Here is a 57671-nt window from a genome sequence, read left to right as displayed (position 1 = left end):
ATTTTTTGTGATGTGGACAAACATCACTCACATTTAAAAATATATAAAAATGAGTTACCAAAACATACTTTCGGAAACCGAAAACGGTATCACTACAATCACTATTAATCGCCCTTCAAAATTGAACGCATTGAATCGTGAAACAATTCAAGAATTGCACGATGCCTTCGAAGAAGCCGAAGATTCGTCAAAAACGAAAGTTGTAATTATCACCGGAAGTGGCGAAAAAGCATTTGTTGCTGGCGCAGATATTAGTGAATTCGCAGATTTTTCAGTTGAAGAAGGTGGAAAATTGGCAGCAAAGGGACAGGAACTATTGTTTGATTTTGTAGCGAATTTTTCAAAACCAGTAATTGCAGCGGTAAACGGTTTTGCCCTCGGCGGCGGATTGGAACTGGCAATGGCGGCACATTTCCGCATTGCTTCAGACAACGCAAAAATGGGGCTTCCCGAAGTTTCATTGGGCGTAATTCCAGGTTACGGTGGCACGCAACGTTTGCCGCAATTAGTTGGAAAAGGTCGCGCGATGGAAATGATAATGACCGCCGGAATGATTGATGCCAATCAAGCGCTTCAGTACGGTTTGGTAAACCATGTAACAACTCCCGAAGAATTGATTGAATTTACTGGAAAAATAGCTGGAAAAATAATGAGAAATTCTTCCGTTGCTATTGCATCTGCAATTAGAGCTATCAACGCAAATTTTGAAGATGGCGAAAACGGATTTGAAGTAGAGATTGAGCAGTTCGGAAACTGTTTCGGCACCGAGGATTTTAAAGAAGGTACACAGGCTTTTCTTGAAAAGAGAAAAGCGGATTTTCCGGGGAAATAATATTTAAAATAAAAGATGAAACATGTTTTAGTAGTATTAATGCTACTTCCGTTATTCTCATTTGCTCAAAAAATAGATCAAAATTATTTTATAGGGAAATGGGTAGCTGAGGCTAAAGGAGAGGGTAAAATTGAGGTTGGCTTTATAACATTCACTGAAGATGGTTTCGCTTTTATGGAATTGGATGGCCAGATTTTAGGTGGAAAAGAGTTCATTACTTTAAAGGAAGAAAAAGCATCCTTAACCTATGAAGTAAATACAGATGCAGAACCTATAAAAATTGATTTTATACTTACAGTATTATCAACCCAAGAACAACGCAGCTTATCCTGTATAGCAAAGCCTATAGATGATAACACTATGTGGTTTACAGTTAATTCTGAAGAGATAGAGATTACAGATTTTACTGATAAAAATTCCATAGTATTGATTAAGGTTTAATAACTCTTTTACTTTCTGAAAAAATAAATTCTTTAGTTATGAAAAAATATATTCTATTAAGCTTCATTTTCGCTTTTACGTTGCAGCTAATCGCCCAAGAAAAAGCAGAACCTTGGTTTAAAGATGGAGAAGCCCAAATTGTTCCCGCTTTTGAAAACCAAAAAGATTGGATTAGAACTGATCTGTGGGTTGAAACCACTTTTGACACAGACAGCGACGGCAAACCAGACCGCATGCACGTTGACGTTACAAGACCAAAACAAACCGAGGATGGATTGAAACTTCCCGTAGTTTATGAATCCAGTCCCTATTTTGCGGGCGTTGCTCCCGAAGTGGAAGGTGCCTTTCACGACGTGCACCACGAACTGGGAGCGGAAGAAAAAGAGATTGTGCATCCTTCAGTAAAAAGGCTTGGGGAACGCCCCATAATTTCAAATTCCCAAATTAAAACCTGGGTGCCGCGCGGTTATATTGTTGTGCATTCCTCCTCTCCCGGAACGGGGCTTTCACAAGGCTCCCCAACCGTAGGCGGCGATAATGAATCCCTCGCGCCAAAAGCGGTGATCGATTGGCTAAATGGCCGCGCAAAAGGCTACACAACTCCCGATGGAAACGAAGAAGTAAAAGCATATTGGACTACAGGAAAAGTTGGGATGACGGGAACTTCCTATAACGGAACCATTCCGCTGGCTGCTGCAACCACGGGCGTTGAAGGGCTTGAGGCAATTATTCCCATAGCACCAAATACTTCCTATTACCACTATTACCGTTCAAACGGATTGGTTCGCTCGCCCGGCGGATATTTGGGGGAAGATGTTGATGTACTTTATGATTTCATAAATAGTGGCGACGAATCAAAACGTGCACATAACAATGAAACCTATCGGGATGACGAAATAAAAAATGGAATAGATAGAAAAACCGGCGATTACAACGAGTTTTGGGCTGGGCGTGATTATTTAAATGATATGAAACCGATGAAAGCCGCCCTGTTTATGTCGCACGGTTTTAACGATTGGAACGTAATGCCCGAGCACAGTTACCGAATTTATAAAGCTGCTGAGGAAATGGGATTGCCCGTAAAAATTTATTACCATCAATACGGCCACGGTGGTCCGCCGCCGTTTACCATGATGAATAAATGGTTTACGAAATATCTCTTCGGAATTGATAACGGGATTGAAAAAGGTCCAAAAGCATGGATTGTCCGCGAAAATGATAAAAACGACAACCCTACACCCTACGCAGATTATCCAAATCCGGACGCTGAAAACGTTACGCTTCATTTAAATTCTACCTCACCAAATGAAGGGGTTTTGGCTATAAAAAAGAAGAGTACTGTTCAATTACAAGCTATGTTGAGAGATGATTATAATTTTTCTGGCGATTCACTTGCACAACTTTCAAGTTCCATTCATAGATTATTATTCACAACTCCTATTTTAAAGGAAGATTTACACCTTTCGGGTCTTTCTAAATTGAACATCAAATTAGCAAGCAGCAAACCCGCGGCAAACCTTTCCGTATATATGGTTTCCTTACCTTGGAATACAGATAAGAATGCAAAAATTACCGATAATATAATTACCCGAGGCTGGGCGGACCCTCAGAATTCCAAATCCATTTCTGAAAGTGAACCTTTAAAACCGGGTAAATTTTATGAACTATCGTTTGATCTTATTCCCGACGATCAAGTAATTCCCGCAGGACAGCAAATTGGGCTGATGATTTTTTCTAGTGATAGCCAATTCACGCTTTTGCCGGAACCGGGAACTATTTTAACCGTTGATTTGGACAAAACTACACTTGAAATTCCAGTTGTTGGCGGAAAGGAAAAATTTGAAAAAGCAATAAATAAATAGGATTATTTCCAATTATAAAAGGATTATTTCCAAATAATAATTAACTTTGAAGAAATCCAATCTTCAAAGTTTTTTTATGTCCGCTGATTTTCTAAAAGGCCGTGGCGCCCAGAAAAATGTACACAACCGTTTCTTCGAAAACAGTCACGAAGTGCTGGATGAATATTTAAATTTCTGTGAAGTGGAAGGCGAAGAAGCAGATAAAAACAAAACAAACTATATTGAAGTTTTTCCAAAAACATTTGTGAACAAAGTGGAAAGTCCAGACGTTGGGATGGGTTTTTCTGCAAATCCGTATCAAGGTTGCGAACACGGCTGCGTTTATTGCTACGCCCGAAATAGTCACGAATATTGGGGTTACGGCGCTGGTTTGGATTTTGAGAGAAATATTCTCTTTAAAAGAAATGCACCACAACTTTTGGAAGAAAAAATAACTTCGAAGAATTGGCAGGGAAATACCATCGTTTTTTCGGGAAATACGGATTGTTATCAACCACTGGAACGCAAGCTTGAAATCACCAGAAAATGCCTTGAAGTTATGCTGAAATGGAAACACCCAACTGGCATCATCACCAAAAATTCTTTAATACTTCGAGATCTCGATATTTTGAAGGAAATGGCAAAACTGAATATTATTTCCACGAATATTTCAATTACTTCCCTTTCTGAAGATACGCGCCGATTGCTGGAACCTCGAACTGCGAGTATCAAACAACGGCTAAAAACCGTGGAAACGCTTTCAGAAAACGGAATTCCTGTACGGATAATGATGGCTCCAATTATTCCGTCTTTGAATAGCCACGAAATTCTTCCTTTGGTAAAAAAAGTAGCAGAACTTGGCGCAAACGATGTTGGTTATACAATTGTGCGACTAAACGGTCAAATTGCTGAAATTTTCAAGGATTGGGCGCACAAAACCATTCCCGATAAAGCGGAACGAATTTTAAACCAAATTGCCGAATGCCACGGCGGAAATCTCAACGATAGCAATTGGGGACGACGAATGAAAGGCGAAGGGACAATAAGCGAGCAAGTTAAGAACACGATGACAATAGCCAAAAAAAGGTATTTAAAAGACAGGAAAATTGAGGCTTTGGATGCTTCGCATTTTCTGCAACTTAAAAATCCGCAGATGAAATTGTTTTAAAATTTCTCTGTAAATCTCTGTGTTTTCTCAGTGTATCTCTGTGGAATAGCTATTACACAGAGTGACGCAGAGAGACGCAGAGTTGCACGAAGGCTTATTTCTTTCCATTCCATTCCGCATAAAACTGTTTCAGAAAAGTTTCCATAAAAACGTGCCTTTCTTCAGCAATTTTTCTCCCAGTTTCGGTATTCATTCTATCTTTTAAAAGAAGTAATTTTTCGTAAAAATGATTGATTGTTGGTGCATCCGAAACTTTGTATTCTGAAGGCGTCATATTCAAATTCGGCTTAATTTCCGGATCGTAAAGTTTTCGGCTTTTAAAACCTCCGTAGTTGAAAGTGCGCGCAATTCCTATAGCTCCCAGCGCGTCCAGCCTATCTGCATCCTGCACTACTTCCAATTCTTTTGAATGAAATTCCTGGTTTTTATTTCCGCCTTTAAAGGAAACATTTTCAATAATTTTCACAACATGGTCGATTGTTTCTTCGGAAATATTTTGTGATTTTAGAAACTTTCGCGCTTTTTTTGGGCCAACGGTTTCATCGCCATTGTGAAATTTGGAATCGGCTATATCGTGAAGCAATGCGCCGAGTGAAATAATAGTTTTATCAACTTTTTCACTTTCTGAAATGAGCAATGCATTTTTATAGACCCGTTCAATATGAAACCAATCGTGGCCGCCTTCGGCATTTTGCAATTCCTCTTTTACAAAATTGATTGTGTTTTGAATAATTTCTTCCGAAGAAAATGAGTCCATCATTTATGGATTTTTGAAATGATGATTTCTTCCACTTTGTCGATCAGCATTTCAACTTCGTAATCAGCTATTTTTATTGCGGGATGCACGGTCATTTCCAAACGGACGCCCATTTGCATCGGGAACATTCCCCAACGTTGTAACTTCCAGGAATTATTAAAGGTAACGGGAATAACATAACCATCGGGTACTTTTTTGAAAAGCGTTTGCAATCCTGTTCTTCGGAAAGACTTGGGCACACCTGTTTTACTGCGCGTTCCCTCGGGGAAAATAACGCCGCTTCGCTTAAACTTCTGAAGGTATTTTGAAAACTTCACCATTTCTACAATGGCTTGCCGTGGATTTTTTCTGTCGATCAAAATAGAGCCGCCGTGCCTCAAATTATAGGAAACGGAAGGAATGCCCTTACCTAATTCCACTTTAGAAATAAACTTAGGATGATATTTCCGTAAATACCAAGTGATAGGCGAAATATCCCACATACTTTGGTGGTTTGAAACAATGATTATTGGGACATTATTCGGGACGCTGGTGTTAATGTCAATATGGAATGTGGTTCCCAAAACATTTAAACAGCGAAGCAATGTCAAGTTTAGATAATCAACACTTTTTTTATGTGCTGTGTACCCAAACCAGTTAAAACAAATCCATTGAATGGGATGAAATATGACAATTGTAATACCAAAAAACAGGTAAAACAATACCGTAAAGGGATAACTTATTATTTTAGAGAATGCCTTCATTTCCTTTCAAAAGTAAGAAAACCGCCCTTAAAAAGACGGTTTTTCCTGTTCGACAATTTTTGTTTTCAAAATTGAAAAATTAATTTTTCGATTTCAATTTAGATTTTGGTCTATTTTTCAGTGTATTTTGTTCTATGTAAATATAATTGTAAACACAAACACCAACGATCAATAACCAAAACGCTCTGTAAAGCCAATCATTTATTTCCTTTCCGAATAAATGTGAAACCTTCGGGTTCATATAAATGTTGACAATTAGTGCGCCAAGCGCCAAAATTCCAATAACGATAGTAAATGGCTTAGTCATTCTCATAACTACAGATCTCTAAAGTTTAGCAGTATTCGTTATAGGCGCCTTTTAAGTTTTCGGCAATCATTTGTGCTGGACGGCCCTCAATGTGGTGGCGTTCCAACATATGCACCAATTCGCCATTTTTGAATAAAGCCATTGATGGAGAACTTGGTGGAAACGGAACCATATTGGCTCTTGCTGCATCTACAGCTTCGCGGTCAACACCTGCAAAAACAGTAACCAAATGGTCTGGTTTTTTATCGTTTTGAATTGACATGGCCGCTCCTGGGCGAGCATTTGCAGCTGCACACCCACAAACAGAGTTTACAACAACTAAAGTTGTTCCTTCTTTTTTTAATGCTTCTTCAACATCATTGGCTGTATGTAATTCGGAAAAACCTACTCTTGTAAGGTCTTCGCGCATTGGTTTTACTAGTTCGGGTGGGTACATAAATATTTATTTTAATTATTATAAAATGTGGCTGTAAAGATACTAATTTTGAAGGGGAAAAATTCCAAATAACAAATTCCAAATAACAAATTCCAAATTCCAAAAAAAATCACAAATAACAAATCATAAAACTCAAATAACATCTTAAATTCAAAAAAGCTATTTACAGTCCCTTTTTGATTTTGGTAATTGAATTTTAGTTTTTATTTGGAATTTGGTGCTTGAAATTTGGTATTTTAAATACTTACCTTTGTCGGCTCTTAAAAGAAAAATTACAATTTTATGCTTCGTTGGTTATTGGCCGTTCTAGGTTATTTTATATATCGTTTTCCCGGTGCCATTGTTGGTTTTGTTTTAGGAAGCCTCCTCGATAACCTAAGTGTAAAAGGTAAAACATTTCAGACCTCTTTCGGCACATCACAGCAACAAGTTACTCCTGCAGATTTTGAGCTTAATTTACTTTCTTTGGCTTCTTTGGTTATAAAAGCCGATGGAAATGTAAGCCAAACAGAATTGGATTACGTGCGTCAATATTTTGTGCAAGCTTATGGGCGGGAACGTGCAAATGCCACTTTTAAGGTTTTTAATGAAGTAATAAAGAAGCGCGAAATTTCGGCTCAAAACATTTGTACTCTTTTGCAACAAAGAACACGTTATGAAAGTCGTTTGCAGATTCTTCATTTTCTGTTCAGTATTGCGAATGCAGACGGAAGTGTTTCAACTTCCGAAGTAAATGAAATTAACAAAATTTCAGGTTTTTTAGGGGTTTACGCTCGTGATTTTGAAAGCATAAAAGCAATGTTTTTCAAAAATCCGGACAGTGCATACAAAATTTTGGAAATTGAAAGAACTGCAACTATTCCAGAAATAAAAACAGCGTACCGAACCATGGTAAAAAAATACCATCCCGATAAACTGCAGCATATGGATGAAGCCCATCAAAAAGGAGGTGAGGAAAAATTCAAAAAAGTGCAGGAAGCTTATGAGCAACTTCAGAAAGAACGCGGGTTTTAAATAAAAATCAATATTTACTTTCCGAATTTCAATTATCATTTAATCAATGATTGATTCAATTTTTATATATTTTTAGTCAAGGCTAAAAATAAAAAATAGGTAAATAGAAAAATATTTTTACTTTTGTACCTATGTTTACATTAGCCGAAGAAAATTATTTAAAAGCCATTTTCCACCTTGAACATGACTTTCACGGAGAGGTAAGTACCAACGCCATTGCCGAAAGCATGGAAACAAAACCTTCTTCAGTAACTGACATGGTTCAAAAACTGGGCGAAAAAAAATTGCTTACCTACAAACGTTACAAAGGCGTTAAATTGACCGCGGAAGGCAAAAAGGTTGCTACAAATGTTATTAGAAAACACCGTTTGTGGGAAGTCTTTTTAGTTGAAAAGCTAAATTTTCATTGGGATGAAGTCCATGAAATAGCAGAGCAGTTGGAGCATATTCAATCTGAAGAGCTAATATTACGTCTCGACAAATTTTTAGGAAGCCCAGAATTTGATCCTCATGGCGACCCAATTCCAGACAAACACGGGGTTTTAAAACGCACAGAGAAAAAATTGCTTTCAGAAATTGACAAAAATCAAAAAGGCGTCTGCGTGGGCGTAAAAGAATCCAGCCCAGAATTTTTACAATATTTGGATAAAAAGAAAATCAGCATAGGCACCAAGATAACAGTTCTTGGGAAGGAATTCTTTGATGGCTCAATGATAATCCAAGTTGGAAGAGAACAGTTTTTCATTTCACATAAAATAGCCGAAAACCTTTACGTTCAAACGCAAGAATAACGATGGATAGAAGAAGCCACAAATCATTGGAAGAAGTCCACGGAACTATTGAAACCGCTGGTAAAAAATCACCGTGGAAACGGCTCCTCGCATTTTTGGGCCCGGCTTATTTGGTGAGTGTGGGCTATATGGATCCAGGAAACTGGGCTACGGATATTGCGGGCGGAAGCCAGTTTGGCTATAAACTGATTTGGGTATTGTTGATGAGTAATATTATGGCGCTACTGCTTCAAAGTTTATGTGCGCGTTTGGGCGTTGTCCGCGGACGGGATTTAGCACAAGCTTCCCGAGAAGCCTACAATCCATTTGTAAATTTTGTACTTTATATTTTAGCCGAAATTGCCATTGTAGCTTGCGATTTAGCCGAAGTTATTGGGATGGCAATCGGATTGAATCTTCTTTTTGGGTTGCCGATGGTTTGGGGAGTTACTATTACGGCATTGGATACTTTTTTACTTCTTTTCCTTTTGAACAAGGGAATGCGAAAAATGGAGGTTTTTATCATCGGTCTAATTTTTATTATTGGTGGTTCTTTTGTGGTTGAAATGTTTTTTGCAAAACCAGATATGGGCGAACTTATGGCTGGTTTTATTCCTTCGCTTCCAGATAGTACAGCGCTTTACATTGCTATCGGTATTATTGGGGCGACCGTTATGCCACATAACCTTTATCTGCATTCCTCTTTAGTACAATCCCGAAAAATAGAGCGAACTAAAAAAGGAATTAAACAAGCTCTGAAATTCAATTTTATAGATTCTGCAATCGCACTCAATCTTGCCTTTTTTGTAAATGCTGCAATTTTAATACTTGCCGCAGCAGTTTTCCATAAAAACGGAATGTTTGAAGTGGCTGAAATACAAGATGCACACGCATTATTGGAACCACTTTTAGGCTCAAGTTTGGCACCTACTTTTTTCGCAATAGCATTGATTGCAGCTGGACAAAGCAGTACGCTTACTGGAACACTTGCAGGGCAAATTGTGATGGAAGGGCATTTAAATTTGCGTATCCAGCCTTGGGTCCGAAGATTAATCACACGTATGCTCGCCATTGTTCCAGCCCTTTTTACAGTTATTTATTTCGGGGAAAGTGGCACCGGAAAATTGCTTGTTTTAAGTCAAGTAGTATTGAGTCTTCAACTTGGTTTTGCAATAATTCCCTTAATTCATTTTGTAAGCAGCAAAAAGCTTATGAACGGTTTTGAAATTAAATGGCCTTTAAGAATCGCATCTTGGTTTATCACAATTATAATTGTGGGACTGAATGGAAAATTGGTTTATGATGAAATAACTGGCTGGTTAACTACTGCTGAAAACCCAATCTACATTTGGACTTTGGTAATTCCAGCAGCAATAGGAGCGGCAGTTTTACTGATTTACATAACTTTCAAAACTACTGTAAAGGATATTAAATCAGAAAAACGAAAAATGGTTCCGCATATACTGGATGCCAAAGTAGATGAGCTTGCGCAACCGCTTTCCTATAAAAAAATTGCTATTCCTGTAGATTTTTCAACTTCGGATGAAAAGAGTATTTCAGCAGCATTGCAACTTGGTGGAAAAGATGCCGAATACACCTTAATTCATATTGTAGAAACACCCGGAGCAATGATTTATGGCGATGAAATTGATGATTACGAAACTGAGAGCGACGAGGCATTCCTGAATAAGTATAAAGAAAAATTAGATGCAAAAGGCTTTAAAGTTTCGGTTGAATTAGGATTTGGTTCTCCAAAGAAGATAATTCCAAAAATCGTGAATGCAGCTGATTTTGATTTGTTAGTTTTGGGCGGTCATGGACATTCAGGCTTAAAAGATTTATTGTTCGGAACTACTGTTGACAGCGTTCGGCACAGAGTAAATATTCCCGTTTTTATTGTTTAAAAGGAATTTTGCACGCTGTCTTTTGTGCTGTGTAATTTTCTGGCATTATTTTTTAATGTATCTTTAAAATTGAAAAACTTACTACAATGAAAAAATCACTTTTAGCCATTATAATTCTTTTTTCAACCTTTGCTTTTGGGCAGAATGATTCAGTTGAAACCCCAAAAATTGCCATAAAAGTTCCCAAAGGGGAAACTGTTGTTGTGAAGGGTGTTTCCATAAAATTTTTGGAAGTTTTGGAAGATTCCCGTTGCCCAACCGGCGTTACTTGTATTTGGGCCGGACGTGCAATTGTAAAAGTTGAAGTTACCAGTAATGGCAATAAACAGGAAAGAACTTTAACTTTTGGCGAAGTAAAACGCGGGGAAGAAAAAAATACAAATCTTTATAGCTCCGCTGAGTTTTCAATAAACGGATTAACACTCAATCCATATCCAACTTCAGAAAGCACCGGTAAAGATAAAGGTTATGTATTGCTGATTTGTGAAGAGAAGAACAACTAGTTTTAGTGACAACCACAATCTTTCTTGCCACATTTTGTTTTCCCTCCATCTAATGTACCGCCTGAATTTTGGCGCGATTCAAAAATGGGATTCCAAACAAACTTTTTAAGCAAAAAGCCTGCAGCAAGCGAAAATGTTATTAAAACCAATATTGTTTGCATACTGCAAAGATACCCTAAAGAAAATCAAGTTACAAATATTGCATTTCAGAAAAAAGTGTACCGTGACCCTGTTTCATTACATCAATGAAAACTACATTTGCTGCAGTCTGAATGATCTCCGGGTTTATTTCTTTTTTTCGCTGTTTGGAATGGATTCCAAACAAACCTCGTTATAAGAAAGTACACCGCAAGTAAAAATGTTATTATTACAAGTAAAGTTTGCATACCCAAATTATATCTATTCTACTTCAAAAATTGATAGGCAGCCAAAGCAACCACATAAGCAATGGCACTCATTACAAATAGTTGCCACATTGGCCATTTCCAACTGTTCGTTTCTTTTTTTACAATTGCCAGTGTACTCATGCACTGCATCGCAAAAGCATAAAACAGCAATAGTGAAACCCCACTCGCAAAATTGAAGAGTGGGCCGCCCAAAATAGGGTTTATCTCTGCCGCCATTCGGCTTTTTATGGTTTGTTCGTCTTCACTGCCAACGCTGTAAATTGTAGCGAGAGTTCCAACAAATACCTCACGCGCGGCAAAAGAGCTCACAATTGCAATCCCAATTTTCCAATCGTAGCCCAAGGGCCTAACTGCAGGTTCAATGGCGTGCCCAACATGCCCAATATAGGAATGTTCCAGTTTATAGGAATCCACATGCATCGCAATTTCCTCTTCGGAAAGATTTTGCGAAGCGTATTGGTTTTGAATAATTTCTTCGGCATTATTAAAATCGCCCGGGCCGTAGGATGCCAAAACCCAGAGAATAATTGAAATTGCAAGTATTATTTTTCCCGCACCAAAAACGAAAGCTTTTGTTTTTTCAACCACGGTAATCAATACATTTTTAGGAAGTGGAAGTTTGTAATTGGGCATTTCAACCACAAAGAAACTTTTGGAACGGATTTTTAAAATTTTGTCTAATATATAAGCCGAAAAAATAGCCGCACCAAAGCCCAATATATACATAAACATAAGCGTTAGCCCCTGCAAACTAAAAATACCGAGCACGCGCGTATCTGGAATTACCAGTGAAATAATTATCAAATAAACTGGCAAACGCGCCGAACAAGTTGTGAAGGGCGTAACCAAAATTGTAATTAAGCGCTCTTTCCAGTTTTCAATATTACGGGTTGCCATAATCGCGGGAATGGCACAAGCAGTTCCGGCAACCAATGGCACAACGCTTTTTCCGCTGAGCCCAAAACGACGCATAATACGGTCCATCAAAAACACTACCCGGCTCATATAGCCCGTTTCTTCCAAAATTGAAATAAAAAGAAAAAGAAAGGCGATCTGTGGAATGAAAATTACGATTCCGCCAAGTCCCGGAATAATTCCTTCGGCAATCAAATTCGTAAAATCTCCTACTGGAAGTGATGTTTTGGCCCATTCGCTGAGGGAAGCGAAAGTGCTGTCAATAAAATCCATTGGGTAACTGCTCCAATCAAAAATTGCCTGAAAAATTAAAAGTAGAATTGCGAAGAAAATCACATATCCCCATACTTTGTGCGTTAAGACCCTATCCAAACGGCTCCTTAAATCCTTTGCATTTGCAGTATCTATATGAAGTGTTTCTTTTAAGGTTTCGTTTATAAACTGATAGCGGGCCACGGTTTCCTTTTGTTGGAGCCTTTTCAGGTTGCTCACGGATTCCGTTTGAAAAGAGGCTACGCCTTTCAGCTCATTTCGGTCCAATTTCCCAAAATTTACATCTTGCGTTATTACCAACCAAAGTTTATAAAGTTCTTGGTTTGGAAAGGCTTTTCGCAAACGGTCAAAATATTCCGGGGAAATACTGGAAGCGTTCAAACTGGGCTTGGTGGAAAGTTGGTTGTAGTTTTCAATCAACTCCTTTAAATAATCAAAACCAAGATTTTTACGTGAGCTAATAAGCGCAATCTTGGTGTTTAATTTTTCCTCAAGTTTTGGAACATCCAGATAAATAGCCTTCCGTTTCATTCTATCGGCCATATTGATAGCAAGAATAACAGGAATGCCCAAATCTTTTATTTGTGTGAATAAAAGAAGGTTACGTTTAAGGTTTTCTATATCTGCAACAACCACGGCAACATCTGGAAAGTCTTTGTCGTTTTTGTTAAGAAGCAGTTCAATAACCACATTTTCATCAACCGAAGAAGCGTTTAAACTATACGTTCCGGGCAAATCGAGCACATGCACTTTACAGCCTCGACCAAATTTACAGGTTCCCTGTTTTTTTTCAACAGTGATTCCCGGATAGTTGCCCACTTTTTGGTTCAGCCCCGTTAAGCGGTTAAAAACAGAGGTTTTTCCGGTATTCGGGTTTCCAATTAGAGCAACATTTATGTGTTTTGCCATTGCTAAACTATATCAATTCAATTTCAATCTTACTGGCTGTTTCCCTGCGAATGGCGAGATGGCTTCCGTTGATGTTCAAATATAATGGATCGTTAAATGGAGCTGTTTGCACCAAACATACTTCATTTCCGGGAAGGCAGCCCATTTCCAAAAGTTTCAGCGGTACTACTTCCACCGAAAATTCCTTGATAATGCCCCGTTGCCCTTTTTTCAGTGAAGCGATAGTAACGACCATTTTTATTTAGATTGATTTTAAACAAGGCAAAAGTAACGGAAAAAAAGGACGTGGGAAAAGACCTGTGTTATTTTTTTACTTTTGAAAAAAGAGACCTATATTTCAATCTTCCTTTTCCAGAATTTTTATGTCTGTCAATAATTTTTCAATAGACTCTGGGTCTGTGCCATCATAAAAACCTCGAATACGTTTCTTTTTATCTACAAGCACAAAGTTTTCGGTATGGATAAGATCATAATCCTGAAAAGGAACATCCTTTGCGGCGAGGTAAGATTTTCTGGCGAGGTCATAAATCTCCTTTTTATCACCCGTTACCAAATTCCATTTTGCATCATTTACCCCTTTTTCCAAGGCGTATTTTTTAAGTTGGGCAACAGTGTCAATTTCAGGAGTTACGGTATGCGAAAGCAACAAAACCTCATCATCATTTTTAAGTTTTTCCTGAATTTCCGCCATATGGCCTGTCATTATTGGGCAAATGGTCTGGCAGGTAGTAAAGAAAAAATCAGCCACATATATTTTGTCTTTGTAATCGTCTTGGGTTATTGTTTGCCCATTCTGGTTGGTAAGGCTAAAATTTGCAATGGTGTGATATTTTTTTACATACTGAAGCGTGGTATCTACCAATTCCGTTGAAACATCTGCAGGCTGATAGATTTTCAGCATTACTTTAGGCTTCATAATTTGATAAATTACGGTAATAATTATTGCCGAAAGTACCACCAAAACAATAGCAAAGAATTTATATTTCTTGAAAAAAGTAAGCATTGCGTTAAATTTTAGACTGAAAGCACATATTTGGCGGCAAAAATAAGCCCTAATACTAACAAAATGAATACATTTAACATCCTAATTTCACGCTGAAATGTGTCTTCTTATTAATTACATCTTCTACTTAAAAAATTGGTCAGCAAATTTCAGCAAAACAATCATTCCATAAATATGAACCAATGAAAACATTAGTACTCCCCTTTTTATTTTTAACTTCATTATTCACTTTTTCACAAAATTTTCAGTCAGAAAACATCAGCGAAGCGGAAGCCAAAGCTGCAACAGGTTGGTTTGGACAAAGCGTAAACATGAATACCGGAAATTATGACCTAAAATACCAACGTTTGGAGTTAACCGTAGATCCGGCACAACCTTTTATTTCCGGGAAAATAACTTCCCATTTTATTGCAAAGGAGAATTTGAATACGGTAACTTTTGAATTGGTGGACAATATGACGGTTTCACAAGTTACACAACGCGGCACACCTTTGAGCTTTACACAAAATAGTAATGACGAAGTGGTAATTACGCTGCCGCAAATGCAAAATCAAAACGTTTTGGATTCGCTTTCCGTAAGTTATTCCGGTAACCCTATTAGCTCGGGGTTTGGCTCTTTTGAAGTGGATACCCATAATGGCGATCCCGTAATGTGGACGCTTTCGGAACCTTTTGGCGCCAAAGCTTGGTGGCCTTGCAAACAGGATTTGAATGATAAAATTGACATGATTGATGTTTACATTACCACGCCACGTTTCAATTCTTCAAGTGAAGAATATATAGCAGTTTCCAATGGTTTGGAATTAAGCCAAACCGTTAATGGCAGCAACAAAACCACCCATTACAGGCATCAATACCCCATTCCCGCATATTTAGTTGCCATTGCGGTAACCAATTACACTGTTTATTCGCATACGGTTGACAATAACGGCGATCCTTTTGAAATTATAAACTATATCTATCCCGAAGATCTTTCCTATGCACAATCCAGAACTCCGGTTACTGTGGATATCATGAATTTATATGCAGATCTTTTTGAGCCTTATCCTTTTGCAAATGAAAAATATGGCCATGCCGAATTTGGCTGGGGTGGTGGAATGGAGCATACAACCGTATCATTTATGGGCGGGCTTAGCCGTGGCTTGATTGCACATGAACTTGGCCATCAGTGGTTTGGTGATAAAGTTACTTGCGGCAGCTGGCAGGATATTTGGCTTAACGAAGGTTTTGCAACCTATCTCGCAGGAATTGTAATTGAAAATTTTGATGGAAATACCGATTTCAGAAGCTGGAAACAAGACCAAATTTCTTCCATAACACAAGAAAATGATGGTTCGGTATATATTCCTGCACAAGACACTACTTCGGTAAACAGAATTTTCAGCAGCAGACTTACTTACAATAAAGGTTCAATGGTGTTGCATATGCTTCGCAAAAAACTAGGCGATGCCGTTTTCTTCCAAGGATTAAAAGATTATCTGTCAGATCCTGCGCTTGCTTACGGGTATGCAAAAACAGGAGATTTAATTAGAAACATGGAAGACGCAAGTGGCGAAGACCTTAATGAGTTTTTTCAGGATTGGATATACGGCCAGGGCCATCCACGCTACACAATTCGTTGGAACCAAGTTGATGGTCCGGCTAACCTCAACATAAAAATTTCACAGACACAAAGCCATCCCTCGGTTTCCTTTTTTGAAGTTCCCGTGCCCTTAAGACTTATTGGCACACAAGGCGAAACATTGGACATAGTATTAGATAATACAACAAATGACCAAACGTTCCAGCCAGCAGTAGGCTTTACGGTTCAAAGTGTACAATTTGACCCAGAAAAAGATATTATTTCAAGGAGCAATAATGTTATTTTGAGCACTGAAGATTTTGCTTTGGATACCCAATTGGTTTTATATCCCAATCCAACATCCGGGGTTATTAATCTTCAAAAACCTGATGCTTTACAAGTAACCCAAGTGAGAATATACAACGCTTTGGGGCAATTGCTTTATGAAAAAAATTATTCAGAAACAGTAGATGTTTCAAAATTTTCCAAGGGCATTCTGTTTTTCCAAATTGAAACTGAAAAAGGTGTTATTAATAAATCAATAATTAAGGAATAATCTTTTTTAGCTATTCTTAAAAACAAAAATAAATCACAAATAAGCGGGAACAAACCCGCTTATTTTTTTTGCACGTTCTAAAAGATTACTTTTGTGCGATTTTTTTCTGAAACCGCCACATTGGCAAACCATTTCATTTTAGGCTCGATTTTGGTAACAAACAATTTTTAATTGAGACTAAAAAAATATAAAAGACACTATGAGTCCATTTTTTGTAAAAGCCATTCAACTTCTTTTAAGCTTATCCATATTGATCGTGCTCCATGAACTGGGGCATTTTATTCCTGCAAAACTTTTCAAAACCAGGGTTGAAAAATTCTACCTTTTCTTTGATGTGAAATTTTCCCTTTTCAAAAAGAAAATTGGCGAAACCGTTTATGGAATCGGCTGGCTTCCTTTGGGAGGTTACGTAAAAATTTCGGGAATGATTGACGAAAGCATGGATAAGGAACAAATGGCTGGTCCACCGCAACCGTGGGAATTCCGAAGCAAACCAGCTTGGCAACGACTTATTATTATGCTTGGTGGGGTTACGGTAAACATTATTGTTGGCTTTGTAATTTATATGGGAATTCTATATTTCTACGGAAGAAACGTTACAACCAATGCAGACATTCCACAAGGTTTTTCGGTTACGGAACAATTTAAGGAATACGGTTTCCGCGATGGTGACCATATTCTAAACGTTAACGGTGAGCCCTTGGACGATGTGATGGACATCAACAGATATATTTTTCTGCGCGATGTTTCAAAAGTTGAAGTAAAGCATAATGACGGCACCGTTGAAACCATCAACGTTCCAGAAGATGCTGGCACCCAAATGTTTAAGAATGATACACATTTTCCCTTCGTTCCAAGACAATCAGCCACTATCGATACCCTGCTTACAGATTATCCCGCAATTGCGGCCGGCTTTCAAAAAGGCGATAAAATTATTGCCGTTAATGGCCAAGCTGTACAGTATTACGATGAATTTCAAAATCTGGTAAAGAAAGAGGCAAATACTGAAAACACGATTGTTGTAGCGCGAGGAAACCAACAAGATACCTTAAAAGTTACTTCAAACAAAGAAGGAAAAATAGGGGTAAACACTTTTGGAAAAGACATAATTTCACAACTGGACAAAACAGAAATTAAATATTCTTTAGGCGAAAGCATCATCGGCGGGTTTAGCTTTGGTTACAATACGTTGAAAGATTACGTAAAACAATTCAAATATGTTTTCACCAAAAAAGGAGCAACACAAGTAGGTGGTTTTGGCGCCATTGGCAATCTGTTTCCAGATTCTTGGGATTGGCAGAGTTTCTGGGCAACAACGGCTTTAATTTCGATTATTCTTGCATTTATGAACATTCTGCCCATTCCAGCTTTGGACGGCGGGCACGTAATGTTTCTACTTTATGAGATTGTGACAGGCAGAAAACCGAATGACAAATTTATGGAATATGCCCAAATGGTCGGTTTCTTCATTTTAATAGCATTATTGCTTTTCGCCAACGGGAATGATATTTATCGTTGGTTATTTGAATAAAAGCAACATAGAATAGCTTTTTTAAAAATACTTCGGGCAAAATCCGAAGTATTTTTTTTTGAAATATTGTGATGACATTTCAATTACTTCCCCGATGTGTTTAAAATAGCAAAATGGAATATTTATATTTTGAAGTGAAATAGAACAATTGCTTCATTTCAACGAAAAAAAATATCCATACACCTTAAGTTGCGCAATTTTTTTTAAACGATTGCGTATATATTGTATCTTTCTGTATTGTTTCAACCATAATGCGGAAAATAAGCAACGAAAAAATCAAGGATTTGCCATTTAAGGAAACGGTAGCGCTCATCAAAAAAAATGATGCGGCTACCTTAAAACAGTTGTATAAAACAAATTTCGCAAAAGTGAAACGCTACGTCTATAAAAACAGTGGCGATGAGCAACAGGCAAAAGATGTTTATCAAGAAGCGTTTGTTGCAATGTGGCGAAATATAAAAGACGACAAATTTTCTGCTGAAAGTGAAACCGCCATCAATGGTTATCTTTTTCAGATTGCGAAATATAAATGGTTGGACCACGTGCGCTCGGCAAGATATAAAAATACCACGTTTATAAACCGTGAACTTGAATATGACGAGCCAGAAATAGAGGAAAATGAAATGCAAAATAGAAAAATTAAAATCATAATGAATTCCATAGACAATCTGGGCGAACGCTGCCAGTTGCTGATGAAACTTTTCTATTTTGAACAAAAATCTTTTAAAGAAATAGCCGAAATAATGGCCATGGACGAGGCCTCTGCCCGCAATGCAAAATACAGATGCCAAGAACAGTTAAAAAAAATGACCCAAATTATCCCCAATGGACCCAAATAAAGAAATAGAAAACAATCAAGAAACCCAAGAGTTGATAGATGCCTATCTATTAGGCAAACTTGATGCAACTGCCTTGACTGATTTTAATGAGCGCTTAAGCATATTTCCGAAATTTCGCGCGATGGTTGAGGAACAACGTCTTCTTTTTAAAAGTGTTGAAGAATACAATTTGAAAAGTTCTTTGGATGAATACCATTCAGAAATAAAGGATGAGCCAGAAAAAAAATGGCTAAGTCCAGGTTGGTTGGCCCTTGCTGCATCTTTTATAGTACTTATTGGAATTGCGTCATGGGCTATTTTCAACAATGGAAATTCTCCCCAAAAGGTTTTTGCGGCAAATTTTAAACCAGACCCAGGCCTACCAACCTCTATGGGAACTTCCTCAGAATATGAATTTTACTATGGAATGGTAAATTACAAACGAAAGGAATATGCGGAAGCCATATCCCGTTGGGAACCCATTTATGGCGCCAATCCTGAAAATGATACCTTGGTTTATTTTCTGGGAGTAGCAAATTTAGCAAATGGCAATGCCCGCCAAGCAGAAAAATATTTAAAAATGGCTAATGAAAAAACGGAAAGTGCATTTTATGAAGACGCAAAATATTATTTAGCCTTGTCACTTTTAAAAGAACACAAAATAGAAGAAGCCATAGAAACACTTTCAAACAGTAGCTCACCAGCAAATACTTCCCTTCTGAAGCAGCTTAAAGACTTATAATTATTTTAAAATTTTCAATGCTTTTTGAAATATTAAAAAACAGAAAATTCATAAAGTTTTATTTTGATGGAATTAAAAAATAGGTATATTTGCAACCGCTAATGCAAAATTCCTCCTTAGCTCAGTTGGTTAGAGCATCTGACTGTTAATCAGAGGGTCCTTGGTTCGAGCCCAAGAGGAGGAGCAAAAAGCCCAACTTTACAGTTGGGCTTTTTTGTTTTTACTGCCCACCAGATAAGGGATTTAGTCCGCTTCAACCTTTAGAATTCCCTTTATTAAATATCTTAAGAAGAATATAATTTTTACTTGAAAATACAATTTTGTTTTACATTTAAGATAAAAATGCTATGTATTACAGAAAACTACACGGAAAAGGGTTTACCTATAAAGATGAAAATGGAAAAACGATAAAAGAGAAAGAAACACGCGACTGGATTAAATCACTCGTAATTCCACCGGCTTGGACAAACGTTGAAATAAGTGAAAACCGAAAAGCAGATCTTTTGGTTACCGGTCGGGATGACAAGGATCGCAAACAATATCTTTATCACCCTAAATATACAGCCCGTCAAAATTCCAAAAAGTTTGACAGAATTATTGATTTTGCTGATCAATTGGAGCATATGCGCCGAGTGACTGGCCAACATATGCGCAAGCAGAAATTGAATCGTGAAAAAGTTATGGCCGTAATGCTGCGATTATTGGAATCTGCTTTCTTCAGGCCCGGAAGCGAAACATATTCCAAAGAAAATGCAACTTATGGCCTAACTACTTTAAGAAGCAAACACCTCACCATTGATGGGGACGAAATAATCTTTACATATAATGGAAAATCTGGGCAGGATCAGGAAAAACATATAGTCGATAAAAAATTAGCGAAAATTGTACAGGAAATTGACGATATGCCCGGCTATGAAATCTTTAAATATCTTGATGAAAACGATAAAATTGTTGATGTGAAAAGCGACGATTTAAACGCATATATCCACGAAATAATGGGCGAAGAGTTTTCTGCAAAAGATTTTAGAACTTGGGCGGGAACCATGATTGCCGCAATAGCTTTGGACGAACTGGGAGTGGTAGACAAAAAGGATCAAAAGCTTTTGGACCAAAACATAAAAGAAGCCGTAAACCGAGTTTCGGAAAGATTGGGCAACACCCCTTCGGTTGCGCGGAGCTCCTATATTGATCCAAGGGTTATAGAAGATTATACCCAAGGACGTACTTTAAAATATTTTGAAAAGGAAATTAACAAGCTGCTCAAAAAAGCAGAAAATCTTTCCAAAGAAGAAATTGGGGTTTTGTGCTTGCTTCGCAATCGTCTAAAAAAGAAATAAGAGAATTGTGGCACGTTTAACAATCGTTTAAAAATAGCTAAATTTGCCTTCCATAATAAAGGCCTCATAGTTCAATGGATAGAATAGAAGTTTCCTAAACTTTAGATCCAAGTTCGATTCTTGGTGAGGCTACCAAAAAGTTTTATATCCAAATTCCCCCGACGCCTCGGGGTTGGTGAGGCTACGAAGCAAGATGAGAAGTTTACCCTGAGCGAAGCCGAAGGGATTTTTGGTGAGGCTACGAAAAATGTGATTTTACTTATTTTATACTAATTTTAAGGAGAACAAATTATTTTTTCCATAAATTATCAGTTATTTAATTTCAGGAAGCTGAAAATAATTAAACCTTAATAGTATTGTCTTTTATGAACGAAAACAAAATAGCTTTTTGGATAATATTTAGTGTATTGGCCTTTGTGGGTATTTTGTGGTATGCTTTTGAAAATCCCGCGTTGAATCCACGTTTGGAAGAACAGACATACAAGATAATCCGCAAATGGGACATGCCTGTGGAGCTCAATGAAATTTCCGGCATAAGCTGGATTTCAGAAAACAAAATAGCCTGTGTGCAGGATGAAGATGGTATAATTTATATATACAACCTTTCCACCTCTCTGGTTGAACACCAAACAAATTTTTCGAAAGCTGGCGATTATGAAGGCCTTGTTGTTGTGGATAGTACTGCTTATGTATTGGAAAGCAATGGTGAAATATTTGAAGTCGAAAATTTTATGAGTTCCAATTTCACTGTTAAAAGTTTCAAGACTTTTTTTACAGGGAAAAATAATATGGAGTCTTTGGGCCTAGACCTTAAAAACAAAAGGCTTTTGTTGACTTCGAAGAATAAGGACCCACAAGGCAATGATTACAAAGGTATTTACGCCTTTGATCTTGTTACGAAAACAGTTTCAAAAAATCCTGTTTCAAAAATTTCACTTACTGACCCTATTTTTAAAGTTAGGGATGTTGATGACGATGCAGATAAAACTCCGTCTTTTTCACCATCAGACATAGATATAAACCCAGTCAATGGAGACATTTATGTTTTACAGAGCAATGTTCCCCAGGTTTTGATTATGGATTCCTTGAGCAAGCCGAAAATTATTCATAATTTCCACAGTGATGCTTTCCCCCAACCTGAAGGAATTACATTTTCTCCTGAAGGAACGCTTTATATTTCCAATGAAGGAAAAAATGGTACAGCGAATATCCTTGAGGTAGAGTTTGATGAATAATGATTATTTAGAAAACACTAAAAATAAATATGTACATTACTTGAAATTAACCTTTATGAAAAAAATAGTACTTCTCCTTTTATTTGTTTCTAGTTTTTCAAGTGCGCAAATAGTAAATATTCCAGACCCCATTTTTAAAGCCGAATTGATAGCGGATGGAGTTGATACAAATATAGATGGGGAAATACAGGTAAGTGAGGCATTGGCCACAACAAGTATTTCTTTATGGAGTTTTAATATTACAGATCTAACTGGAATTGAAGCTTTTATAAACCTAGAATCTTTTGAATGCCTAAGTATTATGATTACGACCTTGGATCTCACGAGCAATATAAACTTAATTCAAGTGGATGTCATAACTCCTATGCCCAGTCAAATGACATCCATTGATTTGTCTTCCTGTATTGCACTTGAAAGCCTTTCAATATCAGAATCCTCTATAACTACATTGGACTTAAGCTCAAATGTAAACTTAACAGCTTTATACATTAGTAGAAACCTATTGTTAGAAACAGTCTTTATCAAAAATGGCAGTGATGAAAGCTCAAATATGGATTCAGGAAGTTGGATGGAAAATTGGTTAACGAGCAATAACCCAAATTTACAGTATGTATGTGCAGATGAATTTCAAATTTCAGAAATACAGCAATTTGCAGGGACTGATTATCCTGTAAATTCTTTCTGCGCAATCGCCCCCGGAGGTGATGTAAATACAATTACTGGAGTAACGAAATTTGACAATGAAGGAGATGGATGCGATTCAGGAGATAGCCCTATTCCCTATACAAATTTTAATATAGAGTTTAATGGCACACCTACCAATGCAATAATCTACAGTAATGCCCAAGGAGTTTATGATTTATTTGTTGGGCAGGCAGGCACCTATACTTTATTGCCAACTATGGAGAATCCTGATTATTTTAATGTTGACCCGCCCGCCGCAGATATATTATTTCCAGTAATTGATAATAGTACTGTAACCCAAGACTTCTGTGCAGAAGCTAATGGAATACATCAAGACCTAGAAGTAATGATTGCTCCAATAATTCCAGCAAGACCTGGATTTGAAGCCACCTATTGGCTAGTATATAAAAATAAAGGAAACCAAATCCTTTCGGGTGATGTTCAATTTAACTATCCGGAAGATCGCATGGATTATGTGTCTTCAAGCACAACCCCAGATACCCAAGGATCCGGGACCCTGACTTTTAATTTTACAGATTTGCAACCATACCAAACAGTGACTGTTGAAATAGTTCTTGATGTAAATGGCCCAATGGATACACCTCCCGTGAACATAGACGATGTTTTGGTTCTTTTTACGGAAATTAACCCAGTTGTAGGAGATGAAATGCCAAATGATAACTTTTTTACCTTAGACCAAAAAGTTGTTGGTTCCTACGATCCAAATAATATTGTTTGTTTACAAGGAGAAGAAGTACCTACAACATTTATTGGAGATTACCTTAATTATATTATAAATTTTGAAAATACCGGAAATGCCCCAGCTGAGAATATTGTTGTAACGATGGAAATAAATCCAGCTGACTTTGAGCCCAGCAGTCTTCAAATTCTTAAGTTATCACACGATGCACAAATTGTGATAAATAACAATGTAGCCGAGTTTCATTTCCAAAACATAAATCTGGGGACGGGAGATCACGGAAATATTCTTCTTAAAATGAAAACCAATAGCAACTTAACATCCGCTGATGATGTGAGAGCCCAAGCCAATATCTATTTTGACTATAACTTCCCAGTAGAAACGAACGAGGCAATAACTTCATTTAGGGTTTTGGGAGTTGAAGAATTTGATGCCTCGCAAATTTCAATTTATCCAAATCCAGCAAACACTTTTGTAGAAATTCAGTCGATTTCAATTATTAAAAATATTACGGTCTATGATCTTCAAGGAAGAAAGATCCAAGTTTTTCAAACTGAAGCCCAACATGCAGAGGTGAATATTTCCGCATTAAAAACTGGGATTTATCTTTTCTCCATAGAAACCGAAGCGGGAAAAACTATAAAAAAGATAATAAAACGCTAAATTAGATTTATAGTTAATCTTTAACTTTTGCAGCCTATTTTTTACCTAAGTTCTCAAGCATAATATTGGTCATTTCATCCAATTCAATTTTATGCCCCCAACCCCAATCGTTTCTAGCATCACTATCATTTATGCTCTGGGGCCAACTATCTGCAATGGCTTGCCTAAAATCTGGCTCGTAGCTAATTTTAAATTCAGGAATATGCTTTTGGATGCTTGCCGTAATTTCCTCTGGATTAAAACTTATTGCTGCAAGATTGTATGAACTGCGTATCTTAATATTTTCAGCCGGAGCTTCCATTATATTTGTAGTCGCCCTAATGGCATCGTCCATAAACATCATCGGCAAGGTAGTTTCAGAATTTAGGAAGCAAATATATTTTTTATGCTTTATGGCTTTATGGTAAATATCAATCGCATAATCTGTCGTACCACCTCCCGGGAGCGTTTTATAACTAATTAAACCTGGATAACGGATGCTGCGGACATCTACTCCATAACGGTTAAAATAATACTCACACCAGCGTTCGCCAGTTTGTTTGCTTATTCCGTAAACAGTGCTTGGTTCCATCACGGTGCGCTGCGGGGTGTCTGTTTTGGGCGTTGTGGGGCCAAAAACCGCAATGCTTGAAGGCCAGAATATCTTTTCAATTTTTTTGTCCTTTGCCAAATTTAAAACGTGAAAAAGCGAATTCATATTCAGGTTCCAGCCTTTCATAGGGAATTTTTCAGCTGTGGCGGAAAGCATGGCGGCCATTAAATAAACATCCGTAATTTCGTGACGCATTACCACTTCTTCAACGGCGTCATAATCCATGGCGTCCAGAATTTCAAACGGGCCACTTTTCATCAATTCCTCATCGCCTTCGCGAATGTCGCTGGCAATCACTTTGTGTTTCCCGAATTTGCTACGTAAATAAACCGTTAATTCCGTCCCAATTTGTCCGCAGGCGCCAATGATCAAAATTCGTTTTTTCATATTTTACTTTTTCAAAAATGAAGTGTAAATATACGGATTATCACTTCTTTTAAAGTTAAAAAATATTATGCGCCATTTGGTTAATAACCAGTATCTTTGTGCGCCTTTTAAGATTTTTATGAGATTTATAATTTTACTTTCTGTTCTCTGCGGATTTATTTTTTCCTGCGGGAATTCTTCCGAAGAAAACCAAAACCCAGAATCTGCCAACGATTCTTCCATTATTTTCGGTTACAAAGATTATAATTTCCCCGAGCTTTCGGCCCCTGCAAAAGAACAGGCGGTGCATTGGGGCGTGCTGGAAGATTTCTTTTCTGAAGCAAAAAACGTAAACGGTAGCAATTACGAAGCGTTGCGAAACCACTCTGAGCGCATGAAGGAATATTCAGATTCGCTTTTCAAAAATATTCCCGACACTTTGAACACAAAACCCATAAACAGTAGGTTATTGGTTTTAAAAACCAGAACGGAATTGCTGTTCCAAACAGCGCACCAATCTATTATTGATTCTTCCAAAATCCAAAATTCAGTGATAGAGATGAATATTGCCGTAAAGAATTTAATAACACAACTGAACGAAAAATTCCAGAAAGACAATATAGATTTCCAAAGAAAAGAAGACGAAGAAACCGAACTGAAAAAACAACAGCGGTACAAAGATTCAATAATGAATTTAGAACTTCAGGACAAAAACAAGAAAAAAGTGTAACAAACACAGGAAAAAAGTTACTTATAATTTCTTATAAATTCAAACAATAAATACAATAATCAAAAACCATAAAATGAAGACTAATTTTTTAAAACCTGTTCTGGCTTTTGCAGTCATTGCAGTAGCCGCAACCGCTTGTAAAGAAAAAACTGATGTGGCTGTTGCTGACACTGAACCACACGGGATTATTCTTGCAAACATGGACACCACGGTAAGTCCAAAAGCAGATTTTTACAATTATGTAAATGGGAACTGGATGAAAAACAATGAGATTCCAGATGACCAAACCAGTTGGGCTGGATTCACCATCCTAAGAAAAAAGACGGATGCAGATATGCTTAACATTTTGTCAAAAGCAAAAGAAAGCGGAAAATACGCTCCAGACACAGATCAAGCAAAAGCTTTGATGATTTATGAATCACAATTGGATTCTGTTTCTAGAAATAAAGCGGGCGTAGAGCCTTTAAAACCCATACTTGAAAAAATTGCTGCCGTACAAAATATGGAAGATTTTCAAAAATTGATGAGTGAAGATGCCGTTGCCGTTTCACAACCGTTTTTGGGTCTTGCTGCTTTTTCAAACCCAAGTAACAGCGCGATGAACTCGGCATATATCACTCCAGGCGGTTTAGGCCTTCCTGACCGTGATTTTTATACTAATACAGATCCAGCTTCTGTAAAAATCCGTCAGCAGTATGTGGATTATATTACCCGTATGCTTCAATTTTTAGGCGATTCTGAAGAGTCTGCCCGCAAACAAGCTGAAACCATTCTTGCTTTTGAAACAAAACTTGCAGAACCAAGATTAGATAAGGTTGCGAGCCGTGATTTTAGAAACTTCAACAATCCACGAAGCATTGCCGAATTACAAAAAATGCTTCCACAACTCCAGTGGAAAGAGGTTTTCAAAGGAATGGGCGTTACCAAAAAAATGGACACCGTTATCGTGATGCAACCAAAATATATGGAAACATTGAAACAAATGTTTGCAAAACCAGATTTTGAGACTTGGAAAACCGTAATGCGTTGGTCAACCTTAAACAGCGCTACCGGAATGTTAACAACCGATATTGACAGAGCTAGTTTTGATTTTTATGAAACTACGCTTAAAGGCACCAAAAAACAAAAACCCGCTACCGAACGTGCCCTTGCCACCGTTAACGGAAGTGTTGGCGAAGCTTTGGGTAAATTATATGTAGATGAAATGTTCCCGCCGGAAGCAAAACAAAAAGCGGAAACAATGATTGATAATGTAATTGCAGCCTACAAAGACCGCATCAACGCTTTGTCTTGGATGAGCGACAGCACGAAAGTGAAAGCCATCGAAAAGCTGGACAAATTCACTGTGAAAATTGGATATCCAGACAAGTGGAAAGATTATTCTTCTATGGAAGTGAAGCCAGGCAATACCTATTATGACAATATGGTTGCGGTGCAAACATGGAATTTTAGGGATAATCTTGATAAAATTGACGAGCCTGTAGATCGTACAGAATGGGGAATGAGCCCACAAACTGTGAATGCATATTTCAATCCATTTAATAACGAAATCGTTTTCCCAGCAGCAATTCTTCAACCACCTTTCTATGATTATAAAGCAGACGAAGCTGTAAATTATGGTGGAATTGGCGCAGTAATCGGTCACGAGATTTCGCACGCTTTTGATGACAGTGGTTCGCGTTTTGACGCAAATGGAAACTTGGTGAACTGGTGGACAGACAAAGATCTTGAAAACTTTACCGAACGCGGCAATAAACTTGCCGATCAATACAGCAATATAGCGGTTTTAGATAGTGTTTACATCAACGGAAAATTCACTTTAGGTGAAAACATTGGTGACCTTGGTGGCGTGCTTGGTGCTTATGATGGTTTGCAACGTTTTTACAAAGAAAACGGACGTCCTGATAACATTGACGGTTTCACGCCAGAACAACGTTTCTTTATGAGCTGGGCAACGGTTTGGCGTACAAAATCTCGTGAAGAGGCGCTTCGCAACCAAGTGAAAACAGATCCACATTCTCCTGGAATGGTTCGTGCTACACAACCCTTGCTGAATGTTGATGCATTCTACGAAGCTTTTGATATTAAGGAAGGCGACCCAATGTACCTTGCACCAGAAGACCGAGTGCGTATTTGGTAGTTTTCCAATTGTCACATTGAGCGCAGTCGAAATGCTTTGTATTTCAAATCATTCGGCTTCGACTGCGCTCAGCCTGACATTTTCTAGAAATTAAAAGGAGCTGTAAAAGGCTCCTTTTTTATTTATATAGAAGTTTTAAAAGTATAATTTAAAACAGCTTTCAAATTCTCAGAATCTACTTGTTTGAAAATTTCGTTTGCATCTGCTTCCGCAAAAGTCGGCGGTTGCAAATTAAGCTCTTTTGTCTTTTGAATATAATAATCCGCTTTTGTGGGGTGGTTCGGATTTACTGCGTTAAATACTTTCCCGACGGCATCCTGTTTTAAAATTTCAACTAAAATTGAAATGCAATCATCCCGATGAATCAAATTTACAGGAGCGTTGCCATCTGTCAAATCTTTTCGCCCCGCTAAATACTTTGCAGGCTGTCGGCTACCGCCAATCAAGCCTCCAAAACGCACAATTGTAGTCTGTAATCCTTCCGAATTGAAGAATAATTCTTCCACTTGCCGCAATTGTTTTCCAGAAATGGTTTCGGGCTTTGGGACGTCTTTTTCGGTTACATTCCCCTGTAAATCATTATACACCGAAGTACTGCTTACCAAAATAATTTTTGAAACCGAAGATTGCTTTATTGCTTCCAGCAAATGCACCATTTTCAAAACATAATCGGCTCCCGTATTTTTCCGAAGTCCCGGTGGAATCATTATTATTAAGCAATCCACATTATTTAGTAACGCATTGATTTCGCCGTCAATTCCTTTTTCCGAAATTTCCAAGGGATAGGTTTCAAAACCATTTTGTTGGAGCAAAGTTGCCTTTGCAATACTAGTTACCGAGCCTTTTACGGTATAGCCCAAAGTAACTAATCTGTACGCTAAAGGCTGTCCAAGCCAACCAAGACCAGCAATGGCAATTGTTTTATTAATCATTCAAAATAATTTCTGGATTGGTATTAATTGTATCTACAATTTTCATTCTCAGGGAATCTACGGAAAATGTACGTTTCACAGCAACCGCATCTGTAATGACGAACGGTTTTGGCATCGTGTAATCTGTCCTTTTAGAAATATTAAATTGTGGATCGGTCATTAAATCGAATGAATATTCCATCACTTTAAAAGAAACCGAAACATTCTTTTCCACAGAAAAATGCACTTTCAAGGAATCGTTTTCTGAAACGTAATAATTGATAAGCGCATTATTTTTTGTTCCGCGGTAATCTTTGGATTTTTTAGCGTAAAGTGGTGCTTTTAGCCCATTGAATTCCAAAGAATCAAAAGAAATAAATTGATCGCTGTATAAATCAATTTTGTTTACATTTCTTTTTGGAACAATAGTAAAATTCACATTTCGAAGGTTTGCAACCACTGTATCTTTTTCCAAAATAACTTCAAAATCTGGAATGTTCTTTTCGGGGGCTATTGCCCAATAACTGTATTGAGAACCATATTTATTATAAGGCGCTTCGGCCAATGCAGGAGTTGCGGTTTCGGGATTTTCGCCTACGTATTGTTGTGTCCAATCGTCAAGTTGTTTGTCGTAGGTTAGCCAATAGGTTTTGTCGGTATCGGCATCTTTATAGTAAACAAGGCTGTTTGGTTTTTTTCGTTCTTCGGAAAAATCACTTTTTGAATGCGCTTTTATGAAGAAAAAAGCAGCGAGCAATAAACAAAGTACGGAAAGCAAGCCTTTCATTTTATAATATCCGAAAACAGGCCATAATAATCCAAAAAGCAAAACTGTGAAAGCACAACTAACCACAAGCATTTTTAAACCAAGTCCCACGGGGAAAAACTGGATAAGAGGCGCAAAAACAAACAATGCCGGAGCCGCCAAAAGCGCCATTGCCAAAAGATTGGGCCGTTCCTGCCGAAGCATTACAAAAAATGACAAAAGCCCAAAAAATACAGGAATGATGAAAAATGCCGCACCTTTCAAGATTATAAAAACAGCAATGTTTATCAATAACCAGAATAATAACGGCGCCACATAAAAAGATGGTTCTTTGAATTTTTGGGTGAATTTTTTATAAATAGCAAACGTAATTGTCAACGAAAGAAAAACGAAAAAAGCAATATACCAATGACCATTATAAGTGAAACCTTGTTGGATTTCGGCATATTGCGGATAAAGAATTAAAATCAATTTCCAGCAAAATAGCCCAATAAGTCCGCAAACAATCAAGGAAAGCGAAAACGGCGCAAAACCCAACGCCATCATTTTCCCGTTTAGTTTTCTTCTGTAAAGTCCGTAATAAATTAGAAATAAAAAAAGTAACGTTGCCAAAATAAGCATGGGCAAAATCCACGAAAACGGATAGCTTATCATTTTCAACAACGGGAGGTTTACATAAACATCGTCCGTTTTTGACTTCAATTTTGAAAGATCAGCATTTGCAAAATAATGGATTAGCGGAAGCAGATAGCTACCTTGATGGGCGAGGCTGTTTCGGCTTAAATTATGAAAAGTATCGTTGGCAGTATGATAGTTAAAATGACTGTCAATAAAAGCAAAGAAAAAACTTTCAGCATTGCCATCTTCCCTAAAAATCGTAGAATCGGTATCGTTTGGCAACATTTTGTAAACGCTGTACATCAACGAAGAAGCCACCGGAAAATCTGGATTTGCTTCAATGAATTCCTTCACTAGTGCAGAATTTCCTCCATTGGTTTCCAAAATCATATTGCTTGCGCCACTGCTTCCGCGCGCTTCAAAATTGAGTACCAACCCTACATTTTTTGCCCATGGATGTTGGTTCACAAAAAGTTTGGCTCCGTCCAATCCAATTTCTTCGGCATCGGAAAAAAGAATTATAATATCGTTTTTAGGTTGTTCCGTTGAAGCCAAAAAAGCACGGACACTTTCTAAAATTGTAACCAAGCCACTTCCGGCATCGCTTGCGCCAAAAGATGGAACCAGGGCGCTATCGTAATGTGAAAGCAATAACAATGCTTTTCCTTCCCCAGTTCCTTTTATTCTGGCAACGATGTTGATTGGTTTGTCCAGTGTTTTCGATTCTGGGTTGAGGCTAAACCCTTTTTGAATGTGTGGGTCGAGACCTAATTTTCGCAATTCCGAAATCAAAAATTCACGAACTTCTTCGTGTCCCTCAGAGCCTAAATAATGAGGTTTCTTTGAAATTTCGCTTAAAGGCTGCAGTGCTCTATCTACAGAAAATTTAGTGGCGGGAGCCGTTTCATCTCCATCGTAATGGGGCGTCAATCCGAAAAAACTGTAAAATACCAATGCAATAATCAGCAAGAGCGAAAGGACAGCGCCAAGTTTTTTCATGGTTGGGAAGTTTAAGTTGTTAAAAATACAATTTTAATCGGAAGGAATTTTTCTGAGCAATACATAGATTTCTGCGGTTTGATAAAATTGTTTATCTTAGAAGTTCGCAAAAATTTGATATTATGGGAATTAAAAGTTTTATTGGCAGAAGGGCAAAGCCCCAAAAAGGTTCTTCGGAAAAAATAAAGGTCTCCGATTATATGACTCGTAATCTAACCACTTTCAGGCCAGAACAGTCTATTTTGGAAGTTATGGAAGTGCTTTTAAAGAAAAGGATTTCTGGCGGCCCCGTAGTTAACGATAAAAATGAATTAGTCGGAATTATTTCCGAAGGTGATTGTATGAAACAGCTCAGCGATTCCCGCTATCACAACCACCCCATGGAAGATGTGAAAGTAGAGCAGCATATGATCAAAAATGTGGATACCATTGACGGTGAAATGAACGTGCTGGATGCTGCAAACAAATTTTTGGAATCTAAACACCGTCGTTTCCCAATTTTAGAAAATGGCAAATTAGCTGGGCAGATAAGTCAAAGTGATGTGTTGCGCGCAGCTATGGCACTAAAAGGGCAAACTTGGTAATTATTCGTTTTCCCTAAAAATAATTTCTATCCTTTTATCGGGAATCAACCATATTAAAGCCACTAAAATATAGAGTGCTCCAGCGGTCCAAGGGCTATAAAAAGAAGCAATAATTGCTACAATATAAATTATTGGCGAAGCTTTTCCTTTTATATCTTTTCCCAATGCTTTTGCCAACAACGAATCTTTTCCCTGTAAGGCTAAAATTCTATTCTGAAGAATAAAATATGCAATTGCCGCCATCAGAAGCACAACTCCATAAAGCGCCATCGGAAGCTCTGCAAAATGATTTTCACCTACCCAACCCGTCACGAAAGGAATAAGCGATAGCCAAAACAACAAGTGAAGATTAGCCCAAAGAATTCCTCCGCTTACCTTTTCTACGGCGTGCATCATATGATGGTGGTTATTCCAATAAATTCCCACATAAATAAAACTAAGAATATAACTTAAAAACACGGGTAAAACAGGTGTTAGCGATGCCAAATCGGTTCCGTGTGGCACCTTTAGTTCCAAAACCATAATTGTAATTATAATGGCGAGCACGCCATCGCTAAAGGCTTCCAATCTGTTGCTGTTCATAAGTCAAGCTTGTTAAAAATTACTCTTCAGTAGTTGAAAGTACGAAAATTTAAAATATGAACCATTATATGTAAACTATTGATTTGCAAAATTATACTCGTTTTCAAACGGTTACAAACAACTATAAACGAAAGTAAATATGTAACAACCAACTAAAGTTTGGAAGCCAATGTAAGTTTGTCCTGTCGAATAAAATGAAGTTCGATAGTATCAATTGTTTAACAATAAAAATTAGAAATCATGAGCACACTTAGAAACAAAGTACAGTTGATTGGAAACTTAGGAAACGATCCTGAAATCATTAATCTTGATGGAGGAAAGAAATTAGCAAAATTCAGTATTGCTACAAATGAAACCTACAAAAATCAAAAAGGGGAAAAGATTACGGACACCCAATGGCATAATATTGTGGCCTGGGGGAAAACCGCTGAAATTATTGAAAATTATGTTACTAAAGGAAAAGAAGTTGCTGTTGAAGGCAAACTTACTTCAAGGTCATATGATGACAAAGAAGGAAATAAACGATATATAACCGAGGTAGTATGTAATGAGCTAGTCATGCTGGGGAGTAAATAAATGACTGGCTAACAAAGCCCCCGCTTCTGGTGGGGGCTTTTTAAATTTTAAAACTTTATTTTTACGAAAATGGAAACAACTGCCCAGCACCCTATTCAGGATCTTCTCAAAACGCATTTCGGTTATGAAACATTTCTTCCGAATCAAGAAGAGATAATAAAAAACGTTTTTGATCAAAAAGACACCATTGCCATTATGCCCACTGGTGGCGGAAAATCATTGTGTTTTCAATTGCCGGCTTTGGCTTTGGAAGGAACTACAATGGTCATTTCACCACTAATCGCTTTAATGAAAGATCAAGTGGATGCATTAAAAGCAAATGGTATTTCCGCAGAATTTTTCAACAGTTCCCAACCTTATGAAGAACAACAGCAGGTTTTAAAAAATCTTCAAAATGGAGATTTGAAGCTTTTGTATGTTGCTCCAGAAAGTCTACCGCAGTTAAACTTTATTCTGAATTCAATAAAAGTTAGTCTTTTTGCCGTTGACGAAGCGCACTGTATTTCCAGTTGGGGTCACGATTTTCGACCAGCATATACACAACTGAAAAGCCTGAAAGAACAATTTCCAAATGTTCCGTTGATTGCACTCACCGCAACCGCAGACCGAGCCACTCGGGAAGATATTGCAACACAACTTTCAATTCCCGAAGCCAAAACTTTTATAGCCTCTTTTGATAGACCCAATTTATATTTAGATGTTCGGCCCGGTCAAAACCGCAACAAGCAGATTTTAGATTTTCTGAAAAACCATTCCGATGAAAGTGGAATCATCTATTGTTTGAGTAGAAAAAGTACAGAAAAACTAGCAGCAACTTTAAAAACCAAAGGTTACAAAGCTGAAGCCTATCACGCTGGCTTGACTTCCGAAGAAAGAAATACGGTTCAAGATAATTTTTTGAACGATCGAACTCCAATAATTGTTGCAACAATTGCTTTTGGAATGGGCATCGACAAAAGTAATGTGCGTTGGGTAATCCACTATAATATGCCTAAAAATATCGATGGCTATTATCAAGAAATTGGCCGGAGCGGACGTGATGGCTTACCAGCACATACCATACTTTTTTACAGTTTTGCGGATGTTATTATGCTCAGAAAATTTGCCGAAGGCTCTGAAACAGAAACCTATCAATTAGCGAAACTCGAACGGATGCAACAATTTGCAGAAGCGCTGAGTTGTAGAAGAAAAGCTTTACTCGGTTATTTTGGGGAACATATCACAGAAGATTGTGGCAATTGCGATATCTGCAAAACTCCTCCCAAATATTTTGACGGAACTTTAATCGCGCAAAAAGTATGCTCTGCCGTTGCACGATTACAAGAACAAGAGGCATTAGGAATGGTTTTGGACGTTCTTCGGGGTTCACAAAATGCACAAGTTTACGACAAAGGATATCAGAAAATCAAAACCTTCGGCGCCGCAAAAGATATTTCGTGGCGCGACTTGCAGCAGTATGTCATTCAACTTTTAAACCAAGGCGTTTTACAAATTTATTTTCATGAAAACGGTCGATTATTGCTCACGCCATTAGCCAAAAAGGTTTTATTTGAAGGAAAAAAAGTACGATTGGCAAACATCATTAAAGAAGTGGAAAAAGTAAAAACCGAACGGGCTCCACGAAAACGCGCCGAGCTTTTTGACAAACTTCGGGAATTGCGCCTAAAACTGGCACAAGAAATAAATAAGCCAGCATTTGTGGTCTTTGGCGATGCCTCGCTGGAAGACATGGAATTCAAAAAGCCGAGAAATCGGGAAGAATTTGCGGAAGTTTCTGGAGTTGGACAGGCAAAGCTTGAGAAATATGCAGATGATTTTCTAAAAGTAATCAATCGACATTTAGATACTTTGGAAAATGATTTGCCAACACACGAAAGAAGCTATAAAATGTTTATGGAAGAAAATCTTTCTCCATCTGAAATAGCTGAAAAACGTGGACTTTCTGAAGATTCCGTTTATGGACATTTCATAAAAATGCACCAACTTGGTGAAGCTTTTGACTTTTCACAATTTATTTCTTCCGAAGAAATTCAGCAAATAAAAAATGCTGAAAAAACACTTGAAAACCCCGAAGTACTGAAACCATATTTTGAATATTTTGAAGAAAAATTGCCTTATTGGAAGATAAAACTCGGATTGTATTTATAAAATCCATTTGCTAAACATTTGGAAATTAGCCAAAAATTAACGCATATTTGCACCACAATGAAAAACACAAATTTACATAATGCACCAATAGGACTGATTTGTCAGTCTGAATATCGCAAAATGGTTGATCCATTTTTACGATACGGAGCGTTATGTAATTATTTTTTGAAGTGATTTAACACATATAAAAAGATATTTCAGGCGCTCGACACATCGGGTGCCTTTTTTTATGGATTTTTTTTAAAAATTAATTGTATTTGAAAAGCATCTAAGCCAAAATAGCAGTTGAGTAATAAGCAAATGATAGACAGCAAGTTGCGGATTATTTCAAAGTTCGTGAAAAACCGAACAGGAATTCTATATTCTAAATTCAGCATAACTATTTGATTATCAATAAAATAAATTGAAATTTTATTTGTGTAATTAAAAAATGCATTTAATATTTGCACCGCAGTTTTAGAGAAAGAAATTTCAACTGCAACAATAAAAAATAGAAATAATAATAAACAATAATTAAAAAAGCTATGTTTTACCTAACAATTACAAAAGGACAAAACTGGGTAGATGATTTACCAGAGAACCAGCTTCGGAAATTTTATAGTTAGAAAATAACCGCTACTATGAAAATCCGAAGCACGACAAACTGTTTCGGATTTTTTTATGTCAATTTTTGACGTATCCCTTTCCGTTACAGTGGAAAAAAGAATTCAGAATCAATTCTGAAAAAACAATTAATAACATACTGTAATGGACACAAATACACACAATATTTACTTGTTCAAGGCGCTGGACGCATATCCTTTCGCCTTAGAAGAAGCGATTGAAGCCTTAAACTACGCTTTGTCTTATGACGAAAAAAATGTGCAGGCACTTTGCTTAATGGCAAATTTACAAGCAGATCAATTAAACGATTTTGAAGCTGCCAAGCATTATTTTGAAGCCGCAGTTGCCAGCAAAATGGAGCTTCCAAGAATTTATCCGGATTACGTTTACACATTGATTCGTAACGAGGATTTTGAAGAAGCACAAAAAGTTTTGGACTACGCATTACTATTGAAAGGTGCGGACAAAGCATTGCTAAACCTGTTGCAGGGTCAACTTTTTGAAGCGCAAAAATGCAATAAAAAAGCGTTGAAAGCATACAAGTGCGGACTAAAATTAGGCCTGAACAATCACTTTATCACTTTCGCCGAAAACGAAATAGAACGAGTAAAGAAAAAACTTCCGAAGAAAAGGAAGGAAAAGAAAAAAAGTAAAACTAAAAGAAAGGAGAAAAAGTCAAACCGCTCCAATAAATAATGGAGCGGTTTTAAGGGAGTTCGCCGGAGTTGGAGAGCCGGGGCAGACTGTAAATCTGTTGCATATGCTGAATAGGTTCGAATCCTATCGCTCCCACAATAGTACCGTAGTTCAAAGGCTAGAACGCCCCACTGTCTATGGGGAAGGTATGGGTTCGAGTCCCATCGGTACTGCTAAATTGGTTTCAAGTTGAAGGTTTCAGGTTTCAAGTTTTTGGAATTTGGTTTTTGAAATTTGGAATTTAAGTTATCAAGCAAGTCTTGTTGCGTGTTTCTATATAGCACCATTGTATAAACCGTTGCAGAAATGCATCGCGGGTTTATATCCAACTTGATTTGAAGGATTGGTTGTTATCCAAAAAACGATCGCACTCTGTGTACGTGGGTTCGACTCCCACACTCAATTTTGGTTTGAGGTAGTTCAGTGGTTAGAACAACAGAAGTAGGTGTCACCGGTTCGAATCCGGTTCTCGATGCATAATCGGGATAGCTCAGTTGGATAGAGCACTGCTCTTTTAAAGCAGGATGTGGACTCATAATCCACCATTCAGAAAAGAAGGTCAACTTTTAAAAACAGACCACCAGCCTGTCACGTTGGAAAAATTGTGATGAAAAGAGTACATGGAAAATCGGTTGTTATTCTCCTGCAAGGTTTTCAAAACCTTGTAGGTATTAAACAACAGTCCCAAACGTACTTTGAAATACTGACAAATTTAAAAACAGGAAGCAGTTGCTTTTTGTAATCGGGTTCTTTTGAAATGATTTTTCGCTTTTTTGAATAATCTTTCGGCTGAATCCCTTCACATAAAACCAATTTATTTCCCTTTAAATTCCCAGTATTTCCGTGCCGGAAGGATGATTTTCCTTTACTGTTTTCTTTAATGAAAAATAGATGCGTTTCAGAAAACGCCCAAAATAACCTTACCCAAAAGCAGCACCGGTAGCTTGAAAAGTAAGTGGACATGCCTTGACGGGCGTTGTCAAATTAATGTTGAATTATAAAAATGTAGAAATCATGAAAAGAGTAAGAATCAACGCGGGAAACGTAGGTTTGGTTTTTAAAAATGGTGATTACCAAGGCGTAATCACTCAAGGAATCCACTGGTTGGGTTTTGGCAAAACGGTGCTGCAATGCAGCATGGCGGTTGCTTTTAACACGCCAAAGGAATTGGAGCTTTTGTTAAAAGACGAAAATTTGAAAACGATGCTTCACATAATTGAAGTGAAGGATAATGAATTGGTTTTGGTTTTCAAAAACGAACGTTTTAGCCAAGTTTTGAAATCTGGCAGATATGCTTTTTGGAAAGGTTTGGTTGAGTACGAATTCACCACTGTGGATTTGAGCAAAATCTACATTACCGAGAAAATTGATAAAGCGCTTTTCAGCAATACTGAATTGAGCAAATACATCAGAATTTTTGAAGTGGCAGCTTTCGAAAAAGCCGTATTTATTGTGGACGATGTGTATGTGAAAACTTTGGAAAGCGGTACCTACCGTTTTTGGAAGAACGACACTACCATCAAAATTGCAAAAGTAGATTTGCGTCAATTGCAACTTGAAGTTGCCGGACAGGAATTGTTGACCCAAGACAAAGCCGCAATCCGTATCAACTTTGATACTCAGTACAAAGTTATAGATATTGAGAAAGCGTTGCTGGAAAACAAGGATTTTGAAAAGCAATTGTACGTTTCATTGCAGCTCGCGCTGCGTTCCTACGTTGGAACATATACACTTGATGAGCTTTTGGAAAACAAAGCGCAAATTGCGAAAGCTGTGTTTGAAGACACAAAGACAGCCGCGGCCAAGTTGGGTGTAGCAGTATTGAACTGCGGTATCCGTGATGTAATTTTGACCGGTGAAATGAAGGATATTATGAACCAAGTTTTGGTGGCGCAAAAGAAAGCACAAGCCAACGTAATCACAAGGCGTGAAGAAACAGCTTCAACCAGAAGCTTGTTGAACACTGCCAAATTGATGGAAGAAAACGAAATGCTTTACAAACTGAAGGAAATGGAATTTGTGGAAAACATCGCCGACAAAATTGGTGAGATCACAGTTTCTGGAAACGGAGGTATGGTGAAGCAGTTAAAGGAAATATTTGCCGCTGGCAAATAACCTGCTACAAAAGGTCGTCCAAAAGGGCGGCCTTTCTTTTTATACATTATCAATTGTTTCGTTATTAAAAGACCTTTTCAACCACAGTTTCTTCGAATAAAAAGTAATTCGAATTCCGAATAAAAGAATAACTCCGCCCAAAATCATTTGTAAACTTACTTCTTCGCCAATAAAAAGCCATGCCAAAATAGTAGTCAAAACTGCCTGTCCCAAAAGACTAACGGAAACCCGCGTGGCGCGCATATGTTTTGTTGCATAGCCCAAAAGTAGCCACGCCAGCAATTGGCAAACCACACCTTGAACCACCAAAACAAACCATCCCATATTGCTGAATCCTGAAAAAGGTTGTCCAATAAAATAACTCAAGATTGCTAAGAAAATAGCCGACGAAAGTGTGCTGATGGTAATAAATGGTAATACTTCCACTTCGTAAAGCACATATTTGCTAAGCAACATATAAACGGCATAAAACACTCCCGAAAGAATTGCAAAAACAAAGGCCAGATCAAAATCTAGTTCTAAGAAAAATCCAAAACCAACCAATGTTACCATTCCGAAAATGGCAATTGCCGTGCCTATCCAAAAATTAGTAGTTGGCTTGTTTTTTAAGAAGAAAAACGCACCAACCCCTACCCAGACTGGTGAAAGATTGGTGAGTAACGTAGCTTGAGTTGCGGTCGATTCCTGAATGGCGATGTTCCAAACAGCAACATCGGCAGCAAAAATAAAACCGCACAAAACTGTAAGGCCCAACATTTTAAGATTGGGAATTTTTAGCTTCCCAGTAATAATACTGAATGGAACCAATAGTGCCGCGGCAATCGCCATTCTATAAAACGCTGAAATAACACCCGGCGACAAGCTAAGTTTTACCAAAATGGGGAAAATGGAAATACAAACTATTCCAATGACAAGGGCAATTCGGGGCTTTGTCATAAAAGTGAAATTGAGAAGATTAAAATAAAAGCCGCAAAATTAGGCTTTAAAAGCTATCTTTTGATGACTTAAGTCAATATTAAAGAATAATTAACGCGTTTCTAAATGGTGCAGTTTTAGTTGAATGCGTTTTCTTTCCACATCTACATCAAGCACTTTTACAACAATTTGTTGGTGCAAATGAACGTGCTCGTTTACATCCTTCACAAAAGAATCTGAAAGATTTGAAACGTGAATCAAGCCACTTTCCTTAATTCCAATATCCACAAAACAGCCGAAATTAGTGATGTTGTTTACAATTCCTGGCAATAGCTGTCCTTCTCGTAAATCGGTAATGTTTTTTATATTTTGGTTAAAAGTGAACACTTTTGCCTCTTCTCTAATATCCAAACCAGGTTTTTCAAGTTCCTTAATTATATCTTTTAAAGTAGGAAGACCAATTTTTTCGGAAATATATTTTTCTAAATCTATTTTCTGAAGCAGTGTTTTGTTTCCTATTAATTCAGAAACTTTTACTTTTTCATCCTTCGCCATTTTTGAAACAACTGAATAACTTTCAGGATGCACCGAAGAATCGTCCAGTGGATTTTCACCATTTTTTATGCGAAGAAATCCAGCAGCCTGTTCAAAAGCTTTTCCGCCCAAACGCGGCACATTTTTTATTGCTTCACGGGAAGTAAAAGCGCCATTTTCTTCGCGATAATTCACCAGATTTTCAGCCAATTTTGGACCGATTCCCGAAACATAACTCAACAGCGGAACGCTTGCAGTATTTATATTTACACCAACGGAATTCACACACAATTCCACAGAAGTATCGAGCGAGCTTTTCAATTTTGTTTGATCCACATCGTGCTGATATTGCCCAACGCCGATGGATTTTGCATCAATCTTCACCAATTCAGCCAACGGATCCTGCAAACGGCGACCGATGGAAACTGCGCCGCGAACCGTAACATCGTAATTTGGAAATTCATCACGTGCAATTTTTGAAGCCGAATATATAGACGCCCCAGCCTCATTAACCACAAAAACCTGCATTGGGTTTTTAAATTGAATTCTTTTTATAAATTGTTCCGTTTCACGCGAAGCGGTTCCGTTGCCAATGGCGATTGCTTCAATTTTATGTGCATCCGCAAGTGAACTTATTTTTTTCATCGCGGTTGAAGTGTCATTTTTTGGCGCGTGCGGAAAGATGGTTTCGTTGTGATGCAAATTTCCTTGTGCGTCAAGACATACAATCTTACAGCCACTTCTAAAACCTGGGTCGATTGCCAAAACGCGCTTTTCTCCCAACGGCGAACCAAGCAAGAGTTGTTTTAGATTTTTTGCAAAAACATTGATTGCACTTTCATCTGCTTTTTCTTTTGCCGCGGAAAGTGCTTCGTTTGAAAGTGCCGGAAACAAAAGGCGTTTGTAACTATCATCAATCGCAAGTTTTATTTGTTTTAAAGCAGAATTATTAGCTTTTATAATTCTCTCTTCAATTTTAAACAGCGCTTTTTCGTCATCAATTTCAATTTTTTGACGAATAAATCCTTCCGAAGTTGCTCGAAGAATAGCTAACAATCTGTGCGATGGAATTTTATTTAAAGCTTCGTTCCAGTCAAAATAATCACGGAATTTCTGTGCTTTTTCGTCATCTTCAAATTTCTTTACCACTTTGGTTGAAATCACGGCAAAACGCTCCAATCGGTTTCGAAGCATATTCCGAATATCGGTGCGTTCGTTTATCCATTCGGCAATAATATGGCGTGCGCCTTCCAAGGCTTCCTCTTCGGAATTTACTTCACCTTTCACATATTTTAAAGCAATTGAAGATATATCGGAAGCATTTTGGGACATTATAATTTTCGCCAAGGGCTCCAAACCGTTTTCGCGAGCGGTATCTGCTTTGGTTTTGCGCTTCTTTTTGTAAGGCAAATACAAATCTTCCAAAGCAATTAAATCTGTGGTTTCCTCAATTTTTTTCTGAAGTTCTGCCGTCAATACTTCCTGCTCTTCCAACGATTTTAGAATGGCAATTTTTCGCTTTTCCAGCGCTTCAAACTGCTCTTTGAATTTTACGATTTCGCCAATTTGAACCTCATCGAGATTGCCTGTCAGTTCCTTTCGGTATCGGGAAATGAAAGGAATGGTGCAATCATCGTTTAAAAGTTTCACCGTGTTTTCAACACTTTTTTGTGGGAGTTGGGTTTGGGAGGTTATGTATTTTAGAAGATGTGTCATTTATAGAGATTACTCTGAAAATTTAAAGAATTTATACACATTATCGATAGTAAAGTATCTACCATAAACAAAATAATCATCCATTCTAAACACCGTTTCTGCTTTGGCTTTAGGAAGGTTTGAAGTGTGGTTTCTTAACCTATTAAAAACATTTTGCGGAATTTCACCATCAATGTGTTCGAAATCTTCATTAAATAGACATTCAATGCGTTTGGTTCTATTCGCTTCGTTGTAGGGGAAACTTCCAAAAGAAAAAAAGGTTGGGTTGAATCCGCTTGTAACTACCATCCCACTGCTCGTGCTATTTATCATCATTCCATTTCCGGGCCCGCCAAACATCATTGGCCCTCCAAAGCCACCACCTCCTCTTTTAATAATTTCATTACCTCCCAACGTTAATTGGTAGCCAGTGCTCGTGGGATTTACCGCAACCCCACTATTTCCACCGTTGAATATTTGAAGAAGTAAATTAGTTTTATCCAATTCCTTCGTCTTTATAGATTGATTTGTAGCATATTCTTCAATAATGGCGCTATTTTTAAACGGAATATCTTCGTCTTTTGAAAGAACAAACCGTTTTAATTCCTTTTTTGTTGCAAGCTCCTTTACGGTAAGAACCATTATTTTACTGTTTCCGCCAATCTGGAATATTTTATCCTTATACAGATATGAATTGGTTGTATTAAATTTTTCATCTCCCATTCCATTCAATTTTTCAATCGCTGCAATTTTTACTGAAAGCTCTGGCACTTTAAACTCAAGTAGGTATGTAAATAAACCTTCTTTGTCGATTGATAGTATAAATGAATCGCCACGATCATAAATCTTGGAAAGATTGCTTGTGATTTGAAGTGAATTAGGGTTTGACTCCTCAATTTTAACAACAGAGGTCAAGCCATTAAAGCTATCATACAAAAGTTTATAAAGTGTGGTTGGTTCGTTTTTTCCATTGACAAAGACATTTTCGGTGAAGTCAAATGATTTCTTTTCAAACTTTCCATCGTGTTGAAAAGTATAGATGTTTAAAAGTGAACTTTTTTTGCTAACGGTGATTATATAAAGCCTGTCTTGGTAACTGTGCGACTGAAGGTAAATTTCATCTTCCAATTTAAAGCCAAATTCAGTTTCAATAGATTGTTCTCTGTAAAAATCAAAAAGCACGGCTCCAAATTTTTTATTGTAATATTCTTTAAAATATAAACGCACTTGCCCATTTTTAATGGTTTTCCCGATGATTTCATTATATCCTTCAGGCAAGCCTTTAGAAGCAAATTTAGAAATTGGCTCTAGTTCCTGTGAATATAAATAGGCGTTTATAGATTGCTCATTAACCATAAAAGTTGAAAAGGTTTTCTTTTCATTATCAACAACTACGTAAGCATTCTCAACGGAATTATTCTTTTTACTTAAATCATTTGGGATTTCTAAAAAAGGCGTTTGGGCAAATGTTGAAAAGACACAGAAAATCGAAAGAAATAGTATTCTAAAAAACATGAATCTAAACATTGAATGGTTTAAAGAAAATTTTAAAAGAAGTATCAAATTAATTGATGGTCGCCCCATTCTCAACCCCTTCTTCACCTGGATTCAGAAAAACCAATTTCCCATCCGCATTTTCCGTCATCAAAATCATTCCTTGGCTTTCCACGCCACGAAGCGCTCGTGGTGCAAGGTTTGCCAAAACGGTAACTTTTTTTCCGATAATTTCTTCGGGCTTAAAACTTTCCGCAATACCGGAAACTATGGTGCGAACGTCAATTCCGGTGTCAATTTTTAAAACTAAAAGTTTGTCAGCTTTGGGCATTTTTTCGGCTTCAATTATCGTTCCAACCCGCATATCTAGTTTTGCAAAATCGTCGTATTGAATCGTTTCTTTTTGTGGCGTAACCTTTTTGTTTGCTGCTTCGTTCATTTTCTTACTCGCTTGTAGTTTATCTAATTGTTGTTGAATTTGTTCGTCCTCAATTTTGCTGAAAAGCAATTCGGCTTTATTTATTTTGTGGCTTGTTTTCAATAATTCTGATTTTGAAGACACATCGTTCCAACCTAACGAGGTCTCGACAGAGCCTGTCCTGAGCGCAGTCGAAGGGCTCGACCTGACATTGAGCATATTTTTAAGTTTTTCTGAAGTAAATGGCAAAAACGGTTCACTTAAAACTGCCAAAGCGGAAGCGATCTGCAAAGCAACATACATAACGGTTTTGGTGCGTTCTTCATCGGTTTTTATGGTTTTCCACGGCTCTTCGTCTGCCAAATATTTGTTTCCAAGTCGGGCGACGTTCATCAATTCTGCCTGCGCTTCGCGGAAACGGTAGCGCTCCAACGAACTTGCGATTACGGCAGGATACGCCTTTAATTCACTTAAAACCTGTTCGTCAATTTCTGAAAAAGTTGCTGGTTCGGGAATAATTCCTTCGTAATATTTATCGGTTAAAACCATTACACGGTTTATGAAATTTCCGAAAATAGCAACCAATTCATTATTATTTCGGGCTTGAAAATCAGCCCAAGTAAAATCGTTATCCTTTGTTTCTGGAGCGTTCGAAGTTAATGTATAACGCAGAACGTCTTGCTGATTCGGGAAATCCTCCAAATATTCGTGCAACCAAACCGCCCAGTTTTTACTGGTTGATATTTTGTTGCCTTCAAGGTTCAAAAATTCATTTGCTGGAACATTATCAGGAAGAATGTAACTTCCCTCCGCTTTCAGCATTGCAGGGAAAATAATGCAATGGAAAACAATGTTGTCTTTCCCAATAAAATGAAGGAGTTTGGTGTTTTCTTCTTTCCAATAATCTTCCCAATTTTTGCCTTCTCGCTCCGCCCATTCCTTGGTTGAAGAAATATAACCGATGGGCGCATCAAACCAAACGTACAACACTTTCCCGTCCGCACCTTTTACTGGCACGGGAATTCCCCAATCGAGATCGCGAGTTACGGCACGTGGGCGCAATCCATCGTCAATCCAGCTTTTACATTGACCGAGCACGTTGGTTTTCCAATCTTTCTTATGGTCAACTAAAATCCATTCCCTTAAAAAATCTTCGTAACGATCCAACGGTAAAAACCAATGTTTTGTTTCTTTTAAAACAGGTTTATTTCCAGAAATTACGCTTCGCGGATTTATCAAATCGGTCGCGTTTAAGCTGGTTCCGCAGTTTTCACATTGGTCGCCGTATGCTTCTTCATGACCACATTTTGGGCAGGTTCCTATTACAAATCTGTCCGCCAAAAATTGATTGGCTTCTTCATCAAACAATTGCTCGGTAATTTCTTCAATAAATTGACCGGCATCATACATTTTCTTGAAAAATTCCGAAGCGGTTTTATGGTGGATTTCAGCCGAAGTGCGTGAATAATTATCAAATGAAATCCCAAAATCTTCAAAACTTTTTTTGATGATTGTGTGATATTTATCAACCACTTCTTGCGGTGTTATTCCTTCTTTTTTCGCTTTCAACGTAATGGCAACGCCGTGTTCATCGCTTCCGCAGATAAACGCAACGTCTTTGTTTTGAAGCCTCTGGTAACGTGCATAAATATCTGCAGGCACATAAACACCCGCCAAATGGCCTATGTGAACAGGGCCGTTTGTGTAAGGCAATGCGGCCGTAATTGTATATCTATTCGGGTTCTGATCCATAATTTTTTTTGAAAGCCTGTCAAAATGGGCAGGCAGGCACAAAAGTACACATAAATGTAGTAATTTGTGGTTTTAAATAGATTCATGATTACACCAAAAAAACTACAAAAGGGCGATACGGTTGCCATTGTTTCCACTGCTCGGAAAATTTCAAAAGAAGAATTGAAACCTGCAATCCAATTACTGGAAAGTTGGGGGTTGAAAGCCGTTTTGGGAAAAACCATCGGCGCCGAGGAAAACCAATTTGCGGGAAGCAATGCTTTGCGTGTGGCAGATTTTCAAGAAATGCTGGACGATACAAATATAAAAGCAATTTGGTGCGCTCGCGGTGGTTACGGAACCGTACGGATTATTGATAAACTGGATTTTTTTGCATTCAAAAAAAATCCGAAATGGATTGTTGGGTATAGTGATGTTACGGTTTTGCATTCGCACATCCATAATTTTGGGATTGAAACATTGCATGCACAGATGTGTTTGGAAATAGAAAACAAAACTGTGGAAACAGCCGAATCTATTCGGAAGGTTCTCTTTGGGGAAGAATATTGTATTGAGTTTGAGCGGACAGATTCCTTCGCTTCGCTCGGAATTTTGAAAGGAGAATTGATTGGTGGAAATCTTTCGGTGCTGTATTCGCTTGTTGGAAGTACTTCAGAAATGAAAACTGATGGAAAAATACTTTTTATTGAAGATCTTGACGAAATGCTGTATCATGTTGACCGAATGATGATGAATTTAAAACGAAGTGGTTATCTCAAAAACCTAAAAGCAATTGTAATTGGTGGAATGACAGAGATGAAAGATAATAAAGTGTATTTTGGAAAAACAGCAGAGGAAATAATAGTTGATTTGGTAAAAGAATACAATTATCCTGTAATTGCAAATTTTCCCGCTGGGCATATTAAAGATAATCGGGCTTTAATTTTTGGCAGAAAGGTGGAATTAGAAATTGAAACAAATAAAGTGGTCTTGAAATTTTAAGAAATTCCAAAAAAATAAACCCCAAATTCCAAAAGGCTTTTGGAATTTGGTGCTTGAAATTTGGTACTTTAATCTAATGGCTTCGCACAACGAACTCGGAAAATTAGGAGAAGAAATAGCCGCGCAATATTTGCTTAAAAGCGGCTATAAAATTCTGCGCCGTAATTTTTATTTCGACAAAGCTGAGATTGACATCATTGCCCAAAAAGAGGAAGATACTGTTGTAATCGTGGAAGTAAAAACCCGAAATAACTCATATTTTGGTGATCCGCAAGATTTCGTAACAAAAAACAAAATCAAACTTTTGGTAAAAGCCGCCAACGAATATATTGTTTCAAACGACCTAAATGTGGAAGTTCGTTTTGATATTATTGCTGTTCTAAAAAACCAAAAAGAGGAAAAATTGGAACATTTTGAAAATGCTTTTTATCATTTTTAATGCTCCGGAAGTCGGGAATCTTTTTCTTTTCTTACAAACTCCTCAATTTTATAAAGTAAAATAATCTGTAAAATCATAGCTGGAATTAAAAAGGTAAGCCCCAGCCACGCCATAAAAACAATTGCAAACAATATTCCGCTCACTACTTCAAATCCTCCAGCTATTTCGGGGATTTTACCGAAAGGATCCTTCAATCGCATTATTGCCAAACCAAAAATAATACTGCCAATTCCGCAGAAAATGGATTGTGTAGTCATAACATATTCAGTATAAAATGGTTCAAAGTAAAGCGAAGCCATATCATATCCATAAAATAAAATGGTTGTACCGATTAAAAAGAAAGCACCGATTTTCAGCAAATAATTATTAAAAATTTTGCCGCTCAAAACAAAGCCCCATAAAAAATAAATATAGGCAAGCATCACTATAAATTTCATACTGATGTATGCAGCTTTGGGGATTATCAATTCATCTTCAAAAAATCGGGCATAGTCAACGGCAAATTCCACAAATCCGGAAAGGAAATAAATGATACCGCAAATCCAAGCCAGTTTTATGTAAAAAACAGAAAAGCCAATTTCTTTTAAATTGAAATTTTCAAAAGGGGAAGTTTCGGGTTCTTGCAGATCTTCCAAATCTTCGCCCAAGGCATTCAAAATCGTTTTCAACGTAAAACTTCGGGGCGTTACTTCGCCAGCTTCAATACGCTGGATGGTCCGCACGTTAATGTTGCACTGCTCCACAAGTTCTTCCTGTGTTAGGCCTTTTTGTTTTCTTAGTTCTAAAATTTTTCGACCGAGTTCTGGTTGTTTCATTTGTCTATTATATTTGTTTCTAAAAAGTCAAATGGAACATCCTATTAGATATTTTGTCGTTGATTAGAAAAAATTAGCGGATGTTTCATTTTCTAAAAATTTATGAAGCAATAGTACGATGGCAGTAAAGATAGTGCAATATTTTCAAGTGAATTTCACCCGACATTTACCCGACATTCGTTGATTTTAAAGGGGTTATTCGCTACAGGGCTCCAAAGCCCGAAGCGCTTTGTCAACAGAAGAAATACCTTCAAAAGTAAGCAACAACCGCAAGCCATTTCGGGTCTGTTTTTCCTTCATCGTTACTTTTTGTGGATGGCTTTGTACATATTGCAGCACTTTGGTAAAAGCTGCGCTTTGGTAAAAAGCACTCTGCTGGTCTGCCACAAAATAACCGACCATTTTTTTCTGTTTCATCACAAGGCGTTCAAGGCCCATTGAAATTGCAATCCATTTTATGCGAACGCTGTTCAGCAAATCTTCCGCTTCTTTTGGCATTTTTCCAAAACGATCCAGCAATTCTTTTTCAAATTTCTGAAGCTCAGCTTCGGTTTTCAACTCGTTAAGCTTAGTGTACAGATTGAGCCTTTCGGTAATATTGTTTACGTAATCATCTGGGAACAACAATTCGAAATCGGTGTCGATGGTCATTTCTTTTACGAAATTCTTCTTCGGCCCTTCCGTTTCTTCATAAAGGTTTTTGAATTCCTTTTCTTTCAGTTCCTCAATGGCTTCGGAAAGGATTTTTTGATAAGTTTCAAAACCTATTTCGTTAATAAACCCGCTCTGTTCGCCCCCCAATAAATCGCCTGCGCCACGGATTTCCAAATCCTTCATCGCAATGTTGATACCGCTTCCCAATTCTGAAAATTGTTCCAAAGCAGTGATCCTTTTTCGGGCTTCATCCGTCATCGCAGAATATTCCGGCGTGATGAAATAACAGAACGCTTTTTTGTTGCTCCGGCCCACGCGACCGCGCATTTGGTGCAAATCGGAAAGCCCGAAATTATTGGCGTTGTTGATGAAAATGGTATTCGCATTCGGAACGTCCAGTCCACTTTCAATGATGGTTGTGGAAACAAGAACGTCGAATTCATTGTTCATAAATCGAAGCATTAAATCCTCCAATTTCTTTCCGTCCATTTGCCCGTGACCAATACCTATTTTCGCATCGGGCACCAATCGCTGGAGCATTCCGGCGACTTCTTTTATATTTTCAATCCGGTTGTGAACAAAGAAAACTTGTCCGCCGCGCGAAATTTCATAGCGAACGGCATCGCGAATGCTTTCTTCCCCAAAACGAATGACGTGCGTTTCTACCGGATAACGGTTTGGCGGCGGCGTTGTAATTACCGAAAGGTCGCGCGCGGCCATCAAACTGAACTGCAACGTACGCGGAATGGGCGTCGCGGTTAACGTCAACGTATCCACATTTTCTTTGATAGTTTTGAGCTTGTCTTTTACGGCTACACCAAATTTTTGTTCCTCGTCAATAATCAAAAGTCCCAAATCCTTGAACTCTACCGATTTGTTAACCAATTGGTGTGTGCCGATTACAATATCGAGTTTGCCGTTTTTCAATTCCTCCAAAACGGTTTTTCGCTCTTTAGCTGTGCGGAAACGGTTTAGATAATCAACTTTTACTGGCATATCAGCCAAACGTTCGGAAAAAGTTTTAAAATGCTGAAAGGCCAAAATCGTGGTTGGGACCAAAACTGCGACCTGCTTTCCGTTGTCCACCGCTTTAAAAGCCGCGCGAATGGCGACTTCCGTCTTTCCGAATCCTACGTCGCCACAGACCAATCGGTCCATCGGACGTTCGTTTTCCATATCTTTTTTTACGTCTTCGGTCGCGGTGCTTTGGTCGGGCGTGTCTTCGTAAATAAAGGACGATTCCAATTCTGCCTGTAAATAACTGTCCGGATCGAATGCGAAACCTTTCAAGGTGCGACGTTTCGCATATAATTCAATTAAATTGAAAGCGATTTCCTTTACGCGGGTCTTGGTTTTTTGCTTCAGTTTTTTCCACGCATCGCTGCCCAATTTGTAGATTTTGGGCTCTTTTCCATCCTTGCCATTGTATTTTGAAATCTTGTGCAGCGAATGGATGCTAAGGTACAAAATATCGCGTTCGCCGTAAAAAAGTTTGATGGCTTCCTGCATTTTCCCTTCCACTTCAATTTTCTGCAAGCCGCCAAATTTCCCGATGCCATGGTCAATGTGGGTAACGTAATCACCCACTTCCAGATTGGTGATTTCCTTTAATGTAATTGCCTGCTTTTTGGCGTAACCGTTTTTCAGTTGAAATTTGTGGTATCGTTCAAAAATTTGATGATCGGTGTAGCAAACAATTTTTAAATCGTCATCAATAAACCCCTGAAAGAGTGGAAATACAACGGCTTCAAACTGCTCAACATTTTGCTGGGCATCTTCAAAAATATCGTGAAAGCGTTTTGCCTGTTGTTCGCTGCTGCAGAAAATGTAGTTTTTATAGCCTTTTTCGGTATTCTCATTCAGATTTTCAATCAGCAAATTGAATTGTTTGTTGAATGAAGGTTGGGGTTTGGTTGAAAACGAAAGCCCACCCCCAGCCCCTACCGAGGGGAGGGGAGTTTTGTTATTTTTTAAATGAACCGTTGTAAATTCGGAAAGTTGAGCTTTCAATAATTCCGAAGTACAGAACAATTCCGAAGGTTTTGCGCGTTTTATTTCAGAATCGATTGCATTAAAAGCTTCAGTTGCTTTTTTGAAAAGGTTATCAATTGCGCTACTAAAAAGTTCTTCATTTTTTAGAAAAACCACGGTTTTGGATGCGATATATTTCAGAAAACTTTCACGGTTTTCATCCACCATTTTGTTTTCCACATTTGGAATGATGGAAACTTTTTTAACCTGTTCCAAAGAAAGCTGTGTTTCCACATCAAAGGTCCGAATACTGTCAACCTCATCGCCAAAAAATTCAATTCGGTACGGTTCGTCATTGCTGAAACTAAATACATCCAAAATTCCACCCCGCACTGAAAATTCGCCCGGTTCGGTAACAAAATCAGTGCGTTTGAAGCGGTACTCAAATAAAACCTCGTTTACAAAATCGATGGAAAGTTGGTCGTTTACTGCAATTTTCAGGGTGTTTCGCTCTAATTCCTTTCGAGTAACCACTTTCTCAAAAAGTGCTTCGGGATAGGTAACAATCAACGCCGGTTTTTTTCTGGAATTTATTCGGTTTAAAACCTCGCTTCGCAACAAAACATTGGCGTTATCAGTCTCTTCAATTTGATAGGGACGCCGATAACTTCCAGGATAGAAAAGCACATTTTGGTCGCCCAAAAGATTTTCGAGATCGTTTAAATGATAGGCAGCTTCTTCTTTATCATTAAAAATTAAAAGAAAAGGCAATTCCGAAGTAGAAAAAGTTTCAGCAATTACAAGTGAAAGCGATGAGCCAACGAGGCCAGAAACTTGAATTTTATTTTCGGATGAAGCAATAGAATCCCGCAGTTTTCGTGTTTGCGAAGACCGTGAATATAGCGAAGTAACGAGTGTTTTGCTCATCGGGACGGCAAAGATAGTACGCTTTATTATTTTTCAAACTGCAAAATTCAACTTTATCATTTTGCTAACACAAATAACTTGGGCGTTTCTCTATTTTCGGTTTATGGCTATAAAAGAATACGATGTTTTTGTAATAGGAACCGGAACCGCCGGAAAAACTGTGGCGTTTGATTGCGCTGCGGAAGGAATGAAAGTGGCGATTGCCGACAACCGCGAATTTGGCGGAACCTGCCCAAATAGAGGCTGCGACCCGAAAAAAGTTTTGGTGGGAATTACTGAAGCGATGCAGCTTTCAGAAAATTTAAAGGGAAAGGGAATCGTTTCCGTTCCAAAAATAAGTTGGAAAGATCTTCAAAAATTTAAATCAACTTTTACCGATGCTGTGCCTGCTTCCACTGAAAAGAAATTGAAGGAAGCCGGAATTGAAATGTTTCACCAATCGCCCAAATTTTTGGATGAAAATACACTTTCGGTAGAGGGAAAAACGGTGAAAGCGAAGAAAATTGTAATCGCTACCGGGCAAAAACCGATGGAACTGAAAATTCCCGGAAGGGAACATTTAATGATTAGTGATGATTTTTTGGAATTGGAAGAACTGCCCGAAAGCATTGTCTTTGTTGGCGCGGGTTATATCGGGATGGAGTTTGCGCATATTGCCGCGCGCTGCGGCGCAAAAGTTACGGTAATTGAGTTTGAGGATCGTCCGCTCGGGCCTTTTGAAGCCGATATCGTTTCGCACCTCACAAAAGCTTCGGAAGAACTTGGGATTGAATTTATTTTCAACGCAAAAGTTTCCGAGGTGGAAAAACTTCAGAAAAACTTTCGTGTTTCTTATGAAAAGAATGGTAAAATCGAATCCGTTGTCGCCCGAATGGTTTTCAATACCGCCGGCCGCGTGCCATCCATCGACGACCTGGATTTGGAAAAAGGAAATGTTGTTTTTGAAAAAGGCGGAATTTCGGTGAACGAATTTCTTCAGAATACAACCAATAAAAATGTGTATGCCTGTGGCGATGTTTCGGCGAGTGGGGCGATACCATTGACGCCCACTTCTTCGCAGGAAGCGCGGATTGTTTCGTTGAATATCAGAAATGGAAACCACACCAAAATGGATTTTCCACCCGTTCCCTCGGTTGTTTTTACAATCCCACAAGTTGCATCGATTGGTTTGACAGAGGAAGAAGTAAAGAAAAAGGGCTACGATTATGTGGTGGAATATAAAAGTGTTCCAAAATGGTTCAACGCAAAACGTGTAAACGAGGAGGTTTACGCATATAAAACCATTGTGGACAAAAAACGAAACATCGTTTTGGGGGCACACATTATTGCTTCCGAAGCGGGGGAAATGATCAATCTTTTCGTCCTCGCAATGTGCGGAAAACTCACCACAGAAAATATAAAAGCCATGATTTTTGCCTACCCTACTTGGGGGAATGATATTAAGGGAATGGTTTAGGTGAAATTCCAAATTTTCAAAACCCAAATTCCAAAACTACTTTTTAGAATTTAGATGTTCCTTTAATTTAATATTCGGGCTCGTCGCTCTATTTTTAAACCCGTGATAGGTACTGCTTACAAATAAAACCGCTGCAACAGCAATGGCGGCGTATGCAACTGTTTGGCTTACTTCCCAATTAGCAACAGCAATCGCTGCCAAAGCCCATGCTCCCACTAATGCAAATTCCCGCATATTTCTTCGCCAAGTAACAACCAGGTTTATTATTCCTGCAATTATAATCATTGTTACCGCCCAAGAAATTTCACTGTAACCCCAGGCGTTCCAGTCAATACTGGTTAAATATGCTGCAACATTAGCAATACTGGCAACGGTAACCCAACCGCTGTAAAAAACGAAAGGCCACCAAAGAAAAGCAATAATGGAAATTGGTGCATCCCAAAGTTCCATTCGGTTTTTGGTTACAATTTTTAAAAGTGAAAAGAGAAGTACGAAAATTGCCAAAATAGAATATTCCATAAATCCGTAGAGCCAAAAGGTAATCCACATTATATTGGCAAAGCACGAAAGTACAAACCACCAGCCTGTTTTCAGGATAAATTCATCGTCACGCACTTTTGTGAACAGGCTTCGGCTTTGATAAATTACAAATCCTAAAAGCATTAAATAAATTAGTCCCCAAATGGAGAAAGCATATCCGGCGGGTGTGAAAAGATTTCTAGAGGAATCTGAAATTTCGCCAATGGTGGTGTTATTTATTGCTCCCGTATTGGAAAGATAGTTTACGAAAACTGTTGCAACGAAAGCAATTATGTTTGCTATTTGTAGTGTTTTTTTCATAATGGCGAGGCACGAAGCCATCTTTTTAAAATTATTCTTTAATTTTCTTCGAAACACAAATAACTTCTCCCTCCACAATGGCAAAAATTTCATCTTTTTCTGAAGGATTTAAAATATGTTTTCCCGTAAAGTTACCAAAAGCTGGCAGAATAAGTTGAGTTTCAGTTTTATAAAAACACGGTAATTTTACAAATTGTCTGCCAACGCCTTTCATTCTAATTCCTGGATGAATATGGCCGGAAAAGTTGAACGTCCCTTTTATTTCTGTGGGATGATGTGTCAGTAAAAAGCCGTCCAGCAACAAATCATCAAATACTTTTACGCCCAAATCTTCGTATAAATATTGTGGAATTATGTCGTGGTTGCCAGAAATTAATATCCCTTCAGCCTTTGTGTATTCCACCCATTTTTCAAAATCCTGCCATTCCTCGTTTAATTTACTGTGGAAAAGATCGCCCAAAAAACAAATAATTTCAGGTTGAAATTGATTGCTAATCTCTGTAAGTTTTTCAAGATTTTTAAACGCCGCGTTTGCGGGAACAGGCGCTCCGTGTTTTCTGAAATGTGTCACTTTTCCCAAATGAACATCGGCAATCAATAACATTTTCTTGTCTTCCCAAAAGATAGCTCCGCTGGGGTGAAGAATAAAAAAGTTGTTTTTTATTTGAATATTTTGGATCAACTATTTGAATTTTGACAATTGTTCAATACATTTTTCGAAAGAAAAAAATTATGCAATACATTGGTAATCAGGAAACTATTTAAAAAATTTAATTTTTTTTGTTTCGTATTTGTCCCACAGTTATTATTTCAGATTTTCGATCTTCATGCGTTTTTAATATAACAAAATACCATTCTCTTGAACCTTCAACGTATTCCGCAAAAAATAAATCGTCTTTTTTGTGTGCTTTAATTGCAGACTCAAAAGAAGCAACCATTCTGCCTGAAGGAAACCAGCCTAAATCGCCTCCATTTTTTGCAGACGGATCGTCAGAATATTCTTTTGCCAATTCTGAAAAAGGAACGTTGGCCGTATATTTATTTTTGATTTCATCTCTCAAAGAATCAATTTTATTCTTTGGCATTTTACTTCCGTTCAAGTATATATAGCTTACCCTAAATTCTAATATTGAATCTTTTTGAAGCAGCTTTTCCGTAATAGTTTGTGATGCATTTTTAATTTCCCTCAATCCATTTGTATCATAATTCAAAGTTTTTGAATCATCGGGAGAATAGGTAGTTTGGATAATCATCCAATTTGGATGCGCTTTTTTTAAAGAATCTAATTGATGTAAGAAAGTTATTTTTTTTAGGGCTCTTTTTGATTCTTTTTGGGTTTGTCCAAAAGAGGTTATGCTAAAAAACGATATAATTATTATGTAGATAAACTTCATAAAGATTGATTTTTAGCAAATATAATATCCCTCATTTCATTAATTGCAATGTCATCTTTTTAATCCGATCCGCGAGTTTTTCCGAAGAAAGTTTTTCGCGAAGTCTATCCGTTATTATCGGAAAGCTGAAAGGTGTCGGCTTTTCACACTGTTTCCAAATTATTTTTTGCGAATTTATTCGTTCCAAGGCCAAGCGCAATCGTCCTTCTTCCAATTGGTGCTCAAAAGTTTCGCGGTAGGCTTGAAGGTACAAAAGATTGTCGGGCTCATAATCGCGGAACACGTCAAAAAGCAATTGGCTATTACTTTGCAAATGCTTCGTTTTAATCACTTTATTCGGGTAACCCTGAAAAACCATTCCGCTAATAACGGCAATATCACGGAATTTTCGACGCGCCAATTCCGTAGCATTCAAGCTTTTTTGGAGGTCGTCAAAAAGATATTTCGAAGAAAAAAGATTGTTGTCAATCACATTTTGAATGTCCAGAAATTGGTCGCTCAATAGTTCAAAACCATAATCGTTATACGCCAACGAAAATGTAATTGGCGATAACAAACTAATTCTATAAGCCAACAAACTGCTCATCGCTTCGTGCACAAATCGTCCTTCAAACGGATAAAAAAGTGCATGATAGCCTTCGCGGGTTTTGAAGGTTTCAATCAAAAATTCATTCTCTCCGGGGACGATACTTTCGCGTTCCTGTCTGTCAAAAATGTGGCTCAATGCTTTTAATTCCGGAGTGTTTCGTTTGTGGTCTGCCTCGCTTTGCAATTCTTCCCGAAGAATTTTACTCATTTGTGAAGAAAGTGGCAACCGCCCGCCCATAAAACTTACAACTTTCGCAGATTTTTTTGAAGACTTCCGAACTTGCGCCATCATTTGCCGAATACGAACCAATTCCAACGTTCGTCCAGCAAAAACAAAGGTATCGCCGGGTTTCATTTTACTGATGAACCATTCTTCAATCGTGCCGATAAATCCGCCGGAAACGTATTTTACGAGCATCATTGAATCGCTCACAATCGTTCCAATACTTAAGCGATGCATCATTGCAATCTGTCTGCTTTCAACTTTAAAAAGGCCTTCATCCGTAATTTCAACTTTTTTATATTCGTCGTATGCTTGCAGACTTTGGCTTCCCAAAGTGATGAAATTTAGGCACCAATTCCACTGTTCTTCCGTAATTCCTTGGAAACAAAAAGTGTTTTTTATTTCAGGGAAAATTTCCTTCGGAAAAAATCCATTGCTGATGGCGAGTGTTACCAAATACTGAATAAGCACATCGAAACTCAGCAAATACGGAATTCTATCTTCAACAACTTCTTCTTTTACAGCTCTTTTTAATGCTGAAGCTTCCACCAATTCCAACGCGTGCGTGGGCAAAAAATAAATCACCGAAGGCTCTCCCGGACGGTGATTGCTTCGGCCGGCGCGTTGCAGAAATTTTGCAATACCTTTGGGTCCGCCAATTTGAATTATGGTTTCCACAGGCGCAAAATCTACTCCCAAATCTAAACTCGAAGTTGCCACAACCGCCGTTAACGATTCGTTGCGAATTGCTTGCTCTACCCAAAGTCGTGTTTCTTTCCCAATACTGCCGTGGTGCATCGCAATTTCGCCAGCAAATTCAGGGTGTTTCTCTAAAATTTTCTGAAACCAAATTTCGCACTGTCCGCGTGTATTTGTAAAAATAAGCGTGGTTTTACTGTTGTTAATTATAGGAATTATTTCTTCCAAAAGATGCAATCCCAAATGTCCGCGCCACGGAAATGTTTCCATTTTTTTTGGAATTATCGAGCGGACTTCGATTTTCGACTTTTGTTTGGATTTAATTAAGACTGCATTTTTTCTGAATTCAGAATCCATTCCTAAAAGAACATCCTGCGCTTCCTCCAAATTGCCAATTGTTGCAGAAATACCCCAAATCCGAATTTTTGGTGAAACCGTTTTTAATCTTGAAAGTGCAAGTTCCATTTGCACGCCGCGCTTGCTTCCCAATAGTTCGTGCCATTCATCAACCACAATTGCGGTCAACGTTTTGAAAGTTTTATCATACCCTTTTGAAGCCAATAAAAGCATTAAACTTTCAGGGGTTGTAATCAACAAATCTGGCATTTGGCGTTTTTGTTTTGCGCGTTCACTTTGCGAAGTATCACCTGTGCGTATTCCAACAGTCAAACCTGTTCCCAAATCATCCGCAAAACGTTGTGCTGCTTGTTGAATTTCTACGGAAAGTGCGCGCAAAGGCGTTATCCAAATAGCTTTTAAACCTTTGGTATGCTTCGTTTTATAATCAGGATTTTCCTTTAAATATTGAAGAACAATTGGAACCCAAAGTGCATACGTTTTTCCGCTTCCGGTTGGCGCGTTTAAAAGTCCGTGTTTGCCATCTAGAAAGGCCTTCCACGTTTTTTGTTGGAAGGGGAATGACTTCCATTTTTTTGATTGAAACCAATCTTCGGCTATTGAAATTAGTTCAGATTGTTTCATTTTGGGATTAGCGCTTTTAAATCATCAAGTGTATTTGCTTCGGCAATTGGCTTATCTTTTCTCCAACGAAGAATCCGCGGAAAACGTGTTGCGATTCCACTTTTGTGACGACTACTTTCCGCGATTCCCTCGAAAGCGATTTCAAAAACGTGTTGCGGAGTTACACTTCGCACTGGGCCGAAACGTTCCAAAGTATTTCGTTTTATCCATGCATCCACTTGCCGGAATTCGGCATCCGTCAAACCGGAATATGCTTTTGCAAATGTGACCAATTCGCCCTCGTCCCAAAGCGCAAAAGTGTAATCTGTATAAAGATTTGCGCGTCTTCCGTGGCCGCGCATGGCATAAGTTAACACTGCGTCGATTGTGAAGGGGTCGATTTTCCACTTCCACCAATCGCCTTTTTTTCTTCCGACTAA

The 57671-nt window shown here is 37.9% G+C and carries 48 protein-coding genes and 5 tRNA genes (2 of these 53 cut by a window edge); 31 read left to right on the top strand and 22 right to left on the bottom strand.

Going from position 1 to position 57671, the window contains the following annotated elements; translation table 11 throughout:
* The 5 genes from serS to A7A78_RS09375 all read left to right on the top strand — a co-directional run.
* Position 1, top strand: a 1-nt sliver of a protein-coding gene (gene serS, locus A7A78_RS09395) for a serine--tRNA ligase (RefSeq protein WP_068762197.1). Its footprint begins 1271 nt before the window's first position; just 1 of its 1272 coding nucleotides falls inside the window; its start codon lies beyond the left edge, outside the window; only part of the stop codon is in view: it crosses the left edge, with 1 base visible at position 1.
* A 48-nt stretch (positions 2-49) separates the two neighbouring features.
* Positions 50-832: an enoyl-CoA hydratase/isomerase family protein gene (locus A7A78_RS09390; protein ID WP_068762196.1), complete on the top strand. Its 783-nt coding sequence runs from the start codon at positions 50-52 to the stop codon at positions 830-832.
* 15 nt (positions 833-847) lie between these two features.
* The gene (locus A7A78_RS09385) at positions 848-1273 is read left to right on the top strand and encodes a hypothetical protein (RefSeq protein WP_068762195.1); all 426 of its coding nucleotides are present in this window, start codon (positions 848-850) and stop codon (positions 1271-1273) included.
* Between the two features lie 38 nt (positions 1274-1311).
* Entirely contained in the window at positions 1312-3135 is a 1824-nt protein-coding gene (locus A7A78_RS09380; RefSeq protein ID WP_068762194.1) for a Xaa-Pro dipeptidyl-peptidase, read from the top strand.
* Between the two features lie 76 nt (positions 3136-3211).
* The gene (locus A7A78_RS09375) at positions 3212-4282 is read left to right on the top strand and encodes a PA0069 family radical SAM protein (protein ID WP_068762193.1); all 1071 of its coding nucleotides are present in this window, start codon (positions 3212-3214) and stop codon (positions 4280-4282) included.
* 94 nt (positions 4283-4376) lie between these two features.
* Here A7A78_RS09375 and A7A78_RS09370 read toward each other — a convergent pair whose 3' ends face one another.
* The 4 genes from A7A78_RS09370 to A7A78_RS09355 form a co-directional block, all read right to left on the bottom strand.
* Complete coding sequence (locus tag A7A78_RS09370) at positions 4377-5039, bottom strand: HD domain-containing protein (protein WP_068762278.1); 663 nt, start codon at positions 5037-5039, stop codon at positions 4377-4379.
* Complete coding sequence (locus tag A7A78_RS09365) at positions 5039-5782, bottom strand: lysophospholipid acyltransferase family protein (protein ID WP_068762192.1); 744 nt, start codon at positions 5780-5782, stop codon at positions 5039-5041. The genes A7A78_RS09370 and A7A78_RS09365 overlap by 1 nt, the downstream gene beginning before the upstream one ends.
* 79 nt (positions 5783-5861) lie before the next feature.
* Entirely contained in the window at positions 5862-6089 is a 228-nt protein-coding gene (locus A7A78_RS09360) for a hypothetical protein (protein ID WP_068762191.1), read from the bottom strand.
* 25 nt (positions 6090-6114) lie between these two features.
* Positions 6115-6525 carry a BrxA/BrxB family bacilliredoxin gene (locus tag A7A78_RS09355; protein ID WP_068762190.1) on the bottom strand — a complete coding sequence of 137 codons (411 nt, stop codon included), beginning with the start codon at positions 6523-6525 and terminating at the stop codon, positions 6115-6117.
* A gap of 282 nt (positions 6526-6807) precedes the next feature.
* On the opposite strand from A7A78_RS09355, the gene A7A78_RS09350 reads away from it, so the two are divergent.
* From A7A78_RS09350 to A7A78_RS09335, 4 genes are all read left to right on the top strand, one after another.
* On the top strand, positions 6808-7539 hold the full coding sequence (locus tag A7A78_RS09350) for a TerB family tellurite resistance protein (protein ID WP_068762189.1): 732 nt from the start codon (positions 6808-6810) through the stop codon (positions 7537-7539).
* A gap of 131 nt (positions 7540-7670) precedes the next feature.
* Complete coding sequence (locus A7A78_RS09345) at positions 7671-8330, top strand: metal-dependent transcriptional regulator (RefSeq protein ID WP_068762188.1); 660 nt, start codon at positions 7671-7673, stop codon at positions 8328-8330.
* A gap of 2 nt (positions 8331-8332) precedes the next feature.
* The gene (locus tag A7A78_RS09340) at positions 8333-10213 is read left to right on the top strand and encodes an Nramp family divalent metal transporter (RefSeq protein WP_068762187.1); all 1881 of its coding nucleotides are present in this window, start codon (positions 8333-8335) and stop codon (positions 10211-10213) included.
* 86 nt (positions 10214-10299) lie between these two features.
* Positions 10300-10716, top strand: a complete 417-nt coding sequence (locus A7A78_RS09335) for a hypothetical protein (protein WP_068762186.1) — start codon at positions 10300-10302, stop codon at positions 10714-10716.
* A 404-nt stretch (positions 10717-11120) separates the two neighbouring features.
* Here A7A78_RS09335 and feoB read toward each other — a convergent pair whose 3' ends face one another.
* The 3 genes from feoB to A7A78_RS09320 all read right to left on the bottom strand — a co-directional run bounded on the left by feoB (position 11121) and on the right by A7A78_RS09320 (position 14223).
* Positions 11121-13220 (bottom strand): ferrous iron transport protein B, encoded by a 2100-nt coding sequence (feoB, locus tag A7A78_RS09330; protein WP_068762185.1) that lies wholly within the window; start codon positions 13218-13220, stop codon positions 11121-11123.
* Positions 13221-13227: 7 nt separating this feature from the next.
* Entirely contained in the window at positions 13228-13455 is a 228-nt protein-coding gene (locus tag A7A78_RS09325; RefSeq protein ID WP_068762184.1) for a FeoA family protein, read from the bottom strand.
* A 102-nt stretch (positions 13456-13557) separates the two neighbouring features.
* Positions 13558-14223 carry an SCO family protein gene (locus A7A78_RS09320; protein ID WP_068762183.1) on the bottom strand — a complete coding sequence of 222 codons (666 nt, stop codon included), beginning with the start codon at positions 14221-14223 and terminating at the stop codon, positions 13558-13560.
* Between the two features lie 182 nt (positions 14224-14405).
* Here A7A78_RS09320 and A7A78_RS09315 point away from each other — a divergent pair, with 182 nt between their 5' ends.
* The 9 genes from A7A78_RS09315 to A7A78_RS09275 all read left to right on the top strand — a co-directional run bounded on the left by A7A78_RS09315 (position 14406) and on the right by A7A78_RS09275 (position 24050).
* Entirely contained in the window at positions 14406-16340 is a 1935-nt protein-coding gene (locus tag A7A78_RS09315) for a M1 family metallopeptidase (protein WP_068762182.1), read from the top strand.
* 199 nt (positions 16341-16539) lie between these two features.
* Positions 16540-17871 carry an RIP metalloprotease RseP gene (gene rseP, locus A7A78_RS09310; protein ID WP_068762181.1) on the top strand — a complete coding sequence of 444 codons (1332 nt, stop codon included), beginning with the start codon at positions 16540-16542 and terminating at the stop codon, positions 17869-17871.
* 251 nt (positions 17872-18122) lie between these two features.
* On the top strand, positions 18123-18710 hold the full coding sequence (locus A7A78_RS09305) for an RNA polymerase sigma factor (protein WP_068762180.1): 588 nt from the start codon (positions 18123-18125) through the stop codon (positions 18708-18710).
* On the top strand, positions 18697-19431 hold the full coding sequence (locus A7A78_RS09300) for a tetratricopeptide repeat protein (RefSeq protein WP_068762179.1): 735 nt from the start codon (positions 18697-18699) through the stop codon (positions 19429-19431). Before A7A78_RS09305 ends, A7A78_RS09300 begins: the two co-directional genes overlap by 14 nt.
* Before the next feature lie 110 nt (positions 19432-19541).
* Positions 19542-19615, top strand: a tRNA-Asn gene (locus A7A78_RS09295).
* 163 nt (positions 19616-19778) lie between these two features.
* Positions 19779-20768: a DNA topoisomerase IB gene (locus A7A78_RS09290; RefSeq protein WP_068762178.1), complete on the top strand. Its 990-nt coding sequence runs from the start codon at positions 19779-19781 to the stop codon at positions 20766-20768.
* 60 nt (positions 20769-20828) lie between these two features.
* A tRNA-Arg gene (locus A7A78_RS09285) sits at positions 20829-20903 on the top strand.
* Positions 20904-21133: 230 nt separating this feature from the next.
* On the top strand, positions 21134-22003 hold the full coding sequence (locus tag A7A78_RS09280) for an SdiA-regulated domain-containing protein (RefSeq protein WP_068762177.1): 870 nt from the start codon (positions 21134-21136) through the stop codon (positions 22001-22003).
* A gap of 55 nt (positions 22004-22058) precedes the next feature.
* Positions 22059-24050, top strand: a complete 1992-nt coding sequence (locus A7A78_RS09275) for a T9SS type A sorting domain-containing protein (RefSeq protein ID WP_165593560.1) — start codon at positions 22059-22061, stop codon at positions 24048-24050.
* Between the two features lie 34 nt (positions 24051-24084).
* Here A7A78_RS09275 and A7A78_RS09270 read toward each other — a convergent pair whose 3' ends face one another.
* Positions 24085-25029, bottom strand: a complete 945-nt coding sequence (locus tag A7A78_RS09270) for an NAD-dependent epimerase/dehydratase family protein (RefSeq protein ID WP_068762175.1) — start codon at positions 25027-25029, stop codon at positions 24085-24087.
* A gap of 118 nt (positions 25030-25147) precedes the next feature.
* On the opposite strand from A7A78_RS09270, the gene A7A78_RS09265 reads away from it, so the two are divergent.
* Complete coding sequence (locus A7A78_RS09265; protein WP_068762174.1) at positions 25148-25738, top strand: hypothetical protein; 591 nt, start codon at positions 25148-25150, stop codon at positions 25736-25738.
* Positions 25739-25811: 73 nt separating this feature from the next.
* Positions 25812-27878: a M13 family metallopeptidase gene (locus tag A7A78_RS09260; protein ID WP_068762173.1), complete on the top strand. Its 2067-nt coding sequence runs from the start codon at positions 25812-25814 to the stop codon at positions 27876-27878.
* 122 nt (positions 27879-28000) lie between these two features.
* Here the strand turns inward: A7A78_RS09260 and A7A78_RS09255 are convergent, their stop codons facing one another.
* Positions 28001-28810, bottom strand: coding sequence for an NAD(P)H-binding protein (locus A7A78_RS09255; RefSeq protein WP_068762172.1), 810 nt, complete (start codon positions 28808-28810; stop codon positions 28001-28003).
* On the bottom strand, positions 28803-31172 hold the full coding sequence (locus A7A78_RS09250; protein WP_068762171.1) for a M28 family peptidase: 2370 nt from the start codon (positions 31170-31172) through the stop codon (positions 28803-28805). The genes A7A78_RS09255 and A7A78_RS09250 overlap by 8 nt, the downstream gene beginning before the upstream one ends.
* Positions 31173-31294: 122 nt before the next feature.
* On the opposite strand from A7A78_RS09250, the gene A7A78_RS09245 reads away from it, so the two are divergent.
* Complete coding sequence (locus A7A78_RS09245) at positions 31295-31756, top strand: CBS domain-containing protein (protein ID WP_068762170.1); 462 nt, start codon at positions 31295-31297, stop codon at positions 31754-31756.
* Here the strand turns inward: A7A78_RS09245 and A7A78_RS09240 are convergent, their stop codons facing one another.
* The gene (locus A7A78_RS09240) at positions 31757-32338 is read right to left on the bottom strand and encodes a TMEM175 family protein (RefSeq protein WP_068762169.1); all 582 of its coding nucleotides are present in this window, start codon (positions 32336-32338) and stop codon (positions 31757-31759) included. It lies immediately after the preceding gene.
* A 240-nt stretch (positions 32339-32578) separates the two neighbouring features.
* Here A7A78_RS09240 and A7A78_RS09235 point away from each other — a divergent pair, with 240 nt between their 5' ends.
* The 7 genes from A7A78_RS09235 to A7A78_RS09200 all read left to right on the top strand — a co-directional run bounded on the left by A7A78_RS09235 (position 32579) and on the right by A7A78_RS09200 (position 38476).
* A complete protein-coding gene (locus A7A78_RS09235; protein ID WP_068762168.1) occupies positions 32579-32914 on the top strand; it encodes a single-stranded DNA-binding protein in 336 nt (111 codons plus the stop codon).
* A gap of 69 nt (positions 32915-32983) precedes the next feature.
* A complete protein-coding gene (gene recQ, locus A7A78_RS09230) occupies positions 32984-35062 on the top strand; it encodes a DNA helicase RecQ (protein WP_068762167.1) in 2079 nt (692 codons plus the stop codon).
* A gap of 747 nt (positions 35063-35809) precedes the next feature.
* A complete protein-coding gene (locus A7A78_RS09225; protein WP_068762166.1) occupies positions 35810-36361 on the top strand; it encodes a hypothetical protein in 552 nt (183 codons plus the stop codon).
* 14 nt (positions 36362-36375) lie between these two features.
* A tRNA-Tyr gene (locus A7A78_RS09220) sits at positions 36376-36457 on the top strand.
* A gap of 4 nt (positions 36458-36461) precedes the next feature.
* Positions 36462-36534, top strand: a tRNA-Asp gene (locus tag A7A78_RS09215).
* A gap of 241 nt (positions 36535-36775) precedes the next feature.
* Positions 36776-36835 (top strand) — tRNA-OTHER (locus A7A78_RS09210).
* 540 nt (positions 36836-37375) lie between these two features.
* Positions 37376-38476, top strand: a complete 1101-nt coding sequence (locus A7A78_RS09200) for a slipin family protein (RefSeq protein WP_068762277.1) — start codon at positions 37376-37378, stop codon at positions 38474-38476.
* A 39-nt stretch (positions 38477-38515) separates the two neighbouring features.
* Here A7A78_RS09200 and A7A78_RS09195 read toward each other — a convergent pair whose 3' ends face one another.
* The 4 genes from A7A78_RS09195 to metG all read right to left on the bottom strand — a co-directional run bounded on the left by A7A78_RS09195 (position 38516) and on the right by metG (position 45284).
* Positions 38516-39412, bottom strand: a complete 897-nt coding sequence (locus A7A78_RS09195; protein ID WP_068762164.1) for a DMT family transporter — start codon at positions 39410-39412, stop codon at positions 38516-38518.
* Positions 39413-39502: 90 nt separating this feature from the next.
* The gene (locus A7A78_RS09190) at positions 39503-41641 is read right to left on the bottom strand and encodes a Tex family protein (RefSeq protein ID WP_068762163.1); all 2139 of its coding nucleotides are present in this window, start codon (positions 41639-41641) and stop codon (positions 39503-39505) included.
* A gap of 9 nt (positions 41642-41650) precedes the next feature.
* Complete coding sequence (locus A7A78_RS09185; protein ID WP_207489352.1) at positions 41651-43147, bottom strand: hypothetical protein; 1497 nt, start codon at positions 43145-43147, stop codon at positions 41651-41653.
* Between the two features lie 37 nt (positions 43148-43184).
* Positions 43185-45284: a methionine--tRNA ligase gene (gene metG, locus A7A78_RS09180; RefSeq protein ID WP_068762161.1), complete on the bottom strand. Its 2100-nt coding sequence runs from the start codon at positions 45282-45284 to the stop codon at positions 43185-43187.
* A gap of 84 nt (positions 45285-45368) precedes the next feature.
* Between metG and A7A78_RS09175 the strand changes: the two genes are divergently transcribed.
* Entirely contained in the window at positions 45369-46265 is an 897-nt protein-coding gene (locus tag A7A78_RS09175) for a S66 peptidase family protein (protein ID WP_068762160.1), read from the top strand.
* Positions 46266-46341: 76 nt separating this feature from the next.
* Entirely contained in the window at positions 46342-46704 is a 363-nt protein-coding gene (locus A7A78_RS09170) for a YraN family protein (RefSeq protein WP_068762159.1), read from the top strand.
* On the opposite strand, the gene A7A78_RS09165 is transcribed toward A7A78_RS09170, so the two are convergent.
* Entirely contained in the window at positions 46701-47519 is an 819-nt protein-coding gene (locus A7A78_RS09165) for a helix-turn-helix domain-containing protein (RefSeq protein ID WP_068762158.1), read from the bottom strand. The genes A7A78_RS09170 and A7A78_RS09165 overlap by 4 nt on opposite strands.
* Before the next feature lie 195 nt (positions 47520-47714).
* Entirely contained in the window at positions 47715-51071 is a 3357-nt protein-coding gene (gene mfd, locus A7A78_RS09160; RefSeq protein WP_068762157.1) for a transcription-repair coupling factor, read from the bottom strand.
* Positions 51072-51132: 61 nt separating this feature from the next.
* Between mfd and A7A78_RS09155 the strand changes: the two genes are divergently transcribed.
* The gene (locus tag A7A78_RS09155) at positions 51133-52527 is read left to right on the top strand and encodes a dihydrolipoyl dehydrogenase family protein (RefSeq protein ID WP_341271721.1); all 1395 of its coding nucleotides are present in this window, start codon (positions 51133-51135) and stop codon (positions 52525-52527) included.
* A gap of 36 nt (positions 52528-52563) precedes the next feature.
* Here A7A78_RS09155 and A7A78_RS09150 read toward each other — a convergent pair whose 3' ends face one another.
* The 5 genes from A7A78_RS09150 to A7A78_RS09130 form a co-directional block, all read right to left on the bottom strand.
* Positions 52564-53367 (bottom strand): hypothetical protein, encoded by an 804-nt coding sequence (locus A7A78_RS09150; RefSeq protein ID WP_068762276.1) that lies wholly within the window; start codon positions 53365-53367, stop codon positions 52564-52566.
* Between the two features lie 31 nt (positions 53368-53398).
* On the bottom strand, positions 53399-54049 hold the full coding sequence (gene pdeM / locus A7A78_RS09145) for a ligase-associated DNA damage response endonuclease PdeM (RefSeq protein WP_068762155.1): 651 nt from the start codon (positions 54047-54049) through the stop codon (positions 53399-53401).
* A gap of 88 nt (positions 54050-54137) precedes the next feature.
* Positions 54138-54761, bottom strand: coding sequence for a peptidylprolyl isomerase (locus A7A78_RS15330; protein ID WP_068762154.1), 624 nt, complete (start codon positions 54759-54761; stop codon positions 54138-54140).
* Between the two features lie 31 nt (positions 54762-54792).
* Positions 54793-57252 (bottom strand): ligase-associated DNA damage response DEXH box helicase, encoded by a 2460-nt coding sequence (locus tag A7A78_RS09135; RefSeq protein WP_068762153.1) that lies wholly within the window; start codon positions 57250-57252, stop codon positions 54793-54795.
* A protein-coding gene (locus A7A78_RS09130) for an ATP-dependent DNA ligase (RefSeq protein ID WP_068762152.1) crosses the window boundary here: on the bottom strand, positions 57249-57671 show its end. It continues 1170 nt past the right edge of the window; only the last 423 of its 1593 coding nucleotides appear in the window; its start codon lies beyond the right edge, outside the window; it ends in the stop codon at positions 57249-57251. Before A7A78_RS09130 ends, A7A78_RS09135 begins: the two co-directional genes overlap by 4 nt.

Origin of the sequence: Aequorivita soesokkakensis (assembly GCF_001641085.1) — a bacterium.
Classification (GTDB): Bacteria; Bacteroidota; Bacteroidia; order Flavobacteriales; family Flavobacteriaceae; genus Aequorivita; species Aequorivita soesokkakensis.
Note: the sequence above shows the minus strand (reverse complement) of the source record. Positions and strands in the feature narration are given on the sequence as shown.

What these genes read in the sequence shown, in the direction of transcription:
- A7A78_RS09390 (WP_068762196.1), top strand. Translation starts at nt 50, where the DNA reads ATGAGTTACCAAAACATACTTTCGGAAACCGAAAACGGTATCACTACA.
- A7A78_RS09385 (WP_068762195.1), top strand. Translation starts at nt 848, where the DNA reads ATGAAACATGTTTTAGTAGTATTAATGCTACTTCCGTTATTCTCATTT.
- A7A78_RS09380 (WP_068762194.1), top strand. Translation starts at nt 1,312, where the DNA reads ATGAAAAAATATATTCTATTAAGCTTCATTTTCGCTTTTACGTTGCAG.
- A7A78_RS09375 (WP_068762193.1), top strand. Translation starts at nt 3,212, where the DNA reads ATGTCCGCTGATTTTCTAAAAGGCCGTGGCGCCCAGAAAAATGTACAC.
- A7A78_RS09370 (WP_068762278.1), bottom strand. Translation starts at nt 5,039, where the DNA reads ATGGACTCATTTTCTTCGGAAGAAATTATTCAAAACACAATCAATTTT.
- A7A78_RS09365 (WP_068762192.1), bottom strand. Translation starts at nt 5,782, where the DNA reads ATGAAGGCATTCTCTAAAATAATAAGTTATCCCTTTACGGTATTGTTT.
- A7A78_RS09360 (WP_068762191.1), bottom strand. Translation starts at nt 6,089, where the DNA reads ATGACTAAGCCATTTACTATCGTTATTGGAATTTTGGCGCTTGGCGCA.
- A7A78_RS09355 (WP_068762190.1), bottom strand. Translation starts at nt 6,525, where the DNA reads ATGTACCCACCCGAACTAGTAAAACCAATGCGCGAAGACCTTACAAGA.
- A7A78_RS09350 (WP_068762189.1), top strand. Translation starts at nt 6,808, where the DNA reads ATGCTTCGTTGGTTATTGGCCGTTCTAGGTTATTTTATATATCGTTTT.
- A7A78_RS09345 (WP_068762188.1), top strand. Translation starts at nt 7,671, where the DNA reads ATGTTTACATTAGCCGAAGAAAATTATTTAAAAGCCATTTTCCACCTT.
- A7A78_RS09340 (WP_068762187.1), top strand. Translation starts at nt 8,333, where the DNA reads ATGGATAGAAGAAGCCACAAATCATTGGAAGAAGTCCACGGAACTATT.
- A7A78_RS09335 (WP_068762186.1), top strand. Translation starts at nt 10,300, where the DNA reads ATGAAAAAATCACTTTTAGCCATTATAATTCTTTTTTCAACCTTTGCT.
- feoB (WP_068762185.1), bottom strand. Translation starts at nt 13,220, where the DNA reads ATGGCAAAACACATAAATGTTGCTCTAATTGGAAACCCGAATACCGGA.
- A7A78_RS09325 (WP_068762184.1), bottom strand. Translation starts at nt 13,455, where the DNA reads ATGGTCGTTACTATCGCTTCACTGAAAAAAGGGCAACGGGGCATTATC.
- A7A78_RS09320 (WP_068762183.1), bottom strand. Translation starts at nt 14,223, where the DNA reads ATGCTTACTTTTTTCAAGAAATATAAATTCTTTGCTATTGTTTTGGTG.
- A7A78_RS09315 (WP_068762182.1), top strand. Translation starts at nt 14,406, where the DNA reads ATGAAAACATTAGTACTCCCCTTTTTATTTTTAACTTCATTATTCACT.
- rseP (WP_068762181.1), top strand. Translation starts at nt 16,540, where the DNA reads ATGAGTCCATTTTTTGTAAAAGCCATTCAACTTCTTTTAAGCTTATCC.
- A7A78_RS09305 (WP_068762180.1), top strand. Translation starts at nt 18,123, where the DNA reads ATGCGGAAAATAAGCAACGAAAAAATCAAGGATTTGCCATTTAAGGAA.
- A7A78_RS09300 (WP_068762179.1), top strand. Translation starts at nt 18,697, where the DNA reads ATGGACCCAAATAAAGAAATAGAAAACAATCAAGAAACCCAAGAGTTG.
- A7A78_RS09290 (WP_068762178.1), top strand. Translation starts at nt 19,779, where the DNA reads ATGTATTACAGAAAACTACACGGAAAAGGGTTTACCTATAAAGATGAA.
- A7A78_RS09280 (WP_068762177.1), top strand. Translation starts at nt 21,134, where the DNA reads ATGAACGAAAACAAAATAGCTTTTTGGATAATATTTAGTGTATTGGCC.
- A7A78_RS09275 (WP_165593560.1), top strand. Translation starts at nt 22,059, where the DNA reads ATGAAAAAAATAGTACTTCTCCTTTTATTTGTTTCTAGTTTTTCAAGT.
- A7A78_RS09270 (WP_068762175.1), bottom strand. Translation starts at nt 25,029, where the DNA reads ATGAAAAAACGAATTTTGATCATTGGCGCCTGCGGACAAATTGGGACG.
- A7A78_RS09265 (WP_068762174.1), top strand. Translation starts at nt 25,148, where the DNA reads ATGAGATTTATAATTTTACTTTCTGTTCTCTGCGGATTTATTTTTTCC.
- A7A78_RS09260 (WP_068762173.1), top strand. Translation starts at nt 25,812, where the DNA reads ATGAAGACTAATTTTTTAAAACCTGTTCTGGCTTTTGCAGTCATTGCA.
- A7A78_RS09255 (WP_068762172.1), bottom strand. Translation starts at nt 28,810, where the DNA reads ATGATTAATAAAACAATTGCCATTGCTGGTCTTGGTTGGCTTGGACAG.
- A7A78_RS09250 (WP_068762171.1), bottom strand. Translation starts at nt 31,172, where the DNA reads ATGAAAAAACTTGGCGCTGTCCTTTCGCTCTTGCTGATTATTGCATTG.
- A7A78_RS09245 (WP_068762170.1), top strand. Translation starts at nt 31,295, where the DNA reads ATGGGAATTAAAAGTTTTATTGGCAGAAGGGCAAAGCCCCAAAAAGGT.
- A7A78_RS09240 (WP_068762169.1), bottom strand. Translation starts at nt 32,338, where the DNA reads ATGAACAGCAACAGATTGGAAGCCTTTAGCGATGGCGTGCTCGCCATT.
- A7A78_RS09235 (WP_068762168.1), top strand. Translation starts at nt 32,579, where the DNA reads ATGAGCACACTTAGAAACAAAGTACAGTTGATTGGAAACTTAGGAAAC.
- recQ (WP_068762167.1), top strand. Translation starts at nt 32,984, where the DNA reads ATGGAAACAACTGCCCAGCACCCTATTCAGGATCTTCTCAAAACGCAT.
- A7A78_RS09225 (WP_068762166.1), top strand. Translation starts at nt 35,810, where the DNA reads ATGGACACAAATACACACAATATTTACTTGTTCAAGGCGCTGGACGCA.
- A7A78_RS09200 (WP_068762277.1), top strand. Translation starts at nt 37,376, where the DNA reads ATGAAAAGAGTAAGAATCAACGCGGGAAACGTAGGTTTGGTTTTTAAA.
- A7A78_RS09195 (WP_068762164.1), bottom strand. Translation starts at nt 39,412, where the DNA reads ATGACAAAGCCCCGAATTGCCCTTGTCATTGGAATAGTTTGTATTTCC.
- A7A78_RS09190 (WP_068762163.1), bottom strand. Translation starts at nt 41,641, where the DNA reads ATGACACATCTTCTAAAATACATAACCTCCCAAACCCAACTCCCACAA.
- A7A78_RS09185 (WP_207489352.1), bottom strand. Translation starts at nt 43,147, where the DNA reads ATGTTTAGATTCATGTTTTTTAGAATACTATTTCTTTCGATTTTCTGT.
- metG (WP_068762161.1), bottom strand. Translation starts at nt 45,284, where the DNA reads ATGGATCAGAACCCGAATAGATATACAATTACGGCCGCATTGCCTTAC.
- A7A78_RS09175 (WP_068762160.1), top strand. Translation starts at nt 45,369, where the DNA reads ATGATTACACCAAAAAAACTACAAAAGGGCGATACGGTTGCCATTGTT.
- A7A78_RS09170 (WP_068762159.1), top strand. Translation starts at nt 46,342, where the DNA reads ATGGCTTCGCACAACGAACTCGGAAAATTAGGAGAAGAAATAGCCGCG.
- A7A78_RS09165 (WP_068762158.1), bottom strand. Translation starts at nt 47,519, where the DNA reads ATGAAACAACCAGAACTCGGTCGAAAAATTTTAGAACTAAGAAAACAA.
- mfd (WP_068762157.1), bottom strand. Translation starts at nt 51,071, where the DNA reads ATGAGCAAAACACTCGTTACTTCGCTATATTCACGGTCTTCGCAAACA.
- A7A78_RS09150 (WP_068762276.1), bottom strand. Translation starts at nt 53,367, where the DNA reads ATGAAAAAAACACTACAAATAGCAAACATAATTGCTTTCGTTGCAACA.
- A7A78_RS15330 (WP_068762154.1), bottom strand. Translation starts at nt 54,761, where the DNA reads ATGAAGTTTATCTACATAATAATTATATCGTTTTTTAGCATAACCTCT.
- A7A78_RS09135 (WP_068762153.1), bottom strand. Translation starts at nt 57,252, where the DNA reads ATGAAACAATCTGAACTAATTTCAATAGCCGAAGATTGGTTTCAATCA.